Origin of the sequence: Streptomyces sp. NPDC006174, assembly GCF_040614075.1 — a bacterium.
Taxonomy (GTDB): domain Bacteria; phylum Actinomycetota; class Actinomycetes; order Streptomycetales; family Streptomycetaceae; genus Streptomyces.
Genome location: NZ_JBEXTJ010000001.1, coordinates 452,369 through 507,517, shown reverse-complemented (window position 1 = coordinate 507,517; position 55,149 = coordinate 452,369). Strand labels below are relative to the sequence as shown.

General features: G+C 71.5%; 53 protein-coding genes and 1 pseudogene (2 of these 54 only partly in view). 22 read left to right on the top strand and 32 right to left on the bottom strand.

The window, feature by feature from the left end; genetic code table 11:
- Window positions 1–171 carry the 3' portion of a hypothetical protein gene (locus tag ABZ267_RS02325; RefSeq protein ID WP_356746838.1) on the top strand. It extends 102 nt beyond the left edge of the window, so the window shows 171 of its 273 coding nt (coding positions 103–273); its start codon lies beyond the left edge, outside the window; it ends in the stop codon at window positions 169–171.
- A 17-nt stretch (window positions 172–188) separates the two neighbouring features.
- On the opposite strand, the gene ABZ267_RS02320 is transcribed toward ABZ267_RS02325, so the two are convergent.
- The gene (locus tag ABZ267_RS02320) at window positions 189–935 is read right to left on the bottom strand and encodes a ferritin-like fold-containing protein (protein ID WP_356746839.1); all 747 of its coding nucleotides are present in this window, start codon (window positions 933–935) and stop codon (window positions 189–191) included.
- 451 nt (window positions 936–1,386) lie between these two features.
- On the opposite strand from ABZ267_RS02320, the gene ABZ267_RS02315 reads away from it, so the two are divergent.
- Complete coding sequence (locus ABZ267_RS02315) at window positions 1,387–3,597, top strand: DEAD/DEAH box helicase (RefSeq protein WP_356746840.1); 2,211 nt, start codon at window positions 1,387–1,389, stop codon at window positions 3,595–3,597.
- Window positions 3,598–3,768: 171 nt separating this feature from the next.
- A complete protein-coding gene (locus tag ABZ267_RS02310) occupies window positions 3,769–4,641 on the top strand; it encodes an alpha/beta hydrolase (RefSeq protein WP_356746841.1) in 873 nt (290 codons plus the stop codon).
- Between the two features lie 3 nt (window positions 4,642–4,644).
- Here the strand turns inward: ABZ267_RS02310 and ABZ267_RS02305 are convergent, their stop codons facing one another.
- A complete protein-coding gene (locus ABZ267_RS02305) occupies window positions 4,645–5,538 on the bottom strand; it encodes an NYN domain-containing protein (protein WP_356746842.1) in 894 nt (297 codons plus the stop codon).
- 157 nt (window positions 5,539–5,695) lie between these two features.
- Here ABZ267_RS02305 and ABZ267_RS02300 point away from each other — a divergent pair, with 157 nt between their 5' ends.
- Window positions 5,696–5,848, top strand: a complete 153-nt coding sequence (locus ABZ267_RS02300) for a hypothetical protein (protein ID WP_356746843.1) — start codon at window positions 5,696–5,698, stop codon at window positions 5,846–5,848.
- Window positions 5,849–5,966: 118 nt separating this feature from the next.
- On the opposite strand, the gene ABZ267_RS02295 is transcribed toward ABZ267_RS02300, so the two are convergent.
- The 3 genes from ABZ267_RS02295 to ABZ267_RS02285 form a co-directional block, all read right to left on the bottom strand.
- Window positions 5,967–6,572, bottom strand: coding sequence for a MarC family protein (locus ABZ267_RS02295; RefSeq protein WP_202591658.1), 606 nt, complete (start codon window positions 6,570–6,572; stop codon window positions 5,967–5,969).
- Between the two features lie 129 nt (window positions 6,573–6,701).
- Window positions 6,702–7,568 carry a PHP domain-containing protein gene (locus ABZ267_RS02290; protein ID WP_356746844.1) on the bottom strand — a complete coding sequence of 289 codons (867 nt, stop codon included), beginning with the start codon at window positions 7,566–7,568 and terminating at the stop codon, window positions 6,702–6,704.
- Between the two features lie 99 nt (window positions 7,569–7,667).
- On the bottom strand, window positions 7,668–8,345 hold the full coding sequence (locus ABZ267_RS02285) for a DUF6758 family protein (RefSeq protein WP_356746845.1): 678 nt from the start codon (window positions 8,343–8,345) through the stop codon (window positions 7,668–7,670).
- A gap of 214 nt (window positions 8,346–8,559) precedes the next feature.
- On the opposite strand from ABZ267_RS02285, the gene ABZ267_RS02280 reads away from it, so the two are divergent.
- Window positions 8,560–9,801 carry an MFS transporter gene (locus ABZ267_RS02280; RefSeq protein ID WP_356746846.1) on the top strand — a complete coding sequence of 414 codons (1,242 nt, stop codon included), beginning with the start codon at window positions 8,560–8,562 and terminating at the stop codon, window positions 9,799–9,801.
- A gap of 18 nt (window positions 9,802–9,819) precedes the next feature.
- Here the strand turns inward: ABZ267_RS02280 and ABZ267_RS02275 are convergent, their stop codons facing one another.
- On the bottom strand, window positions 9,820–10,404 hold the full coding sequence (locus ABZ267_RS02275; RefSeq protein ID WP_356746847.1) for a suppressor of fused domain protein: 585 nt from the start codon (window positions 10,402–10,404) through the stop codon (window positions 9,820–9,822).
- Window positions 10,405–10,882: 478 nt separating this feature from the next.
- On the opposite strand from ABZ267_RS02275, the gene ABZ267_RS02270 reads away from it, so the two are divergent.
- Window positions 10,883–12,010, top strand: coding sequence for a magnesium and cobalt transport protein CorA (locus ABZ267_RS02270; protein WP_356746848.1), 1,128 nt, complete (start codon window positions 10,883–10,885; stop codon window positions 12,008–12,010).
- Between the two features lie 26 nt (window positions 12,011–12,036).
- Window positions 12,037–12,558, top strand: a complete 522-nt coding sequence (locus tag ABZ267_RS02265; RefSeq protein ID WP_356746849.1) for a hypothetical protein — start codon at window positions 12,037–12,039, stop codon at window positions 12,556–12,558.
- Window positions 12,559–12,567: 9 nt separating this feature from the next.
- Here ABZ267_RS02265 and ABZ267_RS02260 read toward each other — a convergent pair whose 3' ends face one another.
- Complete coding sequence (locus tag ABZ267_RS02260; protein ID WP_356746850.1) at window positions 12,568–13,329, bottom strand: hypothetical protein; 762 nt, start codon at window positions 13,327–13,329, stop codon at window positions 12,568–12,570.
- A gap of 219 nt (window positions 13,330–13,548) precedes the next feature.
- Between ABZ267_RS02260 and ABZ267_RS02255 the strand changes: the two genes are divergently transcribed.
- From ABZ267_RS02255 to ABZ267_RS02245, 3 genes are read left to right on the top strand one after another with little or no spacing between them, the layout of a single operon-like run.
- Complete coding sequence (locus ABZ267_RS02255) at window positions 13,549–14,823, top strand: CBS domain-containing protein (RefSeq protein ID WP_356746851.1); 1,275 nt, start codon at window positions 13,549–13,551, stop codon at window positions 14,821–14,823.
- Window positions 14,813–15,373 (top strand): DUF1003 domain-containing protein, encoded by a 561-nt coding sequence (locus ABZ267_RS02250; protein ID WP_356746852.1) that lies wholly within the window; start codon window positions 14,813–14,815, stop codon window positions 15,371–15,373. Before ABZ267_RS02255 ends, ABZ267_RS02250 begins: the two co-directional genes overlap by 11 nt.
- A 43-nt stretch (window positions 15,374–15,416) precedes the next feature.
- A complete protein-coding gene (locus ABZ267_RS02245; RefSeq protein WP_356746853.1) occupies window positions 15,417–16,550 on the top strand; it encodes an Mrp/NBP35 family ATP-binding protein in 1,134 nt (377 codons plus the stop codon).
- A 101-nt stretch (window positions 16,551–16,651) separates the two neighbouring features.
- Here the strand turns inward: ABZ267_RS02245 and ABZ267_RS02240 are convergent, their stop codons facing one another.
- The 5 genes from ABZ267_RS02240 to sigE form a co-directional block, all read right to left on the bottom strand.
- Window positions 16,652–17,317, bottom strand: a complete 666-nt coding sequence (locus tag ABZ267_RS02240; RefSeq protein WP_356746854.1) for a hypothetical protein — start codon at window positions 17,315–17,317, stop codon at window positions 16,652–16,654.
- A gap of 126 nt (window positions 17,318–17,443) precedes the next feature.
- Window positions 17,444–17,941: a sec-independent translocase gene (locus tag ABZ267_RS02235; protein ID WP_356746855.1), complete on the bottom strand. Its 498-nt coding sequence runs from the start codon at window positions 17,939–17,941 to the stop codon at window positions 17,444–17,446.
- A gap of 127 nt (window positions 17,942–18,068) precedes the next feature.
- Window positions 18,069–19,733, bottom strand: coding sequence for a trypsin-like peptidase domain-containing protein (locus ABZ267_RS02230; RefSeq protein WP_356746856.1), 1,665 nt, complete (start codon window positions 19,731–19,733; stop codon window positions 18,069–18,071).
- Between the two features lie 111 nt (window positions 19,734–19,844).
- Window positions 19,845–20,906: a zf-HC2 domain-containing protein gene (locus tag ABZ267_RS02225; RefSeq protein ID WP_356746857.1), complete on the bottom strand. Its 1,062-nt coding sequence runs from the start codon at window positions 20,904–20,906 to the stop codon at window positions 19,845–19,847.
- Window positions 20,903–21,661: an RNA polymerase sigma factor SigE gene (gene sigE / locus ABZ267_RS02220; RefSeq protein ID WP_179115456.1), complete on the bottom strand. Its 759-nt coding sequence runs from the start codon at window positions 21,659–21,661 to the stop codon at window positions 20,903–20,905. The genes ABZ267_RS02225 and sigE overlap by 4 nt, the downstream gene beginning before the upstream one ends.
- A 177-nt stretch (window positions 21,662–21,838) precedes the next feature.
- Here sigE and ABZ267_RS02215 point away from each other — a divergent pair, with 177 nt between their 5' ends.
- A complete protein-coding gene (locus tag ABZ267_RS02215; RefSeq protein WP_356746858.1) occupies window positions 21,839–22,504 on the top strand; it encodes an O-methyltransferase in 666 nt (221 codons plus the stop codon).
- Between the two features lie 90 nt (window positions 22,505–22,594).
- Here the strand turns inward: ABZ267_RS02215 and ABZ267_RS02210 are convergent, their stop codons facing one another.
- Window positions 22,595–22,762 (bottom strand): DUF3117 domain-containing protein, encoded by a 168-nt coding sequence (locus ABZ267_RS02210; RefSeq protein ID WP_003966491.1) that lies wholly within the window; start codon window positions 22,760–22,762, stop codon window positions 22,595–22,597.
- Between the two features lie 317 nt (window positions 22,763–23,079).
- Here ABZ267_RS02210 and ABZ267_RS02205 point away from each other — a divergent pair, with 317 nt between their 5' ends.
- Window positions 23,080–23,886 (top strand): enoyl-CoA hydratase-related protein, encoded by an 807-nt coding sequence (locus ABZ267_RS02205; protein WP_356746859.1) that lies wholly within the window; start codon window positions 23,080–23,082, stop codon window positions 23,884–23,886.
- Between the two features lie 4 nt (window positions 23,887–23,890).
- On the opposite strand, the gene ABZ267_RS02200 is transcribed toward ABZ267_RS02205, so the two are convergent.
- Together ABZ267_RS02200 and ABZ267_RS02195 are read right to left on the bottom strand one after the other, a co-directional pair.
- A complete protein-coding gene (locus tag ABZ267_RS02200) occupies window positions 23,891–24,487 on the bottom strand; it encodes a DNA-3-methyladenine glycosylase I (protein WP_356746860.1) in 597 nt (198 codons plus the stop codon).
- Window positions 24,484–24,939 carry a cell division protein DivIVA gene (locus ABZ267_RS02195; RefSeq protein WP_356746861.1) on the bottom strand — a complete coding sequence of 152 codons (456 nt, stop codon included), beginning with the start codon at window positions 24,937–24,939 and terminating at the stop codon, window positions 24,484–24,486. Before ABZ267_RS02195 ends, ABZ267_RS02200 begins: the two co-directional genes overlap by 4 nt.
- A 120-nt stretch (window positions 24,940–25,059) precedes the next feature.
- On the opposite strand from ABZ267_RS02195, the gene folP reads away from it, so the two are divergent.
- Window positions 25,060–25,932 carry a dihydropteroate synthase gene (gene folP, locus ABZ267_RS02190; protein ID WP_356746862.1) on the top strand — a complete coding sequence of 291 codons (873 nt, stop codon included), beginning with the start codon at window positions 25,060–25,062 and terminating at the stop codon, window positions 25,930–25,932.
- Window positions 25,933–26,049: 117 nt separating this feature from the next.
- Here folP and ABZ267_RS02185 read toward each other — a convergent pair whose 3' ends face one another.
- Together ABZ267_RS02185 and dapE are read right to left on the bottom strand one after the other, a co-directional pair.
- A complete protein-coding gene (locus ABZ267_RS02185) occupies window positions 26,050–26,835 on the bottom strand; it encodes a TIGR00730 family Rossman fold protein (RefSeq protein WP_128849700.1) in 786 nt (261 codons plus the stop codon).
- A 120-nt stretch (window positions 26,836–26,955) separates the two neighbouring features.
- Window positions 26,956–28,035 (bottom strand): succinyl-diaminopimelate desuccinylase, encoded by a 1,080-nt coding sequence (gene dapE / locus ABZ267_RS02180; protein WP_356746863.1) that lies wholly within the window; start codon window positions 28,033–28,035, stop codon window positions 26,956–26,958.
- A 162-nt stretch (window positions 28,036–28,197) separates the two neighbouring features.
- Here dapE and ABZ267_RS02175 point away from each other — a divergent pair, with 162 nt between their 5' ends.
- A complete protein-coding gene (locus tag ABZ267_RS02175) occupies window positions 28,198–29,121 on the top strand; it encodes a hypothetical protein (protein ID WP_356746864.1) in 924 nt (307 codons plus the stop codon).
- Between the two features lie 290 nt (window positions 29,122–29,411).
- Window positions 29,412–29,849 (top strand): ATP-binding protein, encoded by a 438-nt coding sequence (locus ABZ267_RS02170; protein ID WP_356746865.1) that lies wholly within the window; start codon window positions 29,412–29,414, stop codon window positions 29,847–29,849.
- A gap of 73 nt (window positions 29,850–29,922) precedes the next feature.
- On the opposite strand, the gene dapC is transcribed toward ABZ267_RS02170, so the two are convergent.
- Both dapC and fdxA read right to left on the bottom strand, forming a co-directional pair.
- Window positions 29,923–31,017, bottom strand: coding sequence for a succinyldiaminopimelate transaminase (dapC, locus tag ABZ267_RS02165; protein ID WP_356746866.1), 1,095 nt, complete (start codon window positions 31,015–31,017; stop codon window positions 29,923–29,925).
- A 152-nt stretch (window positions 31,018–31,169) separates the two neighbouring features.
- Window positions 31,170–31,490, bottom strand: coding sequence for a ferredoxin (fdxA, locus tag ABZ267_RS02160; protein ID WP_003966501.1), 321 nt, complete (start codon window positions 31,488–31,490; stop codon window positions 31,170–31,172).
- 117 nt (window positions 31,491–31,607) lie between these two features.
- On the opposite strand from fdxA, the gene ABZ267_RS02155 reads away from it, so the two are divergent.
- Together ABZ267_RS02155 and ABZ267_RS02150 are read left to right on the top strand one after the other, a co-directional pair.
- On the top strand, window positions 31,608–32,618 hold the full coding sequence (locus ABZ267_RS02155) for a GNAT family N-acetyltransferase (RefSeq protein WP_356746867.1): 1,011 nt from the start codon (window positions 31,608–31,610) through the stop codon (window positions 32,616–32,618).
- A gap of 59 nt (window positions 32,619–32,677) precedes the next feature.
- Window positions 32,678–33,559 (top strand): transglutaminase-like domain-containing protein, encoded by an 882-nt coding sequence (locus tag ABZ267_RS02150; protein ID WP_356746868.1) that lies wholly within the window; start codon window positions 32,678–32,680, stop codon window positions 33,557–33,559.
- Window positions 33,560–34,115: 556 nt separating this feature from the next.
- Here ABZ267_RS02150 and lanKC read toward each other — a convergent pair.
- Both lanKC and ABZ267_RS02140 read right to left on the bottom strand, forming a co-directional pair.
- Window positions 34,116–35,411, bottom strand: a pseudogene (gene lanKC, locus ABZ267_RS02145) (class III lanthionine synthetase LanKC); the annotation flags it as partial.
- Between the two features lie 300 nt (window positions 35,412–35,711).
- Complete coding sequence (locus ABZ267_RS02140; RefSeq protein ID WP_356746869.1) at window positions 35,712–36,689, bottom strand: helix-turn-helix domain-containing protein; 978 nt, start codon at window positions 36,687–36,689, stop codon at window positions 35,712–35,714.
- Between the two features lie 113 nt (window positions 36,690–36,802).
- Between ABZ267_RS02140 and ABZ267_RS02135 the strand changes: the two genes are divergently transcribed.
- On the top strand, window positions 36,803–38,038 hold the full coding sequence (locus tag ABZ267_RS02135; protein WP_356746870.1) for an MFS transporter: 1,236 nt from the start codon (window positions 36,803–36,805) through the stop codon (window positions 38,036–38,038).
- 68 nt (window positions 38,039–38,106) lie between these two features.
- The gene (locus ABZ267_RS02130) at window positions 38,107–38,673 is read left to right on the top strand and encodes a sugar O-acetyltransferase (RefSeq protein WP_356747245.1); all 567 of its coding nucleotides are present in this window, start codon (window positions 38,107–38,109) and stop codon (window positions 38,671–38,673) included.
- 82 nt (window positions 38,674–38,755) lie between these two features.
- Here ABZ267_RS02130 and ABZ267_RS02125 read toward each other — a convergent pair whose 3' ends face one another.
- On the bottom strand, window positions 38,756–39,265 hold the full coding sequence (locus ABZ267_RS02125; RefSeq protein ID WP_356746871.1) for a DUF4265 domain-containing protein: 510 nt from the start codon (window positions 39,263–39,265) through the stop codon (window positions 38,756–38,758).
- Between the two features lie 321 nt (window positions 39,266–39,586).
- Here ABZ267_RS02125 and ABZ267_RS02120 point away from each other — a divergent pair, with 321 nt between their 5' ends.
- A complete protein-coding gene (locus ABZ267_RS02120) occupies window positions 39,587–41,407 on the top strand; it encodes a coagulation factor 5/8 type domain-containing protein (RefSeq protein WP_356746872.1) in 1,821 nt (606 codons plus the stop codon).
- 100 nt (window positions 41,408–41,507) lie between these two features.
- On the opposite strand, the gene ABZ267_RS02115 is transcribed toward ABZ267_RS02120, so the two are convergent.
- The 4 genes from ABZ267_RS02115 to ABZ267_RS02100 all read right to left on the bottom strand — a co-directional run bounded on the left by ABZ267_RS02115 (window position 41,508) and on the right by ABZ267_RS02100 (window position 45,770).
- Entirely contained in the window at window positions 41,508–43,781 is a 2,274-nt protein-coding gene (locus ABZ267_RS02115; RefSeq protein WP_356746873.1) for a hypothetical protein, read from the bottom strand.
- 175 nt (window positions 43,782–43,956) lie between these two features.
- Entirely contained in the window at window positions 43,957–44,496 is a 540-nt protein-coding gene (locus ABZ267_RS02110) for a DUF6113 family protein (RefSeq protein ID WP_356746874.1), read from the bottom strand.
- On the bottom strand, window positions 44,493–45,455 hold the full coding sequence (mshB, locus tag ABZ267_RS02105; protein ID WP_356746875.1) for an N-acetyl-1-D-myo-inositol-2-amino-2-deoxy-alpha-D-glucopyranoside deacetylase: 963 nt from the start codon (window positions 45,453–45,455) through the stop codon (window positions 44,493–44,495). Before mshB ends, ABZ267_RS02110 begins: the two co-directional genes overlap by 4 nt.
- A gap of 120 nt (window positions 45,456–45,575) precedes the next feature.
- Window positions 45,576–45,770, bottom strand: coding sequence for a hypothetical protein (locus ABZ267_RS02100; RefSeq protein ID WP_109163769.1), 195 nt, complete (start codon window positions 45,768–45,770; stop codon window positions 45,576–45,578).
- Between the two features lie 170 nt (window positions 45,771–45,940).
- Here ABZ267_RS02100 and ABZ267_RS02095 point away from each other — a divergent pair, with 170 nt between their 5' ends.
- A complete protein-coding gene (locus tag ABZ267_RS02095; RefSeq protein WP_356746876.1) occupies window positions 45,941–48,067 on the top strand; it encodes a prolyl oligopeptidase family serine peptidase in 2,127 nt (708 codons plus the stop codon).
- Window positions 48,068–48,300: 233 nt separating this feature from the next.
- A complete protein-coding gene (locus ABZ267_RS02090) occupies window positions 48,301–48,786 on the top strand; it encodes a DUF3515 family protein (RefSeq protein WP_356746877.1) in 486 nt (161 codons plus the stop codon).
- 10 nt (window positions 48,787–48,796) lie between these two features.
- Here ABZ267_RS02090 and ABZ267_RS02085 read toward each other — a convergent pair whose 3' ends face one another.
- The 6 genes from ABZ267_RS02085 to ABZ267_RS02060 form a co-directional block, all read right to left on the bottom strand.
- Entirely contained in the window at window positions 48,797–50,020 is a 1,224-nt protein-coding gene (locus tag ABZ267_RS02085; RefSeq protein WP_356746878.1) for a dipeptide ABC transporter ATP-binding protein, read from the bottom strand.
- Complete coding sequence (locus ABZ267_RS02080) at window positions 50,010–50,987, bottom strand: ABC transporter ATP-binding protein (protein ID WP_356746879.1); 978 nt, start codon at window positions 50,985–50,987, stop codon at window positions 50,010–50,012. The genes ABZ267_RS02085 and ABZ267_RS02080 overlap by 11 nt, the downstream gene beginning before the upstream one ends.
- A 13-nt stretch (window positions 50,988–51,000) precedes the next feature.
- On the bottom strand, window positions 51,001–51,978 hold the full coding sequence (locus ABZ267_RS02075) for an ABC transporter permease (RefSeq protein ID WP_356746880.1): 978 nt from the start codon (window positions 51,976–51,978) through the stop codon (window positions 51,001–51,003).
- Window positions 51,971–52,894: an ABC transporter permease gene (locus tag ABZ267_RS02070; protein ID WP_356746881.1), complete on the bottom strand. Its 924-nt coding sequence runs from the start codon at window positions 52,892–52,894 to the stop codon at window positions 51,971–51,973. The genes ABZ267_RS02075 and ABZ267_RS02070 overlap by 8 nt, the downstream gene beginning before the upstream one ends.
- Window positions 52,895–52,988: 94 nt before the next feature.
- Window positions 52,989–54,620, bottom strand: a complete 1,632-nt coding sequence (locus ABZ267_RS02065; RefSeq protein WP_356746882.1) for an ABC transporter substrate-binding protein — start codon at window positions 54,618–54,620, stop codon at window positions 52,989–52,991.
- Window positions 54,621–54,804: 184 nt separating this feature from the next.
- Window positions 54,805–55,149: the 3' portion of a dipeptide ABC transporter ATP-binding protein gene (locus ABZ267_RS02060; RefSeq protein WP_356746883.1), read on the bottom strand. Its footprint extends 795 nt past the window's final position; 345 of the gene's 1,140 nt are visible here — the last part of the coding sequence; its start codon lies beyond the right edge, outside the window — the gene reads right to left on this strand; the stop codon is at window positions 54,805–54,807.

The following is a 55,149-nucleotide window of genomic DNA, read 5'->3' as shown; positions in this document are numbered from 1 at the left end:
CTCACCGGTGCGCTGGGGGCGGTGTTCGGAGCGTTCCTCACGCACTCGGCGCTGGGCCCCGGCCATGGCGTGGCGACCCTGATCGGCGCCGTCTCCGTCGGGGCGGTGACGCTGTCGCTGCTGATCCGCCCGCGCGGCCGCCGCCTCACGAGGTCGGCGGCGGCCCAGTAGCCCGGCGTCACGCGGTCCTACGCGGCCAGCCCCAGCGCGGCCATGCGCTTGGTGTGGGCCTCGGTGATCCGGGAGAACATCCGGCCCACCTCCGCCAGGTCGAAGCCGTCCGCGACGCCGCCCACCAGCATCGTCGAGAGCGCGTCGCGGTCGGCGACCACCCGCTGGGCCTGCGACAGTGCCTCGCCCATCAGCCGGCGGGCCCAGAGCGCGAGCCGCCCGCCGAGCCGGGGGTCGGCCTCGATCGCGGCGCGCACCTTCTCCACGGCGAAGTTCCCGTGGCCCGTGTCGTCGAGCACGGCGAGGACCAGGGAGCGGGTGTCGGTGTCCAGCCGGGCCGCGACCTCCCGGTAGAAGTCGCTGGCGATCGAGTCGCCGACGTACGCCTTGACCAGGCCCTCCAGCCAGTCGGACGGTGCCGTCTGGCGGTGGAAGTCGTCCAGCGCCTTGGCGAACGGCTCCATCGCGGCGGTCGGGTCCTCGGCGACGGCGGTGAGCCGGTCGGACAGCTGCTCGAAGTGGTGGAACTCGGCGGAGGCCATCTTCGCCAGCTCCGCCTTGTCCCCGAGGGTCGGCGCGAGTTTCGCGTCCTCGGCGAGGCGCTCGAAGGCCGCCAGCTCGCCGTAGGCGAGGGCGCCCAGCAGGTCCACGACGGCGGCGCGGTACTGCGGCTCCGCGGAGGCGGTGGCCCAGTCCTGGGCGGCGATTCCGGTCGCTCCGGGCGCTTCTTCGGGGTGGTCAGTGGCGTTGTCAGGCGTCTCCATGAACCGCACAATAGCCCGCCGGACGAGGGACGGAACGGCCCGGCGAGAAGCGGACATCACACCGATCCGATGAATTCGTCCAACACACATGCGCGAATCCGGGGTACAGTGGTATTGCGCTTACTGAGCATTTTCCTGTGCCAGGGGCGCGTCCTTTGAATGAGGATGCCCGGTCGGTGGCCCGATCGGCTCCGACCCGACAGCCCTCCACGCGGTGCGTACGACACGTACGACTGCAGATGAGGGGCCCCCTCAGCGGCACGAGCGCTCGAGCGACGGCAGTGGTCCCGCGCCACCCGGCCCATCCACGGCCGGATGACCAACCCCGGCACGGTACGACCCCCAGCGTTCGCCTCGGACCGCGTCTCACAGAAGAGGCAGCACCCTGACTACGTTCCGCGACCTCGGCATTCTTTCCGAAACGGCCGAAGCCCTCGAGGCAGTCGGCATCATGTCCCCCTTCCCCATCCAGGAGATGACGCTTCCCGTAGCGCTCTCCGGCTCCGACGTCATCGGCCAGGCCAAGACCGGCACCGGAAAGACGCTCGGCTTCGGGCTCCCGCTCCTGGAGCGCGTGACCGTCCCCGCCGACGTCGAGGCCGGACGCGCCACGCCCGAGCAGCTGACCGACGCGCCGCAGGCGCTCGTCGTCGTCCCCACCCGTGAGCTGTGCCAGCAGGTCACCAACGACCTGCTGACCGCCGGCAAGGTACGTAACGTCCGCGTTCTCGCGATCTACGGCGGCCGGGCCTACGAGCCCCAGGTCGAGGCCCTCAAGAAGGGCGTCGACGTGATCGTCGGCACCCCGGGCCGTCTGCTGGACCTGGCGGGCCAGCGCAAGCTCGACCTCTCCCACATCCGCGGGCTCGTCCTCGACGAGGCCGACGAGATGCTGGACCTGGGCTTCCTGCCCGACGTCGAGCGCATCATCACGATGCTGCCGCCCAAGCGCCAGACGATGCTGTTCTCGGCCACCATGCCCGGTGCCGTCATCAGCCTCGCCCGCCGCTACATGTCGCAGCCGACGCACATCAACGCCACCTCGCCCGACGACGAGGGCACGACCGTCAAGAACACGGTCCAGCACGTCTACCGCGCGCACAACATGGACAAGCCGGAGATGCTCTCGCGCATCCTCCAGGCCGACGGCCGCGGGCTCGCGATGATCTTCTGCCGTACGAAGCGGACGGCCGCCGACATCGCCGAGCAGCTGGAGAAGCGCGGTTTCGCCTCCGGCGCGGTCCACGGCGACCTGGGCCAGGGCGCCCGCGAACAGGCGCTGCGCGCCTTCCGCAACGGCAAGGTCGACGTCCTCGTCTGCACCGATGTCGCCGCGCGCGGCATCGACGTCGAGGGTGTGACCCACGTCGTCAACTACCAGTCGCCGGAGGACGAGAAGACCTACCTCCACCGCATCGGCCGCACCGGCCGCGCGGGCGCCAAGGGCATCGCGATCACGCTGGTCGACTGGGACGACATCCCGCGCTGGCAGCTGATCAACAAGGCGCTGGACCTGAAGTTCCCGGACCCGCCGGAGACGTACTCCACCTCGCCGCACCTCTTCGAGGAGCTCGGCATCCCGGCGGGTACCAAGGGTGTGCTGCCGCGTGCCGACCGGACCCGTGCCGGTCTGCGGGCGGAGGAGGTCGAGGACCTCGGCGAGACCGGTGGCCGCGGCCGCAAGTCCACCGCGCCGGCTCCGGCCCGCGAGGAGCGCGAGCCGCGTACGCGTACGCCGCGTCAGCGCCGCCGCACCCGTGGTGGGTCCGCCGCCGAGGGCGCCGCGACGGTGCCCGCGCCCGCCAAGGAGGCCACGCCGGTCGCTCCGGCCGGTGACGAGGCCGCCGAGGCGCCGCGCACGCCGCGCCGCCGTCGCCGTACGCGGGTGAGCGCCGCCGAGGCCGTGGCCGAGACGGCTGTGGCCGAGACGGCTGTGGCGGTCGCCGAGGCTCCGGCCCAGGTGGCTGCCGCTCCGGTGGCCACGGCTGCCGAGACCGTGGCCGCTGTGGTCGAGGCCGAGCCGGTCGCGGAGACCGTCGCCGAGGCCAAGCCGCGCCGCCGTCGCAGCCGCGCCGCCGCGATGCCGGTGGCCGAGGCCGTGGCGCAGGTTCCGGCCGCCGCCGCTCCGGCGGAAGCCGGGTTCCAGACCGTGGCCGCCGCCGCGGGCATCGCGGAGCCGGTCGCCGAGCCGGTCGCGACCAAGCCGCGCCGCCGCGCCCGGATCGTGAAGCCCGCCGACGAGGTGGACTTCCAGATCGCGCCGGCCTCCGAGCCGGAGCCCCAGTCGAAGACCCGCCGCCCGGCCCGCGCCACCAGCCGGCCGAAGGCGGAGTCGAAGCCGAAGGCGGAGGCTGCTCCCAAGGCGTCCAAGGCCGCCAAGGCCGAGGCCGGTGCGGAGGCCGCGTCGAAGCCGAAGAGGGCGTCGCGGGCGAAGGCCACGGCCCCTGCCGAAGCCGTTACGCCGGAGGCTCCGGCCGCCGCCGAGGCCGAGGCCAAGCCGCGCCGCCGGGCGACCCGCAGCGTCACCTCGACCGCGACCCAGGAGGCCGCCGTGGTCTCCGAGGCCGAGGCCGTGGTGAGCGAGGCCGCCGCCGAGGCGAAGCCCCGCCGCCGCCGCGCCACCCGCGCCGCCGGCAAGGCCACGGTGACGACCGAGAGCTGACGGTCCGGCGAGACCGCTCGAGGCCCCGGCCCCGGCCCCCGCAGACGCGGGGGCCGGGGCCTCCTCGCTGCCAGGACACGGCGCCTCGGCACGGGCACCCGGCCGCACCGCGCCACGGAGACCCGCCCGCCCGGTCGTGCCCCACGCCCACCGCGGCGATAGCCTCGCTCCATGAGCCGCCCGCCCACCTTCACGCCGCCCGCCTGCGCCACCTCCCGTGTCCTGCGTACCGAGCGCGGCGACTTCGCCGTCCTGGACGCCGTGCCGGCCACCGCTCCCGCACGCGCCACCGCACTCCTGCTGCCCGGGTACACCGGCAGCAAGGAGGACTTCGTCGCGCTGCTCGAACCGCTGTGCGCGGCCGGGTACCGGGTCGTCGCCGTGGACGGTCGCGGGCAGTACGAGTCGGAGGGGCCGGAGCGTCAAGAGGCCTACGGGCAAGGAGAGTTGGCGCGCGATGTGCTGGCTCAGGCCGCCGCGCTGACCGGAGGTGACGGGACGCTGCACCTGCTCGGTCACTCGCTCGGTGGCCAGATCTCCCGCGCGGCCGTCCTGCTCGACGCCACCCCGTTCCGCTCGCTGACGCTGATGTCCTCCGGCCCGGCCGAGATCGTCGCCGGCCAGCGGGACAAGGTGAAGATGTTGAGCGACGCGCTCTCCGTGCTCTCCATGGAGGAGGTGTGGCAGGCGATGCGGGCCCTGGATCCACCGCAGGAGGCGGACACCGGCGACGGCGAGGACATGCGCCGGCGGTGGCTGCGCCACAACCCGGCGCAGCTGATCGCCACCGGCGCCCAGCTCTCCGCCGAACCGGACCGGGTGGACGAGCTGGCCGCTCTCAAGCTTCCCGTCCACGTCCTGTCCGGCGAGCGCGACGACGTATGGCCGGTGGAGCAGTTCGACGCGATGGCCCGGCGGCTCGGCGCGCACCGCACCACGATCGGCGGCGCCGAGCACTCCCCCAACACCGCCCGCCCGCACGAGACGGCCGAGGCGCTCGCCGCGTTCTGGGACACCGTTCCCGACGCCCAGGAAACCGCCTGAGGCTCAGTACTGCGACTGCAGGTGCTGCCAGAAGCCGTCGCGCAGGGCCCGGCGCAGGTGCGCGTGGCCACGTAGCGAGTGCTGGAGGAGACGTTCGGCCTCCACCAGCAGGTCCTGGTCGACCGAGCCCGGCAGGTAGGGGTGGCCGGGCAGCAGGTCGGCGAGGGATTCGCGGCCGCGGGCGGCGAGCCAGGCGGCGGCGATCTGGGCGCCGACGAAGCGGACGTCCTCGCGTGAGGGTGCCGGGGTGTCGTCCTCGTACGTCGTGACCGGGCGCCGGGTGACGTAGGGGCGGCAGAAGTCCAGGTCGAACGTGCGCTGGCTGTCGACCTCCCAGAGCAGCGGTTCGGCCTGGTTGCGGCCCTCGCCGGCCTCGATGCCCCAGAGGTGGACGCGGGCGCCGTAGCCCTGGGCCGCCTCGACCGCCGAGACCAGGTCCTCGTCACCGCCGATGAGGGCCGCGTCGCTGATGGCGCGGTGCCGGGCCAGCGATTCCAGGTCGGTGCGGATCAGCGAGTCGACGCCTTTCTGCTGGTTGTTGGCGTTGAGGTTGCCGAGCCGCACCTTGACGTCCGGGAGTTCGGCGATGGCCTGCTGCTCGGTGGTGTGGATGCGGCGCCTGGCCCCGTCGTACCAGTACACGCGCAGCAGCCGGCTGTCCGCGAAGATCGTGCGGGCCCGGTCGATGAAGGCCTCGATCAGCCCTTCGGCATCGAGATCGAAGGAGCGGCGGTCCTCGGTGCCGGTGACGAGCAGCCCGGCCGCGGCGTACACATAGCCCGCGTCCACGAAGATGGCGTGGGTGGAAGGGGTCTTGGAGACCTCCACGAGCATGCGCTGGAGCAGCTCGTTGGTGCGGTCCAGACGCTCGACGATATCCGCCGGGTACTTAGACATCCAAAAAATTTCCTTAGCGTAGGGAATGTTTGTACCAGGCAAGCCGTTGTAACACTCGTGGAACGCGAGGGAAGCCTCGCGTTCCTATCCTCGCGGGTAAGCCGTATCGCCCGCGCCAGAAGTTCTCCAGCAGGAGGATCAGACGAAGGGAAGCCCCATGCGCTTCGAGATCATGCGACTCGACGACGTCGACGGTACCGCCGTGGACAGCACCGTCGTGGACGCCGCCTCCGTCAACCGGATCGTGCAGAAGGCCGCCGCCATAGGCCAGCGCATCTACATCCGGCCGGCCGACAGCTCGGCCTCGTAACGCTTCATGGGTCATGGGCTTCCGCACATTGACGCCTGATCACGCATTGCGCCGCTAAAGACGAAGCGCCCCCGCACGGAAGGACCGTGCGGGGGCGCTGTGGTGTGCGGGGACGGGCTCAGGAGGTCTGGATGACCTGCGTGACGCCGTTGATGATCTGCTGTACGGCAATGGCCGAGAGCATCATCCCGGCGAGCCGGGTCACCAGGACCACACCGCCGTCCTTGATGATCCGGATGATCACCAGCGAGTAGCGCATCGCGAGCCAGAGCACCACGTGCATGGCCGCGATCGCCGACCAGACGGAGAGCTGGCCGCCGAGGCCGTCGGCGTGCTGCACGGCCAGGATGACCGAGACGATCGCACCGGGACCGGCCAGCAGCGGCATGCCCAGCGGTACGAGCGCCACGTTGACGTCCTTGGTCTGCGTCGGCTCGTCCGTCTTGCCGGTCAGCAGGTCCAGCGCGATGAGCAGCAGCAGGAGACCGCCCGCGATCATCAGAGCGGGCACGGAGACGTGCAGATAGTCGAGGATCTGCTGGCCGAGCAGACCGAAGACGGCGATCACGCCGAAGGCGACCGCGACGGCCTGGAGCGCCATCCTGCGCTGCACCTTGGCAGGGCGGCCCGCGGTGAGGGCCAGGAAGATCGGGGTGATTCCGGGCGGATCCATAATCACGAAAAGGGTGAGGAAGAGTGATCCGAAGACAGCGACGTCGAACACAGTGAGCCTTGCGAGAGATGAGCGGGCGGTACGGGAGCGCACGGGCCCGGCCGGTCCGGCGTCGGCGTACGACGGCAGACAGGAGGGGCGCGCGAGGAGTGGGACGTGGTGCGGTGGAGAGCGTGGGGCCTACCGGCGGGCGGTTCCGCCCGCGCCCGGCACCGGGAAGGCTCCCGTGGCGCGCCGGGTGATCTCGCCGTAGATCTCGGGGTCGGTGGTGTACTCGCCGAGCCCGACGGTCTTCCGGCTGCCGTGGTAGTCGCTGGAGCCGGTCGGCAGGAGTCCCAGCTCGCGGGCGAGGCCGCGCAGCCGGGCCCTGGTCGGCTCGTCGTGGTCCATGTGGTCGACCTCGATGCCGTCGAGTCCCGCGGCGGCGAGCGCGGCGATCGTGGTCTCGGGGACCGTCGCACCGCGCTTGGTGGCGCCGGGGTGGGCGAAGACGGTGACGCCGCCGGCCGCCTTGACGAGCCGGACCGCCTCGAAGGGATCGAACTCGTGCTTCTCGGCGAACGCCCGGCCGCCGTTGCCGAGCCAGTCGGGCGTGAAGGCGTCGGAGACCGTGTCCACCACGCCCGCTTCGACGAGAGCGGCGGCGACGTGCGGACGGCCGACCGAGCCGTCCCCGGCGATCCGGGCGACCTGCTCCCAGCTGATGGGCACGTCGAACGCCCGGAGCTTGCGGACCATCTCCTGGGCGCGCGGCACCCGGTCGTCGCGGACCAGTTCGCGGGCGCGCTCCAGCTCGGGTTCGGCGGGATCGAAGAGGTACGCCAGCATGTGCATGCTCACGCCGTCGACGCGGCAGGAGAGCTCGGCGCCGGTGACGAGGGTGAGCCCTTCGGGCAGCGCGTCGATGGCCTGCTTGTGGCCGCCGACGGTGTCGTGGTCGGTGAGCGCGACGACGTCCAGACCCGCGGCGGCGGCGTTCGCGACCAGCTCGGCGGGGGTGTCCGTACCGTCCGACGCGGTGGAGTGGGTGTGCAGGTCGATACGCACGACGGCTGACTCCAGGGCTCGCGGGCGGACGGGGGACCGCTCAAGGGTAACCGCCGCACGCCAGGCCCCAGGCCGGGATCGGCCCTGCTCCGGCGTGATCTAGCGCTCGCCCGGCCCCTGCCGCGGCGGCGCCTCCGGCGCGGCCAGCAGGCGCGGAGTCAGCGCGCCGCACGGGACCAGGTCCACCTCTTCCCCGGCGTCCCGCAGGTCGGTCAGCACCAGCTCGTCGTACAGCAGCAGTCCCGACTGCTCCGGCCACAGGATCGCCCACAGCCACAGCCCGCGCGCCTCGCCGGCGAAGACCGCCCGGTCCTCCGGGGCGTTGCGGACGTGCCAGAGCGGTGCAGGACGGCCGGCGGCGTGCACCTTGGCGTCGGGCGCGGAGTCGACGTTCAGGTGATGTCCTGGGTCGAGGCCCTCGATCCCGGCGTACCGCGCACCGAGTCCGACACCCAGCTCCTCCGCGACGAGCAGCAGCTCACCCATGCCGCCCAGCGGACCCGGACCCGAGCAGGCCACCACGGTCGCGCGGCCGCCGCTGCGGTCGTCGCCGGCGCTGGCCACACCGGTGAACAGCCAGCCGACGGGGAGCGGCCACGGCATCCAGACGGGCACCTGCGAGCGGTGCACCACGACGCCGAGGGCCTCGACGCTTGGCGGGACGACCGGCTGCATCGGGTGCACCTGGCCGTGCGCGGAGCACTGCCAGGCGTCGGCGAAAAGACCGGGCGCCCTGACCCGGCCACCGCACTTCGGGCAACTGGGTTCGCCCCTCATAGAGCCCCACGGTCCTCCCCGCCGGTCGCCGCGTCAAGGACGATCACCCGTCCGCAGCGTGGCTGCGACCGGCGAAAATAGATGTAGCTTGCATTTATTAGTGTGCCTAACTTATTCTGTGCATGACGCATCGACTTGAAGGAGAGAAGGAGCTCAGCCCATGCCAGGAGGTCAGTCCGTGTCAGGAGAACAGTCCGTGTCCGGAGGTCAGTCCGTGTCAGGAGAGGACCCGTTCGACGAAGGGGCCGCGGCGCCGAGCATCCTGCGCCAGCCGAAGGCCGTCTGGGCCACGGCGGGCGCCTCGGTGATCGCGTTCATGGGGATCGGCCTGGTGGACCCGATCCTGCCGTCCATCGCCCAGGGGCTGGACGCCACACCGAGTCAGGTGTCGCTGCTCTTCACCTCGTACTTCCTGATCACCGCCGTCGCCATGCTCGTCACCGGCTTCGTCTCCAGCCGCATCGGCGGCCGCAAGACCCTGCTCGCCGGCCTCGCGCTCGTCGTCGTCTTCGCCGCGCTCTCCGGCACCTCGTCCTCCGTCACCGAACTCGTCGGCTTCCGGGCCGGCTGGGGCCTGGGCAACGCACTCTTCGTCTCCACCGCGCTCGCGGTGATCGTCGGAGCGGCGGCGGGCGGCAGCTCCGCGGCGATCCTGCTGTACGAGTCGGCGCTCGGCCTCGGCATGGCGTGCGGGCCGCTGCTCGGCGCGCTGCTCGGCGACGCCAGCTGGCGCTACCCGTTCTTCGGTACGGCGGCGCTGATGGCGATCGGCTTCCTCTGCATCGCCGCGTTCCTCAAGGAGCAGCCGAAGCCCGCCGTCAGGACCTCGCTGCTCGACCCGGTGAAGGCGCTGGGCCACGGCGGACTGGCCTCGGTGGCGGCCTCGGCCTTCTTCTACAACTACGCGTTCTTCACGATCCTGGCGTTCACGCCGTTCGTCCTGGACATGACCCCGTACAAGTCCGGCGCGGTCTTCTTCGCCTGGGGCCTGCTGCTCGCGGTCTTCTCCGTGCTCGTCGCTCCGCGCCTCCAGCGCCGCTTCGGCTCGCTCAAGGTACTCGGCGCCTCGCTGGTGCTGCTCGCCGCCGACCTGCTGGTCCTCGGTTACGGCAACCACACGACGGCCATCGTCGCCACGATCGTCTCCGGTGCCTTCATCGGCATGAACAACACCGTCTACACCGAACTGGCCCTCGGCGTCTCGAACGCGCCGCGCCCGGTGGCGAGCGCCGGATACAACTTCGTCCGCTGGTTCGCCGCGGCCGCCGCGCCCTTCCTCGCTCCGAAGATCGAGGAGTGGAGCGACGTCCACATCCCGTTCGTGGTGGCAGCCGTCGCCGCGCTGGTCGGCGCGGCCGTCGTCGGCGTACGGCGTACGGCGCTGGTCCACGAGGCCGAGGAGCTGGAGCCGGTCCACGCGCTGGAGGACAGCGTGACGGTCTTCGCCGACCGGTGAGGGTCGCAGGTAAGGACCTCAGTCCAGCGGTACGGACGTGCGCAGCGGGTCGCGCAGGTCCATGCCGTGCGTCAGCCACCGCTCCTGGAGCTCCTGCGCGCCGCGCACCCGCTTCCAGGCGGCCTCGTTGGGGGTCATCGGCAGCAGCGGCAGGTAGTGGACCGGGTCCATCGGCTCGTCCAGCTCCAGGTCCTCCACCAGCCCGCCGGACTCCGCCACCAGCACCGAGGTGAACGGCGCACCGGGCCAGAGCGGATCGCCGAGGTCCAGCGACGCGCCCGGCGCCACGATGAGCCCTTCGACCTGCGGTGAGGCGGCCAGCACGGCGAGCGGCCGCAGCACCTGGTCGGTGTCGGCGAGCCCGGCCCGTACCGACAGGACCAGCTCGGCGCGCGGGCCCTTCACCGGGTCGGCGAGCGGTGACGTGGGGTCGGCCATGGGCTGGGCGGACATGCCGAGCGTGGCGTAGCGCACCACATCGCCGTCGAGGAAGCGGAGCACCTCGATACGGTCCGTACCGAGGAACGTCACATCGGCGCGGGCGTCCGGTTCTCCGAGGGCCGAGCGGAGCCGGGCTTCGACGAGAGCGAGAATTTCTGCCATCCGGCGAGCATAGATTGCGCATGGAGTGGGCAAAGTAAGGGATCCGCTCCGGAGCGGCTGATAGCCTGGCCGCCAGTCGGGACAGCACGCAGAAGCGTCGCTCTCCGTCCCGACGACACGTCGTCCCCCACGGGGGACCGGCCGGAGGAGGTGGGGACTGCCATGGATCCAAGTCGACCGTGCAGTACCGATCACCCTTCCGCGTACCGCTGTTCCCGCTGAACTTCCCGTTGACCTGACGCCTCGCCGGCATCCGCCGGCGGCCCGGTGACGGTCGTTCGCACCGCGAAGAGCACCAGGAAATCCGCGGAAGAGTCTTTCGTTCTCTGCCTGTCTGTTGCGAACACCCTTTTGCCTGTCTGTTGCGAACGCCGTCATCGCGCCCGCGCGGTGGAGCCCGCTTTGCGGACGTGAGCGCACGTCCCCATTCCGGGCTGTTCCACGCCCTCGCCGACGGCCCTCCGTGAAGGAGCCAGCCATGTCGATGATCCGTGACCTGCGCGCTGCCGTGCGCCCGTCCCTGCGTCCCTCCCTCCGTAAGAACAGCGCTCCGCACAGCGCGTACGACACCACCCGTGACCCGTCCGCCTCCAGCGCCGTCGTCGACTGCGCGGTCTACCGCGACGGCAGCCGGCTGGACGGCGCCGCGACCCCGACGCCGCGCGAGGCGATGCTGGAGGTGCGCGAGAAGGGCGGCTTCGCCTGGATCGGGCTGCACGAGCCGACCGAGGAGGAATTCGCGGGCATCGCGCGGGAGTTCGGGCTCCACCCGCTCGCCGTGGAGGACGCCGTCCACGCGCACCAGCGGCCCAAGCTGGAGCGGTACGACGACACGCTCTTCACCGTCTTCAAGACCATCCACTACGTGGAGCACGCCGAACTGACCGCGACCAGCGAGGTCGTGGAGACCGGCGAGGTGATGTGCTTCACTGGCCGGGACTTCGTCATCACCGTCCGGCACGGCGGCCAGGGCTCACTGCGCGCGCTGCGCCACCGCCTCCAGGACGACCCGGAGCTGCTGGCCAAGGGCCCGTCCGCCGTGCTGCACGCCATCGCCGACCATGTGGTCGACGGGTACATCGCGGTGGCGGAGGCGGTGCAGGACGACATCGACGAGGTGGAGATCGACGTCTTCTCCACGCCGGCCAAGGGCGGGCAACGCGGTTCGGACGCGGGACGGATCTACCAGCTCAAGCGGGAGGTGCTGGAGTTCAAGCGGGCCGTCTCGCCGCTGCTGCGGCCGATGCAGCTGCTGAGCGAGCGGCCGATGCGGCTGATCGACCCGGACATCCAGAAGTACTTCCGCGATGTCGCCGACCACCTCGCCCGGGTCCAGGAGGAGGTCATCGGCTTCGACGAGCTGCTGAACTCGATCCTCCAGGCCAATCTGGCGCAGGCGTCCGTCACGCAGAACGAGGACATGCGCAAGATCACCTCCTGGGCGGCGATCATCGCCGTACCGACGATGATCTGCGGGGTCTACGGCATGAACTTCGACTACATGCCCGAGGTGGAGTGGAAGTACGGCTATCCGCTGGTGCTGGGCGTCATCGCGGCGGTCTGTTTCTCCATCCATCGCATCCTGAAGCGCAACGGCTGGCTGTGAGCGCGGGAGGACCTATGCTCCCGCCCATGACTGATGCTGCCGACGCGCTGCTGGAGAAGGCCCTCGTCGAGGAGGCCACGAAGAAGTCCGGCCTCGTCTGGGTCCGGGCCACCGGGCCCGCCCGCGCGGTGTGGCACGTCTGGCACGAAGGCGCGGCCCACCTCGTCGGGGACGGTCCGGGCGAACAGCCGCTGCCGGAGGGCCTCACCGACGGCGGGAGCGCCGAGGTGACCGTGCGCAGCAAGGACAAGGGCGGCCGGCTGGTCGCCTGGACGGCGGCGGTACGGGTGCTGGTGCCGCACTCCGAGGAGTGGGAGGCGGCCGTCGCCGAGCTGAAGGGCAAGCGGCTCAACGCGCCGGACGCCGAGGTGATGACGGAGCGGTGGGCGCGGGAGTGCGCGGTGGTGCGCCTGACGCCCGAGTCGGTCACCACCGAGCTGCCGGACACCTCGCTGGCCGCCGCTCCGCTGCCGACCGCGGCGACCACGAGGCGGCCCGTACCGGCCGCGCTGCCGCGGCTGCTGCTGAAGCGGCGCCGGAAGGACTGAGAAGGCCGCTCAGCCGGAGGACTTGGGGAGCTTGCCGCCGTAGTCGACGGTGTCGTCGTCCTGCGGGGCCTCCAGCGCGACCGCGCGGCCCCAGTCGGCCAGCGTGACGGTGCCTCCGCCGCCGCCGCGCGCCACCCGTACCGGATACGGCTTGCCTTCCAGCGACACGTCCAGCGCGCCGCCCTCGCCCTTGCCGCCGAGGAGCTGGATGGTGCGGTGGCCGGTGACGGTGTCCCGGGCGCCCTTGTTCAAGGTGCCGTGCAGCGTCAGCAGGCCGTCGAGGAGCACCTTCTTGTCGGTGAAGCCGCGCAGCTGGCGGTAGCTGGGGTCGTCCTCGGGCACCTTCACGTACTTGCCGCCCAGCTTCTCGGCGGCCTCCTGGTCGGAGCGGCCCGCCTTGCCGTCCTCCTCGTGCAGCCAGAAGTCGGCGTCGGCCTTGATGAAGAGTTCGTCCTCGATCCGCAGGAGGACGAAGCTCCGCTTCTTGGAGGAGACCGAGCCCGTGCCGCCCATGTCGCTGAGCTTCATGTTCAGCATGTAGGTGCCGCCCTTGCTGACCAGCGTGCCCGCCAGCCGCACGCCGTCCGCGCTGTCGGCCGCCGCTCTGGCCTTGGTGTCGATCTGCTCGGCCGAGAGTTTCCCGACCCCGTTGGTCCCCTTGTCCGGGTCCTCACCCGCGCAGGCGGTGAGGGCCGCGACGAGCCCGCCGCAGAGCACGACAGCGAGCGCGGTCCGGCGATGATTCCGGACGGCCGGGGCAAAAGAGGTCACGGGTGTTCTGCCTCTCAACGGCGATCGGGGGCAGAGCGCAGCGTACCCGGGGTCCGCGCGCCGTCCGGCAGCCAGCCGTACGGACGGGTCCGCCGGGGCGCGCCACCACGGCAGGGGCTAGCCTGATCATGGCGTACGGCTGTCCGCGTACGGCGGAACGCGCTGGTCCGCGACAGCGTCGGCCGGACCGGAGCGACGAGAGCGACAAGGAGGCGGAGCATGGCGGCAGGAGCCCCCAGGGTCTTCGTCTCGCACCTGTCCGGAGTACCCGTGTTCGATCCGAACGGGGACCAGGTCGGCCGGGTCCGCGATCTGGTGGCGATGCTGCGGGTCGGCGGACGGCCGCCGCGCATCCTGGGCCTGGTCGTCGAGGTGGTCAGCCGGCGGCGGATCTTCCTGCCGATGACCCGCGTGACGGGCGTCGAGTCGGGCCAGGTCATCACGACCGGCGTGGTCAACATGCGGCGCTTCGAGCAGCGGCCCACCGAACGGCTCGTCCTCGGCGAGTTCCTCGACCGCCGCGTGCGGCTGGTGGAGACCGAGACGGAGGTCACCGTCCTGGACGTGGCGATCCAGCAGCTGCCGGCCCGCCGGGACTGGGAGATCGACAAGTACTTCGTCCGCAAGGGGCGCGGCGGGGCGCTGCGCCGCAAGGGCGAGACGTTGACGGTGGAGTGGTCGGCGGTCAGCGGCTTCTCGCTGGAGGAGCACGGACAGGGCGCCGAGAGCCTGGTCGCCACCTTCGAGCGGCTGCGCCCGGCCGACGTCGCCAACGCCCTGCACCACCTCTCGCCGAAGCGCCGGGTCGAGGTGGCCGCCGCGCTCGACGACGACCGGCTGGCCGACGTCCTGGAGGAGCTGCCCGAGGACGACCAGGTGGAGATCCTCGGCAAGCTCAAGGAGGAGCGGGCCGCCGACGTCCTGGAGGCGATGGACCCGGACGACGCGGCCGACCTGCTCTCGGAGCTGCCCGAGGAGGACAAGGAGCGGCTGCTGACCCTGATGCGGCCGGACGACGCCGCCGACGTACGGCGGCTGATGGCGTACGAGGAGCGGACGGCGGGCGGTCTGATGACGACCGAGCCGATCGTGCTGCGCCCGGACGCCACGGTGGCCGACGCGCTCGCCCGGGTCCGTCAGCAGGACCTGTCGCCGGCGCTCGCCGCACAGGTGTACGTGTGCCGCTCGCCCGACGAGACGCCGACCGGCAAGTACCTGGGCACCGTGCACTTCCAGCGGCTGCTGCGCGATCCGCCGTTCACGCTGGTCAGCTCCATCGTCGACAGCGACCTGGTCCCGCTGCCCCCGGACACCCCGCTGCCGACCGTGACCAGCTATCTGGCCGCGTACAACCTGGTCTCGGCGCCCGTGGTGGACGAGAGCGGCTCGCTGCTGGGCGCGGTGACGGTGGACGACGTCCTGGACCACCTGCTGCCCGAGGACTGGCGCGAGACCGACTTCCACGGCGAGGGGGGCATCCGCCATGGCCGGTGAGGAGAGGGCGAAGGCCGCCTCGACGGGCTCCTCGGGCCTGATGCGCCCGCCGCGCACCCGGATCGACCAGCCGAAGTCGCCGCGGCGCCGGCTGCTGCCGGAGTACGACCCCGAGGCGTTCGGCCGGTTCTCCGAGCGGATCGCGCGGTTCCTCGGGACGGGCCGGTTCATCGTCTGGATGACGCTGATCATCATCATCTGGGTGGCGTGGAACGTCTGGGCGCCGAAGGAGCTGCGCTGGGACGAGTACCCGTTCATCTTCCTGACCCTGATGCTCTCGCTCCAGGCCTCGTACGCGGCTCCGCTGATCCTGCTGGCGCAGAACCGGCAGGACGACCGGGACCGGGTCACCCACGAGCAGGACCGCAAGCAGAACGAGCGGTCCATCGCCGACACCGAGTACCTCAGCCGGGAGATCGCGGCACTGCGGATGGGCCTCGGCGAGGTCGCCACCCGGGACTGGATCCGCTCCGAGCTCCAGGACATGGTGCGGGACATGGAGGACCGGCAGATCCTCCTCACGTCCGAGAGTGACGAAGGCGACCGCTGACGGGTTACCCGCCCGCAGGGCCCGGCGCCGTAACATCGTCTGTATGGCTACGGAAGACGCGGTGCTTGAGGCACTGGCGACAGTGAACGACCCGGAGATCCACCGCCCGATCACCGAGCTGGGCATGGTGAAATCGGTCGAGATCGATCCTGACGGTGTAGTCGCTGTCACGGTGTATCTCACGGTCTCCGGCTGCCCGATGCGCGACACGATCACCAGGAACGTGACGGACGCGGTCGCCCGCGTCGAGGGTGTCTCCCGCGTGGAGGTCACGCTCGATGTCATGAGCGACGAGCAGCGGAAGGAGCTGGCGAGCTCGCTGCGCGGCGGCACCGCCGAGCGCGAGGTGCCCTTCGCCCAGCCCGGCTCACTGACCCGCGTGTACGCGGTCGCCTCCGGCAAGGGCGGCGTCGGCAAGTCCTCGGTGACGGTGAACCTCGCGGCGGCGATGGCGGCCGACGGGCTGAAGGTCGGCGTCGTGGACGCCGACATCTACGGCCACAGCGTGCCCCGGATGCTCGGCGCCGACGGCAAGCCCACCCAGGTCGAGAACATGATCATGCCGCCGTCCGCGCACGGCGTGAAGGTCATCTCCATCGGCATGTTCACGCCGGGCAACGCGCCCGTGGTGTGGCGCGGCCCGATGCTGCACCGGGCGCTCCAGCAGTTCCTCGCCGATGTGTTCTGGGGTGACCTGGACGTCCTGCTGCTCGACCTGCCGCCGGGCACCGGTGACATCGCGATCTCCGTGGCACAGCTCGTGCCGAACGCGGAGATCCTGGTCGTCACGACCCCGCAGCAGGCGGCGGCCGAGGTGGCGGAGCGGGCCGGTTCCATCGCCGTACAGACGCATCAGAAGATCGTCGGCGTCGTGGAGAACATGTCGGGCATGCCGTGTCCGCACTGCGACGAGATGGTCGACGTCTTCGGTTCGGGCGGCGGCGCCCGGGTGGCGGAGGGCCTGACCCGGACGGTCGGCGCCGAGGTGCCGGTGCTGGGCTCGATCCCGATCGACGTACGGCTGCGCGAAGGCGGCGACGAGGGCAAGCCGGTCGTCCTGTCCGACCCGGACTCGCCGGCCGGCAAGGCGCTGCGCGGAATCGCGGAGAAGCTGGGCGGCCGCCAGCGCGGCCTGTCGGGAATGTCGCTGGGAATCACCCCGCGCAACAAGTTCTGACCTGACCCAGCCCGTCCGGCGCTCGAGGACATCTTCTCCGCCCCGGCGCCGGACGAGGCCGAGCACATCCAGCCCGTCCGGCGCTTGAGGACGGCTTCGGTCTACGCGTAGTCCGTGATGTCCTTGATCACCGCGAACCCGAGACCATACGCACTCATCCCCCGCCCGTACGCCCCGATGTGCACACCTTCGTGCGCCGACCCGGCCAGCACCCAGCCGAACTCGGACTCCCGGTAGTGGAACTCCACCGGAACGCCGTCCACCGGCAGGGAGAGCTTCGACCACGGCGCGGAGCCGAGGTCGTCGGCGAGGGTGAACGCCGTCTCGGTCTGCTGGTCCAGCCAGTCGTCGCGCAGCGTGTGGTCCATCTGCGGCGGCCAGGTGTACGCCAGCAGGCCCGAGCCGGCCAGCCAGGCGGCCGAGGAGACCGTGGTGGCGTCCAGGACACCCGTACCGTCACCGCTGCGTCTGACGGGGCTGGCGGCGACCGTGATGACGGCCGCGAACCGCTCCTTCTCGGCGGTGGAGCCGTCCGTCTTCACCGAGGGCTCGTCACCGTGTCCGGTGGAGCCGTGCTGCACCGTGCCGTCCGCCGCCGTGCCGACCTGCATCAGCCAGCGCGGTCCGGTGAAGGCCTCGTCCAGCCCGTACCAGGAGAAAGGTGCCTCCAGGTAGCCGTCGACGGTACGCCGCCGGGCCGCCGGCACCTCCTCCGCCGTGACCGTGCCAGGGGCACCGTCCGTATCCACCCGACTCGTCGTCTCCATCTGAGCGGCCGCCTCCTCGATCAGTCCTGATCCGGAGCGGCCCGCCCCCCGCGGGCGTGGGCGTCCTCGCAACCGGACAGATGGAGAATAGCCATACCGTCCGGACGAGTCGGGATTGACCTGGCGTCAGGTGGCGTCCGCGTCGAACGGCGGCCTCTCGGGCTGTGCCTGCTGCGGAGTCTTCTTCAGCAGGTCAGGAGTGGTGTCGCCGGTCTTGGTGAGGCTGGGCGAGGTGGAGGTGGCCGACGCGCCCGCCGATCCGTTCGCCGCACTGTTGGCGGAATCCTGCGCCGGCGTGCGCCCGTTCACCGCGTCGGTGACGTCGGAGAGCTCCTTGCGGAGGTCGAAGCTCTCGCGGATCTCCTTCAGCCCCAGGTCGTCGTTGCCGTCCATCAGCTGCTTGCGGACGAACGTCTTCGGGTTGAGGTCCTCGAACTCGAAGTCCTTGAACTGCGGGCCCAGCTCCGAGCGGATGTCGTCCTTGGCACTGTCCGAGAACTCACGGATCTTGCGGATGGTACGGGTGACGTCCTGGATGAGCTTGGGCAGCTTGTCGGGGCCGAAGACCAGCACGGCCAGCACTCCGAGCGTCAGCAGCTCCAGTGCGCCTATGTCATTGAACACCTAGCTGCTCCTTGTGTTCTCCGCCTGATCCCGACTTCTCCGACCGGTCCCGGCCAGGTGGGACGGGTGCCCGGACCCGTTCAACGGTACCTGGCCGACCTGTCCGGGCGGTACCTCGCCGTGTCGCTCACGTGCCGCTCGCCGAACCGAGCGTCAACGTGACGGACATCTCCTTGCCGCCTCGGGTCAGCCGCAGCTCCAGCCGGTCGCCCGGACGGTGGGCGCGGATCTTCACGATCAGCTCCTCACCGCTGTGCACCCGCTGGCCCTGGACCTCGGTGATGACGTCGCCGGATCTGATACCCGCCTTGGCGGCCGGGCCGTCCTTGGTGACCGCGGGGCCGTCGCCGGCGCCCTTCGTGCCGACCTTGGCGCCGTCGCCGGTGAACTTCATGTCCAGCGTGACGCCGATGACCGGGTGGGTGGCCTTGCCGGTGTTGATCAGCTCCTCGGCGACGCGCTTGCCCTGGTTGATCGGTATCGCGAAGCCGAGGCCGATGGAGCCGGACTGGCCGCCGCGCTCGGCGCCCCTGCCGCTGTCGGCGGCGCGGATGGCGCTGTTGATGCCGATGACATGGGCCTGGGTGTCGACGAGCGGGCCGCCGGAGTTGCCCGGGTTGATCGGCGCGTCGGTCTGGAGGGCGTCGACATAGCTGATGTCGCTGCCGTCGCCCTTCTCGCCGCCCGCGGTGATCGGCCGCTGCTTGGCGCTGATGATGCCGGAGGTGACCGTGTTGGACAGGTCGAAGGGGGCGCCGATGGCGACCACCGGGTCGCCGACCTGGACGTTGTCGGAGTTGCCGAGCGGCAGCGGCTTGAGGCCCAAGACCCCCTTGACCCGCACGACGGCGAGGTCGTAACCGCTGTCCTTGCCGACGAGCTCGGCGGCGGCGGTCTCGCCGGTGCTGAACGTGACGGTGATGTCGCCGCTGGATCCGGCCGGAGCGACGACGTGGTTGTTGGTGAGGATGTGGCCCCGGCCGTCGAGGACGAATCCGGTGCCGGTGCCGGACTCGGCGGTACCGCTGACGTGCAGGGTCACCACGCTGGGCAGAGCGCTGGCGGCGATGCCCGCGACGCTCTCGGGCGCCCGGTCGCCGTTGTCGTGGCTCGCCTGCGGCAGCTCGACGGTGGTCAGGCCGCCGGTGCGCTCGACGTACGCGCCGACGCCGCCGCCGATCCCGCTGGCGACCAGGGCCAGCAGCAGCATTCCGGCGAAGGCCCCGCCGCGCCGGTTCTTCCGCCGCCCCGGCTCCCTGCCGGCCGGCGGCCCCACCTGCGTCAACGGCTGCCCCGGCGCACCCCACGGGTCGTACTGCAGCCACTGCGAGGACGGCTGCAGCGCCTGCGGAGGTATGGAGGCGGCTTGCGGCTGCGGCAGGGGCGCTGCCTGCGGTGGTACGGAGGTGGCCTGCGGCTGCGGTGCGGGCGCTGCCTGCGGTGGTACGGGGGTGCCGTGGGCCGGGGTCGGCCGCTGGACCGGCGGCGCGGGCGCCCACGGCCCGGGGCCGCCGTACGGCGGGGTGCTGTAGGCGTCGGGCTCGTGCAGCGGCAGCCCGGCGGGGAGGGAGGAGTGCGGGTCCTGGCCAGGGGCGGGCGTGGAGGCTGGGGCGGCCGGGTGCGCGGCGGTGTCGGTCGGCCTGGGACCCTCGGCGGGCGCGGGAGCGGGCGGGTGGTCGGTGGGCGCGGGGCTCTCCGGCTGGGCGTCCTGCGGCTCGTCGCGGCCGGGGCGGGCCGCCGTGGGGCGGCTCCACCACTTCGCCTGCGGCCCGGTGGGCTTACCGTCGTCCATGCTCTCCCCGCAACTGGCCTCTGCACGCCCCACAGAGGCGTCCCTCCCCGGAATTCAACCAGGTTTGCGAATCCCCGCGCAGGGGTCCCGTCGTGGTTCGGCCAGCTCCCGTCAGCGTCGCGGCAGGAGCGGGCTCGCCAGGTCGTTGGTCGGTGCGGGCTGCGGCGGCGCCGACGGGGTGAGCGCCTTCGCCGACGATCCGCTGCCCAGCAACGCCGCGAGGAGCGGGGTGGAGCCACCGGTCGGACGTATCAGCGGCGGCACGGACGCGTTCAGCACCGGGAGCGTGAAGGGGTGCCCGCCCAGGGCCGGAGCGGAGAACGGCGGCGGGACCGCCGTCTGTGCCCGCGGCGACAGAGGCGGCTTCACCGCCGGAGCGGGCGATGCCGGAGGAGCGGTGAGCGAGGGCGCGGGTCGGTACGCTCCGGTCGACGACACGTCGGCCGCCGAGCGGTTGACGGCCAGCCGGTCACCGCCGCCCACCGACTGGGCGCCGCCGCGACGGCTGACCGCCGCTTCGGAGCCACCCGCGCGGGTCTCCGCGTCGAGCGGGATGACGCTGTTGCCGCTGCCCTCGGCGCGCAGCAGGGGGTCCGGGCCGGAGTCCAGCGGCAGGGTGCCGCCGAGTGCGATGGCCGCCAGGGAGACGGCGCCGGCCGCGGCGAAGGCGAAACGCCGGCCGCGCCACGGCGAACGCTCGGCGTCCCGGGCCACGTCGTGGAAGCGGAAGGCGGAGCGAGTGCCGCCGGGCAGGACGGCGGTGGAGCCGTGGGCCGCCGGAAGATAACCGAAGTCGTCCAGCGGGGACGGCGGTACGGCGGAGTCGCGGCGGGTGGAGCCGGAGGAGCCCAGCGGGGTGAAGAACTCGTCGGCGAAGGGCCGGCCCGAGCCGAACGGCCGACCGGAACCGGTGTCGTCGCCGCCAGGACCCCCGGGGAGGCCCTGCAGGCGGGCCAGGAATCCCTCGGAGGGCGAGGGTACGGCGGACAGGGCGAAGGCGCTCTTGAGGCGGCGCTGGGCGTCGGCCTCGACCTTGCACCGGGCGCAGGTGGCCAGGTGGGCGAGCACCCGCTCGCGGGCATCGTGATCGAGCTCACCGTCGACCAGCGCGGCGAGCCGGTCCCCCAGATGCGCTTCGGCGGGGGTGGAACCGGTCGGACCTGTGCCACTCACGCCGTTCCACCCTCCCCTGCCAGGACCGCGTCCGCCAGGGAGCGCTGCTCGGCGCGGGCTTCGGGCGAACGGTGCTTGAGCGCCTTGCGCAGGTGCGAGCGGCCGCGGTGGATACGGCTGCGCACGGTGCCGAGCTTCACGCCGAGCGTGGCGGCGATCTCCTCGTAGCTGAGGCCCTCGATGTCGCAGAGGACGACGGCGGCACGGAACTCGGGCGCGAGGGTGTCCAGCGCCTGCTGCACATCGGCGTCGAAGTGGGTGTCGTTGAAGACCTGCTGCGGCGACGGCTCACGGCTGGGCAGCCGCTCGGCCGCGTCGTCGCCGAGCGAGTCGAAGCGGATGCGCTGCTTGCGCCGGACCATGTCCAGGAAGAGATTGGTGGTGATGCGGTGCAGCCAGCCCTCGAACGTGCCGGGCGTGTACGTCGACAGCGAGCGGAAGACTCTGACGAAGACCTCCTGCGTGAGGTCCTCGGCGTCGTGCTGGTTACCCGTCAGCCGGTAGGCGAGGCGGTACACGCGACCGCTGTGCGTGCTGACGATCTCTTCCCATGAGGGCGGGGTCCACGCCTGATCCGCATCGGAGGCGAAGGTCGCGGTCGGTGCGGAGTTTTCGGAAGAACGGTCAGCAATGTTGGTCACGGATTTCGGCTCACCGGCCGACCTGAGAAGGCGCCGCAGCACCCCGCCCCGATCCACAGGCGCAGCCGCACCTCCCCTATCGGCTCTGGTGGTGTCCAGTGGAGCCCCTACCATAGCCACCTCGCCCGTTAGCTCCGGATAAGACTTTTCCCTGCTGGGGCCGGGCGTCGCCCGGAACGTCCTCGCAGCTCACCGGTCCGATCCGCGGGCCGGGTCACTGCGCTTTCCCCACTCCTTGCACAACGCCCGGTCCCATCTGCGGGTTCCCGGGTCCAGCGGATACAGTCACCGTTGCGCCAACTACGGGGACAGGAGAGGGTCATTACCGCCAACCGGCAGACGAGCTGGGGCCTCGCCGACGCCTTTGTCGCCGAGGACGAAGCTCTGCACCGGGCCAGGGAGCACTCCCGTGAGCTGGGGATCCGCTCGGTCTCCCCGGGCACCGGTGCCGCGCTGCGCCTGCTGGCCGGTGCCTCCGACGCCAAGGCGGTGGCGGAGATCGGCACGGGCACGGGCGTGTCCGGCATCTACCTGCTGCACGGGATGCGGCCCGACGGTGTGCTGACCACGGTGGACCCGGAGCCCGAGCGCCAGCAGTTCGCCCGGGAGGCGTTCCGCGAGGCGGGCTTCGCCTCCAACCGGGCCCGCTTCATCCCCGGCCGCGCCCTCGACGTACTGCCCCGGCTCGCGGACGGCGGGTACGACCTCGTCTTCTGCGACGGCGACCGGCTGGAGAGTCTCGACTGCCTCGCTGAATCGTTGCGCCTGCTGCGCCCCGGCGGGCTGGTCTGCTTCGAGGGCGTCTTCGCCGACGGCCGTACGGTCGATTCCGCCGCGCAGCCGGCCGAGGTGCTGCGGCTGCGGGAGCTGCTGCGCGCGGTGCGCGACAGCCAGGAGCTGATGCCGACGCTGCTGCCGGTCGGCGACGGGCTGCTCTGCGCGGTCCGGCGCGCCTGAGCACCGTACCCGTGACGACGCCTCTGAACGCACCACTGCCCGGTACGGAGATCCGTACCGGGCAGTGGTGAAGGTGATGGGCGTTCCGCGTCAGCCGACGACCTTCTTCAGCGCGTCGCCGAGGGCATCGGCCTCGTCCGGAGTCAGCTCGACAACAAGCCGACCGCCGCCTTCGAGCGGAACGCGCATGACGATGCCCCGCCCCTCCTTTGTCACCTCGAGCGGGCCGTCGCCCGTCCGCGGCTTCATGGCCGCCATGCTCGTTCCCCTTCCTGAAACCAGCTCATCGCAACCGGCGGCCCCATGACAGGCGCTGCCTCACCGGCATCGAACACATTGCTTCTTCGCCATTATCCCGCATCAAGGACCCCTATGACCAACATCGCTCTGCATCGCTTGCGCAACGCGCTCTCTCAAAACCACCCAATTCGGCGATCCGGCTGCGATACTGCGCCGCCCCGGAGCCCCAGGTGAGAGCCAATTGTTAGACGCAGGTCACATCTACGCGCCGCTCCGCGTCGGCCATGCTTGCCTCCAGTGGCAACGATGCCCGAGCAGTGAGGGGATGGACCGCAATGGCCGACGAGCCGACCGTGCTGTACGACGTGAGCGAGGGTCTCGCGACGATCACGATCAACCGACCCGACGCGATGAACGCCATGAACACCGCGGCGAAGATCGCGCTCCGGGACTCCTTGCGGGCGGCGGCCGCGGACTTGGCCGTACGGGCGGTTCTGCTCACGGCCACCGGGCGCGCCTTCTGCGTGGGCCAGGATCTCAAGGAGCACGTCGCCACGCTGGCGGCGACGCGTGAGGCGGGCGACGGCAACGCGCTGAGCACGGTGCGGGAGCACTACAACCCGATCGTGCGGGCGATCACGGAGATGGCCAAGCCGGTGGTGGCCGGGGTGAACGGTGTCGCGGCCGGAGCCGGGTTCGGGTTCGCGCTGGCGGCCGACTACCGGGTGGTCGCCGAGACCGCCTCCTTCAACACCTCTTTCGCGGGCGTCGCACTCACCGCCGACTCGGGCGTGTCCTGGACCCTGCCGCGGCTGATCGGGCCGAGCCGCGCCGCCGATCTGCTCTTCTTCCCGCGCTCGATCTCGGCGCAGGACGCGTACGAGCTGGGCCTGGTCAACCGGGTGGTGCCGGCGGAGAAGCTCGCGCAGGAGGCCGCGCAGGTGGCCCGGGCGCTGGCGGACGGGCCGACGGTGGCGTACGCGGCGCTGAAGGAGTCGATGGCGTACGGCGCCGGGCACACGCTCGCCGAGACGCTGGAGAAGGAGGACGAACTCCAGACCCGGGCGGGCGCGTCGCAGGACCACACCATCGCGGTGGAGGCGTTCCTGAAGAAGGAGAAGCCGGTCTACCTCGGGAAGTAGCCGGTCACCCGGCGGTGGCGCCGCCCCGGGCCACGCAGTCCGCGAGGTGGTCGTCGACCAGGCCGCACGCCTGCATCAGGGCGTAGGCGGTGGTCGGGCCGACGAAGCGGATCGAGCGCTTCTTGAGCTCCTTGGCGAGGGCGGTGGACTCCGGTGTCACGGCGGGGACATCGGTGAGTGCGCGCGGGGCGGGGCGGCCGTCGGGGTCGGGGGCGTACGACCAGATCAGCTCGTCCAGCTCGCCGGCCGGCCAGTCGGCGAGCACCTTCGCGTTGGCGAGGGTGGCGTCGACCTTGGCCCGGTTGCGGATGATGCCCGGGTCGGCGAGGAGCCGCTCCCGGTCGGTGTCGGTGAACTTCGCGACCTCGGCGATCCTGAACCCGGCGAACGCCGTACGGAACGTCTCGCGGCGGCGCAGGATCGTCAGCCAGGAGAGGCCGGACTGGAACGCCTCCAGGCAGAGCCGCTCGAAGAGGACGTCGTCGCCGTGGACCGGGCGGCCCCACTCGGTGTCGTGGTAGGCGAGGTAGTCCTCGGTGGACAGGCCCCACGGGCAGCGCAGCCGCCCGTCCGGGGCGAGCAGGGCTCCGCCGTCGCTCATCGTCCGGACTCCTCGCCGCGGTCCGCCGGGCCGCTGCCCAGGTCGCCCGGCTCGGCGGGCCGGTCGCCCGGACGCTTGAACAGATCGGTGCCCGTGCTCACCGCGGACGCCTGCGCTCCGGCCAGAGCGGACTCCAGCTCCGCGATCCGGGCGTCCCGCTCGGCCAGCTCGGCGCCGAGCCGGGAGAGGGCCTCGTCGACATCGGCCATCCGGTAGCCACGCGCGGCCATCGGCAGGCGCAGCGCCTCGACGTCCGCGCGGCCGACCGGACGGGTCGCGGGCAGCGGGTCGGTGAACCGCTGGGGCTCCACGTCCTGGAGCACGGCGCTCCCGCCACCGCCGACCACCGCGAGGGTGACCGCGGTGACGACCACGACCATCGTGAGCAGCAAGAACCAGAACACGCGCATCTCCCGGGGGGCTGAGACCTCGACCGGCTCCGATCGTGCCATGCGGCACTGACAAAGTCGGGGCCGACCATGAAAGGCCTTAGGGTCGCAGGCGAGCGATCCGCGGGCGGGCTGCGGGATGTCGGCGGGCCGCCGGCGGGCTATTCGAGGAGGAGACACGGGATGCGGAGCGGTGCACTCAGGCTGGGGCGGCGGGAGTTCGGGCCGCACGAGCCGGTGATCATGGCGATCGTGAACCGGACCCCGGACTCCTTCTACGACCGGGGCGCCACGTTCCGGGACGAGCCGGCGCTCGTCCGGGTCGAGCAGGCGGTGGCCGAGGGCGCCGCGATCATCGACATCGGCGGGGTGAAGGCCGGTCCCGGCGAGGAGGTCAGCGCCGAGGAGGAGGCGCGCCGCACGGTCGGGTTCGTCGCGGAGGTCCGCCGCCGCCACCCGGATGTGGTGATCAGCGTGGACACCTGGCGGCACGACGTGGGCGAGGCGGTCTGCGAGGCCGGGGCGGATGTGCTGAACGACGCGTGGGGCGGGGTCGATCCGAAGCTGGCGGAGGTGGCCGCGCGGTACGGGGCGGGTCTGGTGTGCACGCACGCGGGCGGCGCGGAGCCGCGCACGCGGCCGCACCGGATCGCGTACGACGACGTCATGGCGGACATCCTGCGGGTGACGGTGGGTCTGGCGGAGCGGGCGGTGGCGCTCGGGGTGCGGACGGACGGGGTCATGATCGATCCGGGGCACGACTTCGGTAAGAACACGCGGCACTCTCTGGAGGCGACGCGTCGCCTTGAGGAGATGGCGGAGACGGGGTGGCCGGTGCTGGTCTCGCTGTCCAACAAGGACTTCGTGGGCGAGACGCTGGACCGGCCGGTGAAGGAGCGGGTGATCGGGACGCTGGCGACGACGGCGGTGTCGGCGTGGCTGGGGGCGCGGGTGTATCGGGTGCATGAGGTGGCGGAGACGCGGCAGGTCCTGGACATGGTGGCGTCCATCGCCGGGCATCGGGAGCCGGCGGTGGCGCGGCGGGGGCTGGCGTAGGTCTGCCGCCCGCCCGGCGGGCGGGGCCTGGGGCGCTGCCCCTGGGCCCCGCTCCTCAATCGCCGGACGGGCTTGATTTTGCCGGCCTGGCCGTAGACCTCGGGGACGAGAAGGCGGCTACCGTCCGACCTCCTTCGTCACCAGTGTCACCGCTTCGTCCACGTCGTCCGTCACGTGGAAGAGCAGCAGGTCCTTCTCCGAGGCCTTGCCGCCCGCCACCACCGTTTCGCGGAGCCAGTCGACCAGGCCGCCCCAGTACGCCGTGCCGAAGAGGACGATCGGGAAGCGGGTGACCTTGCCGGTCTGGACGAGGGTGAGTGCCTCGAAGAGCTCGTCCAGGGTGCCGAGGCCGCCGGGCAGGACCACGAAGCCCTGCGCGTACTTCACGAACATCGTCTTGCGGACGAAGAAGTAGCGGAAGTTGACGCCGATGTCGACGTGCGGGTTCAGCCCGGACTCGAACGGCAGCTCGATGCCGAGGCCGACCGAGACGCCCTTCGCCTCCCGCGCGCCCTTGTTCGCGGCCTCCATGGCGCCCGGGCCGCCGCCGGTGATCACCGCGAAGCCCGCGTCGACCAGCGCCTTGCCGATCTGGACCCCGGCCTCGTACTCCGCCGATCCGGCCGGCGTGCGGGCCGACCCGAAGACGCTGATCGCGCTCGGCAGTTCGGCGAGCGCGCCGAAGCCCTCGACGAACTCCGACTGGATGCGCATCACCCGCCACGGGTCGGTGTGCACCCACTCGGAGTCGCCCTCGGAGTCCAGCAGCCGCTGATCGGTCGTGCCGGGCTGGACCTGCTCCCTGCGGCGCACTACCGGCCCCAGCCACTGTTCCTCGGGCGCCACCGCACCCTCGGGGACCTCCGCGCCTTCAGGGATCCGTGCGTCCTCGGCGTTGCCCATGTTCCGCTCCCTCCACCGACCTGCGTCGTCCTGGGTCGGGCCGTGTCGTGCTGCGTCCGGCCAGCGTAGATCGGCGGAGGTTACGTACGGGGGAATGCCGTGCGTCGGGCGGTCAGCCGGTCAGGCGGTGAGCCAGGAGCGGAGGCGGTCCTCGCAGTGGGTGATCTTCTCGACCACCACGTGCTCGTCGCGCTTGTGGGCGTAGATCGGGTCGCCGGGGCCGTAGTTCACCGCCGGGATGCCGAGGCCGCCGAAGCGGGAGACGTCCGTCCAGCCGAACTTGGGCCGGGCCGTGCCGCCGACCGCCTCCATGAACGCCTTCGCGGCCGGGTGCGAGAGGCCGGGCATCGCCGCGCCGGAGTGGTCGTCGATGACGATCTCGGCGACGCCGCAGTCGGCGAAGACCTCGCGGACGTGGGCGATGGCCTCCTCCTCGGTGCGGTCGGGGGCGTACCGGTAGTTGACGACGACGGTGCAGGCGTCCGGGATGACGTTGGTGGCGACGCCGCCTTCGATGCCGACCGCGTTGAGGCCCTCGTGGTACTCCAGGCCGTCGATGACCGGGCGGCGCGGCTCGTACGCCGCCAGCTTCGCCAGGATCGGAGCGGCCGCGTGGACGGCGTTGGACCCCATCCAGCTGCGCGCGGAGTGCGCCCGCTCGCCCGCTGTCCGCAGGTGGACCCGGAGCGTGCCCTGGCAGCCGCCCTCGACCTCGCCGTCGGAGGGCTCCAGGAGTACGGCGAAGTCTCCGGCGAGCCAGTCCGGGTGCGCGGTGGCGATGTGGCCGAGGCCGTTGAGGTGGGCGGCGACCTCTTCGTTGTCGTAGAAGATGAAGGTGAGGTCGCGGTTGGGCTGCGGGACCGTCGCGGCGATCCTGAGCTGGACGGCGACACCGGCCTTCATGTCGGTGGTGCCGCAGCCCCAGAGGATGCCGTCCGCGTCGAGGCGGGAGGGGACGTTGTCGGCGATCGGCACGGTGTCGATGTGTCCGGCGAGGACGACACGCTCGGCGCGGCCGAGGTTCGTGCGGGCGACGACGTTGTTGCCGTAGCGGTCGACGGTCAGATGGGGCAGGGCGCGCAGCGCTGTCTCGATCGCGTCGGCGAGTGCCTTCTCCTCCCCGCTGACCGAGGGGATGTCGACGAGCCGGGCGGTGAGCGCCGGGCCGTCCAGGGTCAGGTCAAGCGTGCTGTCGGACATGGCCACGACCCTAGAGGACCGAGGCGAGGGCCTGGTAGCGCCCCCGGAGGACCCGGGTATCGGTCCCGGAGGACCCAGGTATCGGTCCCGGAAGACCCGGGTGCTGGTCCCGGAGCACCTGGATATCGGTTCCCGGCCGTACCCTCCAGTACGGTGGGCCCCGTGTCCCGGACAGCCAGCCCCGCCCGTCGCCGCCGCAGCCGCCTTCTCCGCTACGCGGCCGGCTTCACCGTGCTCGCCGCGCTGGGTGGTTATCTGGCCGTTCAGTACGACTCCTCCACCACCGAGTCCGCGCCGCGCTGCGTGGTCCGGGCCGCCGACGGCGACCATACGTACGAGATGAGCCTGCACCAGGCGGCCAACGCGGCGACGATCTCCGCCGTCGGGACCACGCGCGGGATGCCGGAGCGGGCGGTGACGATCGCGGTCGCGACGGCGATCCAGGAGTCCACGCTCCGCAACATCAACTACGGCGACCGCGACTCGGTGGGCCTGTTCCAGCAGCGGCCCTCGCAGGGCTGGGGCACCGTGGCGCAGATCATGGACCCGGTCTACTCGGCCGGTGAGTTCTACGACCACCTGGCCGAGGTCCCCGGCTACTCGCGGCTCCCGCTGACCGTGGCGGCGCAGCGCGTGCAGCGCAGCGGGTTCCCGCAGGCGTACGCGAAGCACGAGCCGGACGCCGCGCTGCTGGCCGCCGCGCTGACCGGCCGCGAGCCCGCCGCGCTGAACTGCACGCCGTCGGCGAAGACCGGCGAGGCTCCGGGCGACGCGGCGCAGGTGCGGGCCGAGCTGGTGCGCACCTTCGGCAAGGACGTCCTGCCGGCCACGAAGGCGGCGGGCGCGTCGGCGGCCGCCACGGTCTCGGTGCCCGTACCGGCACCGGCGCGGACCGAGGCGGAGGACCGCGCGCCGCAGCGCGGCTGGGAGCTGGCGCACTGGGCGGTGGCGCACTCCCAGGAGCTGCGGATCGAGCGCGTGAGCTACGCCGACCGGGTCTGGGAGGCCGGACCGGGCTGGCGGACGGAACGTACGAAGGACAAGGAACCGGACACGACGGCCGTCGGAATCCGGGTCGCTCAGTAGTACGGCCCGTCACCCGGAAGGGCCCTTGCGGCCGCCTCTCAGGACCCGTCCGACCACTCTCCCGGCGCTCCGTTCATCCCGCACCGATTCCCTTGCCGCTCAAGGGAAGTGACGGTTCATCGAACGCCTTCGGAATGGATCGTTTGCCCGGGTTCCTCCACTGCGGATTATCCGACGCATTACCTACTCTTTACCTTTGCTCACCGCAACTTTCCCTCCCCTCGGCCCTGTTGTGTCAGTGCGTCCGGCTCACCGGACCCGAATCACTGACCTCCCGTCGAAGGAGCACCATGTCCCTCCCCCTGACCCGTCGGATCGCTCGTACCGCGCTGCTGATCGCCGCGGGTGCGGCCCCCGTGGTCGGTGCGGCCGGCGCCGCGAGCGCCGCAGAGCTCCCGCAGACCCCGGACCTCGGCGGTCTGACCGCGCTCGACGGTGCCAGTCTCGGCAACACCGTGGACAGCGCCGCCCAGCAGGGCACCCAGGCCGCCGGTGAGACCGGCGGCCGCCTCGTCGGCACGGCCCTCCCGGCCGCGGGCAAGACCGTGGGCCAGACCGCCAAGGTGGCCGCCCCGGCCGTCCAGGACACCGCCGGCCAGACCGCGGGCAGCGCGGGCGAGGCCGTCGGCGGCGTCGCCGGTGCCGCCGGTGGCGGTCTGCCGACCGACGCGCTCGCGGGCGGCCTGCCCATCGGTGGCCTGCCGCTGAACGGCCTGCCGATCGGCTGACCCACCGCCGTACGACACGTGCGAGAGGGGCCCGGGACGTGCGCACGTCCCGGGCCCCTCTCGTACGTTCACATCAGGACAGGCGCTTGACCGCCGCCGCCACGCGCTCGTCGGTCGCGGTGAACGCCACCCGGACGAAGCGCTCGCCCGCCGGGCCGTAGAAGTCGCCGGGCGCCACCAGGATGCCCAGCTCCGCGAGGTACGCCACGGTCTCCCAGCACGGCTCGTCGCGGGTCGCCCAGAGGTAGAGGCTCGCCTCGCTGTGCTCGATCCGGAAGCCGTGGGCCTCCAGCGCGGCGCGCAGGGCCAGGCGGCGGTCGGCGTACCGGGCGCGCTGCTCGGCCACGTGCACGTCGTCGCCGAGCGCGGCGACGGTGGCGGCCTGGACCGGAGCGGCCGTCATCATGCCGCCGTGCTTGCGGATCAGCAGCAGCTCACCGAGGACGGCCGCGTCGCCCGCGATGAACGCGGCCCGGTAGCCGGCCAGGTTGGAGCGCTTGGAGAGCGAGTGGACGGCGACGATCCCGTCGTAGTGGCCGCCGCAGACGTCCGGATGGAGCACCGAGACCGGCTCGGCGTCCCAGCCCAGCTCCAGGTAGCACTCGTCGCTGAAGACCAGCACACCGTGCTCGCGCGCCCAGGCGACGATCCGGATCAGCTCGTCCTTGGCCAGCACCCGGCCGGTCGGGTTGGACGGCGAGTTGAGCCAGAGCAGCTTCAGCCCGGCCGGATCCAGCTCGGTCGGGTCGTCGTAGGCGACGGGCTCGGCGCCGCAGAGCCGGGCGCCGACCTCGTACGTCGGGTAGGCGAGCCGCGGGTAGGCGACCTTGTCACCGGCGCCGAGCCCGAGCTGCGTCGGCAGCCAGGCCACCAGCTCCTTGGAGCCGACGACCGGCAGCACGTTGGCATGCGTCACGCCGACCGCGCCGAGGCGGCCCTCCACCCAGCCGGTGAGCGCGTCACGCAGCGCCTCGGTGCCCCACACCGTCGGATAGCCGGGACTGTCGGCGGCGGCGACGAGCGCCCGCTGGATCACCTCGGGCACCGGGTCCACCGGCGTACCGACGGAGAGGTCCACGATGCCGTCCGGGTGGGCCTGGGCCGTGGTCTTGTACGGCGTGAGCCTGTCCCAGGGGAAGACCGGGAGGCGGGAGGAGACTGCGGACACGGGGACTCTGCTTTCTCGGGCTGTTCGGGGACCAGCGGCCGTACGCGACCCGGGGCCGCTCAGGCTCAGGCCGCGGCCGTACGGGAAAACGCCTCGGCCCCGCACGGTGACAAGCCGTACGGGACCGGGCTGCGCACGTGGTACCGCCAGGATTACTGGTTCTGCGGCGGCAGTCCGGCGACGAACGCGTGGTCGCGCTCGATGAGACCGAGCTTGGAGGCACCGCCCGGCGAGCCGAGATCGTCGAAGAACTCGACGTTCGCCTTGTAGTAGTCCTTCCACTCCTCCGGGGTGTCGTCCTCGTAGAAGATGGCCTCGACCGGGCAGACCGGCTCACAGGCTCCGCAGTCGACGCATTCGTCCGGGTGGATGTACAAGGACCGCTGGCCCTCGTAGATGCAGTCGACGGGGCACTCTTCGATGCAGGCCTTGTCCTTCACGTCGACACAAGGCTGCGCGATGACGTAGGTCACGCTGTCGTTCCTCCTCGGTAGGGCGTTGGCTCTCGCGCGGGAGCGCGGCGTCGTCGATGCCCGCCCCTAGTATCTCCGTTCTCGGGCACGATCCGAACAGGAGGGGCGGACTGAGCTGTGGAATTCACCATGGGCGGACGGCTGGAAGTCCGGATCACACCGGCTGACGTGGGTAAACGCGTATCGGTCCGACGGCGTTCCGCGCAAGGCGGCGCGGGCGCGGAGTTCACCGACACGGTCGGCGTTCTCACATCATGGGACGGCGGTGTGGTGGCGATCACACCCAAGAGCGGTGAGTCCGTCCACATCGTGGAATCCTCCCTGGTGGCGGGCAAGGTCGTCCCGGCGGCTCCGGCCCGCAGGCGGGGCCCGGCGGCCTCGTTCGCGGAGCTGGCGGCCGTCACCGCCCGCGCCTGGCAGCCGGTGGAGAGCGAACCTCTGGGCGACTGGCGGCTGCGCGCCGCCGGCGGTTTCACCCGGCGCGCCAACTCCGCGCTGCCGCTCGGCGATCCGGGTCTGCCGCTCGGCGAGGCGTTCGGGCGGGTCGAGCGGTGGTACGAGGAGCGCGGCCTGCCTCCGTACATCCAGACGGCGACCGGGGCCGAGGGCGCGCAGGAGGCCCTCTGCGCGGAGCTGGAAGGCCACGGGTGGCGCCGCGAGGTCACCGCGGAGGTGCGGATCGCCGCGCTGGCGCCGGTCGGTGACCTGGACGTGGATGTCTCGGCGGTGCGGCTGGGCCGTGAGCCGGACGACGCCTGGCTCGCGCGCTACCAGCGCTTCTCCACGCCCGGCCCCGAGGTGCTCCAGGTGTTGGGCAGCGGCCCTTCGGTCTGGTTCGCCACGGTGGCCGGCGGCGAGGACGAGAGCCGGGACCGGGCGCCTGCGGCGATCGGACGGTGTGTGGTGGACGGGCGGTGGGCCGGGTTCATGGCCGTCGAGGTGGCTCCGGAGCACCGGCGGCGCGGGCTGGCCACCGCGGTGATGGCGGCTCTGGCCCGGCGGGCCCTGGACGAAGGCGCATCGGCGGCCTGGCTCCAGGTGGAGGAGGACAATGAAGGAGCGCGGGCGCTGTACGACGGTATGGGTTTCGCGGCGCACCACCGCTACCACCACTTCCGGCCCGCGTAGCGGAGCTGAAGATTCCGCGGTCGCGCGGGAGCAGGCACGAGCAGGAGCATGGTTCGCATATGAGCGCGCAGGATTCCGGTACGGCCGACCGCCGGCGGCAGTTCGCCGAGGAGGCCCGGTCCGAGCGGCCGGATCTGGCGCTGCTCTGTCTGCTGCTGGGCGCGGAGGCGGGCCCGGTCGGCCCGGAGGAGCCGCGCCCGGTCGATCCGGACGGGCCGTCCGCCGATCCGTACGGGATCGACGCGGCGCAGATCGAGCTGGACCGGCTGGCCGGGCTGCTGCCGTACGGCTCCCGCTCGCCGGCCGCCTGGGCCTCGGCGCTGGCCGAACTGCTCGGTGAGCGGCACGAGTTCTGCGGGTCGTCCGCTGACTACCAGCGGCTGGAGTCCTCGCTCCTCCAGCAGGTGCTGCGCCGCCGCCGAGGACTGCCGATCCTGCTCTCGGTGGTCTGGATCGAGGTCGCCCGGCGGGCCGGCGCGCCGGTGTACGGCGTGGCGCTGCCGGGCCACTTCGTGGTCGGCTTCGGGGACCCGGCCCATCAGGTGCTCGTCGATCCGTTCACCGGCGGCGCTCCGTTGACCGGTGAGGACGCCGATCTCCTGGTCACCGCGGCGACGGGCGCGCCGCTCGAGCCGTCGATGCTGACGCCGGCGCGGCCGTTGGAGATCGTGCTGCGGATCCTCAACAACATCAGGGCCTGGGCCGCCGCCCGGCCCGAACGCACGGATGTGGCCCTCTGGGCGGTGGAGCTCTCCCTGCTCCTGCCCTCGCACCCGGCACGGCTGCGCTACGAGCGGGCCCAGCTCCTGGTCCAGCGCGGTGAGTTCCAGCGCGGGGCGGCGGAGATGGAGGAGTACGCGGAGGTGCTCGACACCATCGAGCCGACCACGGCCGAGTCGGTCCGGCACCAGGCCCAGGCGGCCCGGGCCCTGCTGAACTGAGCTGGACCGGACTGAACTGGGCCTACGGCCGACCGGGACCTCTGGTACCGACGGAATAACGGCCGACCGACGGAGGCTGGCAGCTGAACTCAGCCAACAGCCGTTGAAAGCGGCTGGAATGGTGCGCTCCCGCCCGCTCATGCCCCACCTCATGGAGCCGGATCCGCCAGTCCGCCACGCCGTGTGCTCCCGCTGTACATCCGAACGCCCTCATCCGCGCCCATCAGGCACGGGAATCCGCCAATTCGTCGGCATAGCCGAATGCGCATGCGCTCCACTGGAGACCCATCACCCGACGCGCACGCACCATCGCAATGCGATACCTCTGTCGTGCGCGCGCCAGGAGAGAAATGCCGAGGGCGGCTTGATGACAACCGTCCTGCTGGTTCACACCGTGCCGCTGTGGCGTGCTTCGCTGGCTTCCCTGCTCGGTGCGGGGCAGGGAATAGAGGTGACGACCGCCGACCGGGGCGCGATACGTGCGGCGCTCGCCGGCCTCGGTCCGGAAGCGGGACCAGCACCGGATGTGCTCCTGACCGACCTCGCCTGTCCGCCTGTACAGCGCGAGCCGCAGACAGGCGAGCGCGTACCGGTCGATGTCGGTGCCGCGCCGGTCGGGCGGGGCGACGAAGGCCGGGTTGGCGACGATCTGGCGACGGCGGTCGGCGGCCGGTGAGGCGGCCTCGAAGTCGAGCAGCGCGATCCGGCCGGACTCCTCGTCGACCATGACGTTGCTCATGTGCAGGTCGCTGATGACGATGCCGCGGGCGTGGACGGCCTCGACGGCTCGCTCGACCTTCCCGTACAACTCCGCGGCCCACGAAGCGTGTTCGGCGAGCAGCTCGGGCGCCGGGTTCCGGCGGGCGAGCGGGAAGCGGCGGGCGAAGACGGTGTTGGGTGTGATGCCGGGCAGGTACTGGAGGACCAGGAAGTGGTGGCCGCCGACCTCGAACGCGTCGTGCACGGCCGGTACGCAGTCGAGTCCGGCCAGGTGTTCCAGCGTGGTCCGCTCCCGCTCCAGCCGGGCGACGGCGTCCGCGCCATCGGCGGCGAGCCCGGCGTACGGGCGGGCCTCCTCGAGGACGACCTGCTCGCCGGTACGGCTGTCACGGCCGAGGTAGACCCCACCGCCGTTGGAGAAGTGCAGCGCCTTCTCGACGGTGTACGGCAGGTCGCCGAGGCCGACGGCGGCGCGGGCTTCGAGGTGCGGTCGCAGGAAGTCGGGCACGGTCACCCAGGCCGGTATCCAGAAGGCCGGACCCCGGTCGTCCGGGACCAGGCGGCCCTGCGGATCGGCGACAGCGGGCACGGGCCGCCCGTCGGGGCCCGTACAGAAGCGGGCGGCGAACGCGCCGTACCGGGTGTGCACCGGGCCGTTGCCGCAGCGCAGGTCGCTGAGGATGTACGGGCCGTGCTCGCCCTCCAGCAGCTCCATCAGCGCGGCGCACACCTCCGGGAACGTGTCCTCGGAGTGCGGATACACGGTGATGAACTTGCCGCTTCCGGCCCGGTCCGCGTACTTGGAGTTCCGCAGGGCCAACAGGCCAGGAGACGGTATGCACTTGAAAGGCAGCCGGTGGGCCAGGCAGTGGGCCGCGACCCGCTCCAGGACCGACTCGGCGTTGTCGGCGGCGGCCGAGATGTGGATCTTCCAGCCCTGCGCCGGCAGCCGCAGCCCGTCCGGACCGAAGGAGAGCCAGTCACCACGCCGGGACCGGGTCCACCCGTCCGGTGCGGCGCCACGGACGGAAGCGTAGAACGCGCGCTCCTCGGCGCCCTCCGCGAGGGAACGGTGGGGTGCGTCGTAGAAGCGGCGGTCCGCCTGGCAGTACGCGGCGTACTCCGGATTCACGACATTCCCTCCGCTCGGTCTTTGCTGGCGAGAGAGAAATTGTCATAACGACGAGCATCGCCAATAGTCACCGATGTCACGATTCATACACGCGCGCGATCCATGCGGACCGCATCGCGCAACGGTGCTTTCCCTGCTGCGGGCGGGGGCGCGCGCGGGGCGCGTCCGACCGGCAGCGCACAAATGGTCCGTCCTCGCCGACGTACGGAATCAGCCTGCGGAGCGGGTGCCAGACGGTCGCGGCCCGTTGGACGAGTTGGGCAGACGGCACACGCGAACCCGCTTCACCCATGCCCGCGTTCAGCCCGCCGCGCTCACCAACCCGTCTCCGGCCGGTGTACGGAAATAGAGCACGGACCGGCCGTCGCGGCGGCGGCGCACCAGTCCCGCGTCCAGCAGGACCCGCAGATGGCGGCCGACGGATCCCAGGCCCTGCCCGGTCAGCGCGGTGAGCTGGGTCGTGGTCAGCGGCGAGGCCAGCAGCACCAGAACTCCGGCCCTCGCCGGGCCGATCAGCGTGCCGAGCGCCTGCGGTACAGGGGCTCGGCCGGTGTCGGCGAGCGCGCCCGTGCACGGGTAGACCACGCCGTAGCGGTACGGGATGTCCCAGCAGACCCAGCCGGCATCGGCGGTGACCGGCGTGAACACCAGCTGTGCGCCGCCGAGTTCACGCGGCGGGTTGTCGTACGTGTTGATCTGGAGCCGGCTCTCCCCGAGCCACCGCATCCCCGGCCGCATCCCGTCCAGCGCCTGCGCCCAGCCACCCCGGCTCAACTGCGCGGCCCGGGCGATGACATCGGCCTCCAGCACGCGGCGCCGGGCCGGCCACTCCGGCTCCACGGCCCGCTTCCACACCCACTCCAGGACGTCGGCGCTCCGCCGCGCCAGGTCGTCCCGGTCCAGCGTGGCGGGCAGCGGTCGGCCCAGGCTCCGGACGAGATCGGCGCGGGCCACCTCCGGCGGTGTCGCCCGGACCCGCGCCAGCTCCCGCTCGAACGTGTCCGGCTCCTGTCCGGCGGGCGGCGGGACCGGGGCGGGAGTGAGGAAGTCGGCGCTCCAGCGAGGGGTGAAGGCGGCGCGGACGATCCGGGCGGCGAGCGGATCGTCGGCCTGGAGCCGCCGGTAGTCGGGCAGCCACCGCTCCAGCCAGGCACGCTCACGCGGATGCGCGGCGGCGGCCCGCTCCAGGGTTCTCAGGCTCGCCAAGGTCTCCGCGAGCGGCGAGACGACGAAACGGCTGCTCGCGAGGGTGTCGGTGGAGATCTGCCACCAGCCCATGAGCCGCTCCTGGACTCTCGGTGTTCTCGTCGGCCGGCGAAAAGCGGCGAGCCACGTTTCGCGTATCCGCGAAAGAGTAACCACCCCGCGGACCGCCCTCGCACACTCCGCTGATGCGCACCTACCGCGAACTCTTCCGCATCCCGGAGTTCCTGCCTCTCTTCACCACCGTCTCCGTGCAGGTGGCGGCCCAGACGGCGACCGGCCTCGCCCTCGGCACCCTCGTCTACGCCGCGACCGGCTCACCGCTGCTGTCGGCGCTGGCCATGTTCGGCCCGTCGCTGGCCCAGCTCGCCGGGGCCCTCACCCTGCTCTCGGCGGCGGACCGGCTGCCGCCGCGCGCCACGCTGACCGGCCTGGCGCTGCTGTTCGCGCTCGGCACCGGCGTACAGGCGGTGCCAGGGATGCCGCTGTGGGCCGCCTTCGCGGTGCTGCTGGCGCTCGGGGTGGCCTCATCGCTGGGCGGCGGCGTGCGGTACGGGCTGCTCAACGAGATCCTGCCGCAGCGGGGCTTCCTGCTCGGCCGGTCCGTGCTCAACATGTCGTCGGGCACCATGCAGATCGTCGGGTTCGCGTTGGGCGGGGTGCTGGTGACGGCTCTCTCGGCGCGCGGCACGCTGCTGGTCGGGGCCGGCCTGTACCTCGTGGCCGCCGCACTCGCCCGGTTCGGCCTCACCGCCCGGCCGCCTCGCGCCACCGGCCGGGCCTCCGTCCGGAAGACCTGGCGGACCAACGCACTGCTCTGGTCGTCCGCGCCCCGCCGCTCCGTCTACCTCGCTCTGTGGGTGCCCAACGGGCTGGTGGTGGGATGCGAGTCGCTCTACATCGCGTACGCACCCGGACACGCCGGGCTCCTCTTCGCCTGCGGGGCGGTGGGGATGCTGGCCGGGGACACGCTGGTGGGCCGGTTCGCACCGGGGCGGTGGCGTGCGCGGCTCGGCGCTCCGCTGCGGCTGCTGCTGGCGGCCCCGTACCTGCTGTTCGCGCTGAACCCGGGGCTGCCGGTCGCGGTGGTGGCGGTGGTGCTGGCGAGCGTCGGCTTCAGCGCGAGCCTGCTGCTCCAGGAACGGCTGATGGCCCTGACCCCGACGGAGCTGAGCGGTCAGGCGCTGGGGCTCAGCTCCTCGGGGATGCTGGCGATGCAGGGCGTGGGCGCGGCCCTCGCGGGGTCGATCGCTCAGGTGACCTCGCCGGGGACCGGGATGGCGGTGGTCGCGGCGCTCTCGCTGGCGGTGACGGTGGCGCTGGCGCCCGGGCTGCGGACGGGACGCGGGCAGGAACCGGCAGGCAGACTGCAAGGGAGCGGATCATCCCGTACGAAGGAAACGAAGGAGACGACGACCTCGTGACCAGCCAGGACACTCCCAACTCCCCCGAGAGCACTGAGAAGAAGACGCCGGGCAGCCAGCGGGAGGCGATGCTCGCGGGCGAGCTCTACCTCGCCGACGACCCGGAGATCGCGGCGGACGCCTTGCGCTCGGCGCTGCTGAACGAGCGCTTCAACGCCACGTCGGCCGGCGACCCCGAGGCCCGCCGCGCGGCCCTGGCCGAGCTGCTCGGCGAGCTCGGCGAGGGCGCCGAGATCCGGCCGCCGCTGCGGGTGGACTACGGGCACCGGATTACGGTCGGGCCACGCACGTTCGTGAACTTCGGCGCGGTGTTCCTGGACGTCGCCCGCATCACGATCGGCGCCGACGTCCAGATGGGCCCGAACGTCCAGCTCCTCACCCCGACCCACCCGATCGACCCGGAGCCGCGCCGCGCCAAGTGGGAGGCCGCGCAGCCGATCACGATCGGCGACAACGTGTGGCTGGGCGGCGGCGTGATCGTCTGTCCGGGCGTGAGTATCGGGGAGAACACGGTGGTGGGCGCGGGCGCGGTGGTCACGAAGGACCTGCCGGCCAATGTGGTGGCGGTGGGCAACCCGGCGCGGGTGATCCGGAAGATCGGTGAGGGTGAGGAGACGGGGCCGACGACTCCGTAACCGTGAACAAGGGGTCGTGGACCGAGCCGCTCCACGGCCCCGCCTCCATCCTGCTCGAACCCCCGGCCCCTCCCCTGGACCCCTACGCCTCCCGCCACGCCTCCGTGGCGCACGCGACCTCGAAGTGCCACCACCCCTCCTCCTCGCCACGGACGAGCAGCTCCTTGATCGCGCGGAGGTCCGCGCCGCCCGGCACGGTGAAGGCGACGAGCGGGAAGTCCGCGCTGAAGACCTCGCCGCCGAGCCCGAACGGAGCGAGCCGCTCGTGCACGGCGCGGGCGTCCCGGCCGAGCGGCCCGTCCGGCGCGGGCAGCACGCGCACGGTGCAGTTGCCCGAGTCCGCCACCCGCCCGGTGGACCAGTGCACTCCGTCCGCGTCGGTCGTGAACCGTACGGTCTCGCCCTCGGCCACTCCGTCCTGGAGGAAGGGCACGTTGTCGACCCGGGCGGTGTCGGCGCTCAGCCGGGTCGCCCACAGCCCTTCGGTGTCGTACGGCAGCCAGTCCTCGCTCGGGACGGACCGGAACCAGACCTTGATCCGCCGCCCGGCGTCCCGAGGCGGGCGCGGCGGACCGGCGTCGGGCGAGCTCATGGCCCCATGGTCCCCCGTGTGCCGCGCACCCGCTCGTCCGGCCTCGCGCCGACGGCGGCCACCGCACACAGGCGGGACATCAGTTCATGAAGTCAGCGAGCACCCCAACTGGCCATGAATGCGTCCAATCGCCGCGCCACTGACGTCAGTTGTTGCGAATCCGGACTCTCCCACGAGACACCTCACGCGCACCTCTTGACGCGTACAGGCCGACCGGGGAAACATCACCGTAACGAGAGAGCGCTCTCTCGCATTCTCCCCACACGCGCTCTCCCGCCCGTCCGTCGTGCACACGTACCACGACCCAGGAGACGTACCTTCATGCATGCTCCCCCCACCGCACCAAGCACCGCACCGCGCTCCGCACCCCGCCGGCCCCGCCGGTCGAGAGCTCTCGGGTTCGCCGCGCTCGCCGTTTCGCTGCTCATGGCCGTCCCCACCGCCCAGACGGCGTTCGGCGAAGAGGTCCAAGGAGACCGGAAGGCCCAGGCCGCCGTCCCGGGCGGCGGTGACCTCGGACCGAACGTCCATGTCTTCGACCCCTCCACGCCCGACATCCAGGGCAAGGTCGACGAGATCTTCAAGAAGCAGGAGTCCGCGCAGTTCGGCCTCGACCGCTACGCGCTGCTCTTCAAGCCGGGCACGTACGACAACATCAACGCGCAGATCGGGTTCTACACCTCGATCGCGGGCCTCGGCCTCAACCCGAACGACACCACGTTCAACGGCGATGTGACGGTCGACGCGGGCTGGTTCGACGGCAACGCCACGCAGAACTTCTGGCGCTCGGCGGAGAACCTGACGCTCAACCCGGTCTCCGGCACCAACCGCTGGGCCGTCTCGCAGGCCGCGCCGTTCCGCCGGATGCACGTCAAGGGCGGGCTCAACCTGGCGCCCGACGGGTACGGCTGGGCCAGCGGCGGCTACATCGCGGACAGCAAGATCGACGGCGAGGTCGGGCCGTACTCGCAGCAGCAGTGGTACACGCGTGACAGCTCGGTCGGCGGCTGGGGCAACGGCGTCTGGAACATGACGTTCTCCGGCGTCGAGGGCGCACCGGCCAACAGCTTCCCGGAGCCGCCGTACACCACGCTCGACACGACCCCGATCTCGCGCGAGAAGCCCTTCCTCTACCTGGACGGCGACGACTACAAGGTCTTCGTCCCGGAGAAGCGGGAGAACGCGCGCGGTGTGTCATGGGCGAACGGCACACCGGCGGGTGAGTCGATCCCGCTGGACCAGTTCTACGTGGTGAAGGAGGGCGCGGACGCGGCCACCATCAACGCGGCCGTGGAGCAGGGCCTGCACCTGCTCTTCACGCCCGGCGTCCACCACATCGACGAGACGATCACCATCGACCGTCCCGACACGGTGGCCCTCGGCATCGGCCTCGCGACGATCATCCCGGACAACGGCGTGACGGCGATCAAGGTCGGTGACGTGGACGGCGTGAAGCTCGCGGGCCTCCTGGTCGACGCGGGCCCGGTGAACTCCGAGACGCTGATCGAGGTCGGCCCGGAGAACGCCTCGGCCGACCACTCGGCCAACCCGACGTCGCTCCAGGACGTGTTCGTACGGATCGGCGGCGCGGGTCCCGGCAAGGCGACCACCAGCATCGTCGTCAACAGCGACGACACGATCATCGACCACACCTGGGTGTGGCGCGCGGACCACGGCGAGGGCTGGGGCTGGGAGACGAACCGGGCGGATTACGGAGTCCGGGTCAACGGCGACGACGTGCTGGCGACCGGACTGTTCGTCGAGCACTTCAACAAGTACGACGTGGAGTGGTACGGCGAGCGCGGCCGCACGATCTTCTTCCAGAACGAGAAGGCGTACGACGCCCCGAACCAGGAGGCGATCCAGAACGGCGACACGAAGGGCTACGCGGCCTACCGGGTCGACGACTCGGTCGAGGAGCACGAGGGCTGGGGCATGGGCAGCTACTGCTACTACAACGTCGACCCGACCATCGTGCAGGGCCACGGCTTCAAGGCACCGGTGAAGCCCGGCGTGAAGTTCCACAGCCTGATCGTGGTCTCCCTGGGCGGCAACGGCCAGTACGAACACGTGATCAACGAGGTCGGCTCCCCGACCTCCGGCACGGACACGATCCCCTCGCAGGTGGTGTCCTTCCCGTAGCGCTTTTCCCGCTACGGGACCTGTACGGAAGCGGGACCCGGCTGCTGATGAGCGCCGGGCCCCGCTTCACTGCTTTCTCCCGTGCGTACGGGCCGGAGGCTCAGCCTTCGCCGGTCAGGTTGATGGTGACCGTGCGGGCTTCCGGGGTCTTGCCGGTCAGGGCCGTCTTCATCGCCTGGGCCACGTCGTCGGCGTCGACCGGGTGCTTCGTGCCGTCGGCCTTGACCGCCTCGATGCCGTCGAAGACCCCGTCCAGGAGGGTGTTGATCGCGTCCTTGTCGTAGACGTCGACCAGCCGGCCGTCGACGGCCTTCATGGAGAGGATCTGCGGCAGCGAACGCGCCGGACCGAACTGGATCTGCTTCGGGCCCGCCTTGATGGTGATCAGGTCGGACATCGCGGGCTCGGCGAACTCCTTCATCGCCCGGGTCAGTTCGGCCTGGGTGATGGTGGGTTCCCTGGTGGCGACGGGCAGTTCGACCACGCGGGCCTGGCCGGTCTGCACCTGGGCGCGGTAGGCGTCGCGGACCGAGATCAGCGACTGGCCGACGTCCAGGGTCTTGCCGGGCTTGCCCGGTACCGCGACCGCCTTGTTCGGCTCGAAGCGGATCGTGCCGTCCTGGGCCGAACCGGCGACGCCCGCCAGGTCGGTCAGCGCGACGCCGAGCTTCTCCTCGTCGACCGGGATCACCGGGTCCGCGGTACGCGCTCCGCCGAAGAGCGAGCCGATCACCGAGACCGGGTTGTAGTCGCTGCCCGCGGCACCGCGCACGGTCTCCTGGCTGTCCAGGACGAGACCGGCCTTTTCCGGGTCCAGCTTCTGCTCCTTGCCGTCCACGGAGAGCGTCAGCGGCGCCTTGGACCGCTCGCCGAGCGCGGCTTCCAGCTTGGTGGCCGCCTCCTCCTTCGTACCGCCGCCGATGTCGACACCGAGCACCGTGGTGCCCTTGGGGACCTCGGAGTGGTTCAGCAGGAGTCCGGCGCCGTAGGCGATGCCGAGCAGCACGACCGCGGCCACGGCGAGGAGGACCAGCTTGGAGCGGCCCTTCTTCGTGGGAGCGGGCGCGGGGGCCGGAGGCGTCGGCGTCGGTCGCGCCGCGCCACGGCCGGGCACGGGCCCGCCGCCTCGGCCGCCGGGGCCGTCCGCGAACGGGTCGCTTCCGCCCGGGCCTCCCGGGAAGGGGCCGCCGCCGGAGCCGGGGCCGCCCGGGAACGGGCTGCCGGAGCCGGCCGGACCGCCCGGGAACGTCGAGCGGGGCTCGCTGGGCACCACGGGGATGCCGCTCGTCAGCGTGTCGCCCGAGACATGGCCGCCGGGGCCGGAGTCGGGCGCCGGGGACTGCGGCGTCAGGATCGCGGTGTCGTCGGAGAGCCGAGGCGGTACGCCGCCGGAGGCGCCGCCCGGAACCATCGGGCCGGGACCGCCGCCGCCCGGGACGCCGTCGAGGTTCGGGGTCAGCGACGAGGTGCCGGTGGCCGGGCCCGTCGTGGGGCCGGACGGGCCGGGTGTACCAGGCGTACGGACGCCGAGGTCGGGCGTGGAGCGGGGGCCCGCGCCGGGAGGCTCGGTGCTGTAGCCGTCCAGAGCGCTGCCGGAGCCGGGCGCGCCGGGGCCGGGGATGCCGGAGCCGGAGGTGCCGGGGCCGCTGCCGGGTGCGGCGTCGGAGAAGTACGGCAGGTCCGGGCGGGACCGGCCGGTCTCGGCTGGGCCGCCACCGGGGCCCGCCGGGCCGGGGCCGCCCGGAGCGCCGGAGGCACCCGGCCCGCCGGGAGCGCCCGGGCCGACCGCGCCGAGCGGGTCGCCAGGACCACCCGTACCAGGCGCTCCACCGGAACCAGGCGCACCGCCCGTACCGGAAGCCGGTGCCGGGGCCGGGTTCTTGCGTGGGGCGAACCAGTCGCTGCCGCTCTTCGCCTTGGCCGGCTCGTCGGACGGGGACGGGTCGGCGGAGCCGCCGCCGTCCCGGGCCTGGGCCGGTGCGGACGAGGAGGCCGGGCCACCGGACGCACCGGTTCCGCCCGACGCGCCGTGGTTCAGGCCCGAAGGTGCGGACGGTGGCGTGCCGGGGCGCGGCGTGGATCCGGTGCGCTCCGCGTCGGGGCGGCCGGTGGCGATGTCGCTCTCCGCCATCGGCGTACGCATCACGACCGGCGGGATCGGACGCGACCCGGGGATGTTGATCCGGATGCGCGTCGTCAGCGTCGTCTCGGTCTTCGGCTCGTCGGGCCGTGGCGGATCGACGGATTCCGGGGTCTCGTCCGAGCCGGCCGGCGAGGAATACTGGCGGGATCCGTACGGCGGCGTACCCGACGGGTACGCGGCTCCGCCGCGCCCCTGGGGCCCGGAGGACGAACTGTCAGTTTCACGACTCAAAGCAGGTTCTCCCGATTGGCTCCGCCGCCCGTACTTCCCCCATGCCGCAGGCCAGGGGACGGCTCGGCGCGCGCACCACCATACTGGCCGCCGCCGTAGGACACTCCGCGACCGGGGAAAACCTCCACCTCGGCATCACACCTGTGGGGGGCATTCCGGGCGCGGACTTAGCACTTCAGATACCGGACCGGCCGTTACGCGTGGCTGATTGCGGCACTTTGGAGGTCGTGGCGCACATCACAGCGACGGCGGTCCCGCCGAGCATGAAGAGCACCAGGCCGAGTTCGTCACCGAAGACGTAGTCGCCTTCCGGCCGGCCGGACAGCAGAAGGAACACGGTGACGAACCAGCCGACCGCCGGCGCGAGTGCGCCGATCTGCGTGCCGGTCAGGATCCGGCCGCCGTAGAAGAGGCCGGCCGACCCGGCCAGCGCGATGATCAACCCGCCCGGGAACCAGGCCGCTTGGACCAGCGTCCCGGCGAGCGCGACGAGAGCGCCGAGCACCGCGAGCCCGAAGTAGGCCGCGATCCGGGCCGGGTTCGGCCGCGCGGTGAAGCCGGTGTCTTCCGGCACGCGCGGCGGTGCGTTGGTGCGCGGCGCGTAGCTGCTCGGCACGCCGGAGCGCGCGCCCTTGGCTCGCGCTGCCTTGGTACGCGCCGCCTCACCACCTCGCGCACCGGCGCGGTCACGGCCCTTGCCGGAGTTCCCGCTCATGCGCCCGCCTCCGAAACGGAATCCGTCCCGGCACCCGAAACGGAACCGGAAACCCCATCCCGTACGGCATCCGGCCCGATCCCCGCGAACAGGTCGTCCTCCCGAGCTCCCCCGCCGACCCCTGGCACACCGCGCACCAGCTGGTAGCACTCCGTCGTCAGCAGCGGCTGGCCCAAGTCGTTGGAGAGCGCGAAGAAGGCGTCCTCGCCGGCCACCGCGATCTGCGTCGCATGCGCGCGCATCGCCGCCGCCTTCGCTCCGGCGTACGCCGATCCGTCGATCTCCGCCGTGATCTCGTCGCCGTCCACCACGCCCGGGACGTCGTCCACGGCCGCGATGCCCGGAAAGAGGTCCGGGGCCGTGGTGCGCAGGTGGTCGAAGGCGGCCTCCACCACGGTCCGCTCCACGCGGTTCCAGTAGACCTTGGCGATGGTGTGCGCGGTGCCGGTGCCGTACGCCGGGTCGGCGGCCAGGTCGGTGGCGCGCATCGCGACCCGGTGGGCCTGGATGTGGTCGGGGTGGCCGTAGCCGCCGTCGGGGTCGTAGGTGATCAGGACCTGAGGACGGACCTCGCGGATCACCTCCACGAGCGGGGCGGCGGCCTCGTCCACCGGCGTGGACCAGAAGGCGCCGGGGCGCTCGTTCTGCTCGGTGCCCATCATCCCGGAGTCCCGGAACCGGCCCGCGCCGCCGAGGAAGCGGTGGTCGGCGACGCCCAGCTCCTTCATCGCCGCGGCCAGTTCGCCCACGCGGTGCGGGCCGAGCACGTCGTCCCGGTCGGCGGCGAGGCGGGCGAGGGCGGGCGGGATGACCTCGCCCTCCTCGCCGAGCGTGCACGTCACCAGCGTGACGTGGACGCCCTCGGCCGCGTACCTGGCCATGGTGGCGCCGTTGTTGATCGACTCGTCGTCCGGGTGCGCGTGCACCAGCAGCAGACGGCGGGCGGGGAGGTCCTTCATGGGGACCACCCTACGAGCCCGGCGGCCCCCGGTGTCCCCCGCTCCCCGCCGACCGCTCCGCCGGCGGGCGTACCCGGCCGGAAAGCGGGTACACGCGATCCGGAAGCGGATACGACGCGGTCAGAACTTGATGCTCCCGATCATCCCCGCCACGTTGGACGTGAGGTCCGAGATGGTCGGTGCCACGGAGGAACTCGCGATGTAGAACCCCAGCAGCACACAGACCACCGCGTGTCCGCCCTTCAGTCCGGATTTCCGGATCAGCAGGAAGACGATGATCGCCAGCAGCACCACCGCCGAAATCGAGAGCGCCACGGCGGTTCACCTCCATCAGTACGTTTGGTACGGGGACACGGGGATAGACGGAGCCGATGGGTTCTTACCCACCGAGCGCTACGGATCATAACTATCCGTGCCAACGCATTGATCGGGGCACAGCAGCACGAGGGGCGCACGGACCGCTGCGCGAGGCTAAGTTCGGGGCCATGACCTCACCGAAGCTGTCCTTTCCCCGCCAGCACGCACGGACCCAGCGGTTCACTCTCGGCGCACCGCGCGCCTTCACCGTCTCACCGGATGAGACGCGTGTGATCTTCCTGCGTTCCACCTCGGGCACCGACCGGACCAACCGGCTCTGGGTGCTCGATCCCGCTTCCGGCGAGGAGCGGCTGGTCGCCGATCCCGAGGCGCTGCTGGGGGGTTCGGCGGAGCGGCTGTCGCCGCAGGAGCGGGCCCGGCGTGAGCGGAGCCGTGAGGGATCGGCCGGGATCGTGTCGTACGCGGTGGACGCGGCGGCCGAGTTGGCCGCCTTCGCACTGTCCGGAAAGGTGTACGTGGCCGAGCTGCGGGCCGGTACGGCGCGGGCGCTGCCGGTGCCGGGCCCGGTCATCGACCCGCGGCCCTCGCCCGACGGCCGCCGTATCGCGTACGTGTCCAAGGGCGCGCTGCGGGTCGTGGACGCGGAGGGCGACGGCGACCGGGCGCTGGCGGAGCCGGAGGACGCCCATGTCACCTACGGTCTGGCCGAGTTCGTCGCGGCCGAGGAGATGCACCGCTTCCGGGGCTTCTGGTGGTCGCCGGAGTCGGACCGGCTGCTGGTGGCGCGGGCCGACGACAGCGCCGTACAGCGGTGGTTCATCGCCGATCCCGCGCATCCGGAGCGGAAGCCGGCCGAGGTGGCCTATCCGGCGGCCGGGACGCCCAACGCCGAGGTGCGGCTCTTCGTGACGGACCTGGAGGGCGCCCGTACGGAGGTGGTCTGGGACCGGACCGCGTTCCCGTACCTGGCCCAGGTGCACTGGTCCTCAGCCGGTGCTCCGCTGCTTCTCGTGCAGGCTCGTGACCAGCGCAGCCAGCGGTATCTGGCGGTCGACCCGGAGTCCGGTGAGACCCGGGTCGTCCATGTGGACGAGGATCCGGTGTGGCTGGACCTGTTCGGTGGCGTGCCCGCGTGGGCGCCGGACGGACGGCTCGTGCGGATCGCGGACGAGGGCGGCGCACGGGTGCTGGCCGTCGGTGACCGGCTGCTGACCGGGGCGCAGTTGCACCTCCAGGCGGTGCTGGACATCGGTGAGTCGGACATTCTGGTCTCGGCCGTCGCGGGCGAGGAGGCGCCGGCGCCGGAGACCGGTGAGAGCCATGTGTACCGGGTCAACGAGCTGGGAATCGAGCGGATTTCCGAAGGGGTCGGTGTGCACTCCGCCGTCCGCTCGGGCGACCTGACCGTACTGGTCTCGGCCACACCGGACGAGCCCGGATCGGCCGCCTGGGTCGTCCGGGACGGCAAGCGGCTGGTCCGGATCGCGAGCCACGCGCAGGAGCCGGTGCTCGCTCCACGGGTCACGCTGACCGAGGGGGGCGCACGGCGGATTCCGTGCGCCGTGCTGCTTCCGTCGCACTACCAGGAGTCGGACGGTCCGCTTCCGGTCCTGATGGATCCGTACGGTGGACCGCACGGCCGCCGCGTGGTCGCCGCGCACAACGCGTACCTCACCTCGCAGTGGTTCGCGGACCAGGGCTTCGCGGTGATCGTGGCGGACGGACGCGGCGCGCCGGGCCGTTCGCCGGCCTGGGAGAAGGCCGTACGGGACGACTTCGTGCTGACGCTGGACGACCAGATCGAGGCCCTGCACGCGCTCGCCGAGGACTTCCCGCTGGATCTGGACCGGGTCGCCATCCGGGGCTGGTCGTACGGCGGTTACCTCTCCGGCCTCGCGGCGCTGCGCCGGCCCGACGTCTTCCACGCGGCCGTGGTCGGCGCTCCGGTGACGGACTGGCGGCTCTACGACACGCACTACACCGAGCGCTATCTCGGCGACCCGGCCGCGCAGCCCGAGGTGTACGCGTACAACGCGCTGATGACCGAGGACGGGCTGTCGCACGCCGCCGAGCAGGTGCGGCCGATGATGATCGTCCACGGGCTCGCGGACGACAACGTGGTGGTCGCGCACGCGCTGCGGCTCTCCTCGGCGCTGCTGGCGGCCGGCCGGCCGCACGAGGTGCTGCCGCTGAGCGGCGTGACGCACATGACGCCTCAGGAGCAGGTGGCGGAGAACCTGCTGCTGCTCCAGGTGGACTTCCTCAAGCGGTCGCTGGGACTGCCGCGCGCCTAGGCCGTAGCGCGCCCAACCGGCCGGAGCGACAAGACGACGCTCCGGCCGGTCCACGGCACCCGCACGGCCGTACGGTGTCCAGCATGGAGCGTCCGTATATCGGTGCGGCGACGGTGAAGTTGCCTGCTTGTTAACGGATATGAGGGTCGCTCGGCAGCCGGTGGGCGGTCGGTGCCCGGTCGGACGATAGATTTCCGTACCGACCGACAAATCACCCACACGGGGGAAGTACGTTGACGAACGACCTGCGCGGACCTGTGCGCCTCGCCGCCGTCCTGACCGCCTGTGCCGCCGTGACCGCCTCTCTCGCCGGATGTGGCGGCGGCGACGGCTACAACCTCGTCAGACCGCCCTTCTCGGACAGTCCGGCGTGCGACACGTTCACCGGCGCGATCCCGGACCGGCTCGGCGGCTACGTGCTGGAGAAGACCGACGTGGCCGGTGCGGGCGCCTGGGGTGACGGCGACGTCATCGTGTACTGCGGGATGCCCGAGCCGGAGGCCGGTGCGGAGTGCATCGACGAGGGCGGCGTCGACTGGGTCGCGCAGACGCCGGCCGACGACCGGACCGCCAAGATGTACGCCACCCACGGCCGCGATCCGGGCGTGCAGGTCCGGCTCCACCACGAGACCACCGACGCCGCGTCCGTCCTCTCGGCCCTCGGCCCGGCGGTGCAGAAGATCGAGGCCGGCGAGCCGTGCGCCGCCACCGGCAACTGACGACGTAACGCTACGAAGTGCCCTCGGGCCCGGAAGGCTCCGGCGGCTCTCCGCGGCTCTCCGAGCCGTCTGCGGGACCCTCCGGCCCGCGTACCTCCTCCACCGGCCGTCCCGGAGCGCCCAGCTCGCCTTCCGGCGGCACCACCTGCTTCTCCTCCGCGAAGTGGCACGCCGAGTCGTGCCGGGCCGGGCTGTCGACCAGCCGGAACTCCGCCGGAACGGCCAGCAGCGGCACCTCCAGCTCGCACCGCTCCCGCGCCTTCCAGCAGCGGGTGCGGAAGCGGCAGCCGGACGGGATGTCGGCCGGAGAGGGCACATCGCCGTGGAGGATGATCCGCTCGCGGTGCGCGCGGGCCTCCGGGTCCGGGACCGGGACGGCGGAGAGCAGCGCCTGCGTGTACGGGTGGGTCGGGTGGTCGTAGATCTCCGCGTCGGAGCCGATCTCCACGATCCGGCCGAGGTACATCACGCCGACCCGGTCGGAGATGTGCCGGACGATGGAGAGGTCGTGCGCGATGAAGACGAAGCTGAGGCTGAACTCCGCCTGGAGCCGGTCCAGCAGGTTGACGACCTGCGCCTGTACGGAGACGTCGAGCGCGGAGACCGGTTCGTCCGCGACGATGATCTCCGGGTTGAGCGCGAGGCCGCGCGCGATGCCGATGCGCTGGCGCTGACCGCCGGAGAACTGGTGCGGATAGCGGTTGATGTACTCCGGGTTGAGCCCGACCACGTCCAGCAGGTCCTGCACGCGTCGCCGCCGGCTGCCTTTCGGCGCGACCTCGGGATGGATCTCGTACGGCTCTCCGATGATGTCGCCTACCGTCATCCGCGGGTTCAGCGAGGTGTACGGGTCCTGGAAGACCATCTGGATGTTGCGGCGCACGGCCCTCAGCGCACGGCCGGACAGCTTCGCGATGTCCTCGCCCTTGTAGCGGATGGCTCCGGCGGTCGGCCTCTCCAGGTGGACGAGCATGCGCGCGACCGTGGACTTGCCGCAGCCGGACTCTCCGACGATGCCGAGCGTCTCGCCGGCGTGCAGGTCGAAGTCGACACCGTCGACGGCCCGGACCGCGCCGACCTGCCGCTTGAAGAGGATGCCCTGGGTCAGCGGGTAGTGCTTGGCGAGGTCCCGTACTTCGAGGATCGGCTCGCCTTCGACGTACGGCCGTGCGCTCTCACCCGCCTTGGACAGCAGGGTCGAGCCGGCCGCGTCACCCGTCCGGTCAGCGTCCATCGAGCGTCTCCTTCCAGAAGTGGCAGGCGCTCCGGCGCTGCTCGTCCACCTCGTAGAGCGGCGGCACATCGGTGCGGCACACGTCGCGGGCCATCGGGCAGCGCGGGTTGAAGGCGCAGCCGGGCGGGATGTGCAGCAGGTTGGGCGGCAGGCCCTTGATCGCGTACAGCTCCTGGCCCTTCTGGTCCAGGCGCGGGATCGACCGGAGGAGGCCCTTGGTGTACGGGTGGGCGGGCGCCTTGTAGATCTCGTGGACGGGCGCGGTCTCGACGATCCGGCCCGCGTACATCACCGCGATCTTGTCGGCCACGTCCGCGACGACGCCGAGGTCGTGGGTGATGAGGATGAGGCCCATGTTCAGCTCGCGCTGGAGCTCGGCGAGCAGGTCCATGACCTGGGCCTGGACGGTGACGTCGAGCGCGGTGGTGGGCTCGTCCGCGATGATCAGGGACGGCTCCAGAGCCAGCGCCATGGCGATCATGATGCGCTGGCGCATACCGCCGGAGAACTGGTGCGGATACTGGCCGACCCGCTCCTTCGCCGCCGGGATGCGCACCCGGTCCATCAGCTCCACGGCCTTGGCCTTCGCGTCCTTGCGGGACATCCCGCGGTGGACGATGTACATCTCGCCGAGCTGTTCGCCGACGGTGAGGACCGGGTTCAGCGAGGAGAGCGCGTCCTGGAAGATCATGGCCATCTCCTGGCCGCGGATCTTGCGCCGCTCCTCCGCCTTGAGCTTCAGCAGGTCCTGGTCCTTGAAGAGGATCTCGCCGCCGGTGATCCTGCCGGGCGGCATGTCGAGGATGCCCATGACCGCCTGCGCCGTGACGGACTTGCCGGAGCCGGACTCGCCGAGGACGGCCAGCGTCTCGCCTTCGGCCACCGAGTAGTCGACTCCGTTGACGGCCTTGGCGACGCCTTCGCGGGTGTGGAACTCCACGTGCAGATCGCGCACTTCGAGCAACATGGCAACCGGCTCCTCAGCGCAGCTTGGGGTCGAGGGCGTCGCGCACCGCGTCGCCGAGCATGATGAAGGCGAGCACGGTGATGGCCAGCGCTCCGGCGGGCCAGAGCAGCATGTGCGGGGCGTTGCGGATGTAGTTGGCGGCGGCGGAGATGTCGATGCCCCAGGAGACGGCCGGGTCCTTCAGGCCGACGCCGAGGAAGGACAGGGTCGCCTCCAGCGAGATGTACGTGCCGAGCGCGATGGTCGCCACGACGATGACGGGCGCGATGGCGTTCGGCGTGATGTGGCGCAGCAGCATCCGGGAGTTGGAGGCGCCGAGCGCGCGGGCCGCCTGGACGTAGTCGTTCTGTTTGGCGGTGATCACCGAGCCGCGGGCGATACGGGCGATCTGCGGCCAGCCGAGCAGGATGATGAAGCCGACGACGGGCCAGACGGTGGAGCTGGTGACGACGGAGAGGAAGACCAGGCCGCCGAGGATGACGGGGATGCCGAAGAAGACGTCGGTGAGGCGGGAGAGGATCGAGTCCCACCAGCCGCCGAAGAAGCCCGCGAGGCCGCCGAGGACGCTGCCGAGGAGCGCGACGCCGAGGGTGGCGCAGACGCCGACGGTGACCGAGGTGCGGGTTCCGTACACGACCCGGGTGTAGACGTCGCGGCCCTGCGGGTCGAAGCCGAAGGGGTGGCCGGGCTCGGAGCCTTTCTGCGCGTCGTCCAGGTTGGCCTGGAGCGGGTCGCCGCTCGCGATGAGCGAGGGCCAGATCGAGATGACCACCAGGAAGAGGATGACCAGCGAGGAGATGATGAAGACCGGGTTGCGCCGCAGGTCGCGCCAGGCGTCCGACCAGAGGCTGCGCGGCTTTCCGGCCGGTCCGGTGCCGTCGGGCCCGCCCGGCGTCTTCTCCAGGCTGGTGCCTTCCTCCATGGCGAGGTCCGTCGCGCCGCCGGCGCCCGCCTGGGAGATCGCTTCGTCCGGGGTCTGCGGCTCAGGCATAGCGGATCCTCGGGTCGAGTACGGCGTACAGGAGGTCGACGATCAGGTTGGCCGCCAGGAAGACGAGGACCAGGATGGTGACGAACCCGACGACGGTCTGGGAGTTCTGGCGCAGGATGCCCTGGTAGAGCTGGTAGCCGACCCCGTGGATGTTGAAGATCCGTTCGGTGACGATGGCTCCGCCCATCAGCGCGCCGACGTCGGTGCCGATGAAGGTGACGACGGGGATCAGGGAGTTGCGCAGCAGGTGCCGGATGACGACCCGGCGCCGTGGCAGGCCCTTGGCGACGGCGGTGCGTACGTAGTCGGCTCGGGCGTTCTCGGCGATCGAGGTCCGGGTGAGCCGGGTGACGTAGGCGAGCGAGACCGAGGCGAGGACGAGGCCGGGGACGAGGAGTTCGTCGAAGGTGGGGTCCGGCGAGACCGAGGGCTTGATGATGCCCCATTTGACGCCGAGGAGGAGCTGGAGCAGCAGGCCGGTGACGAAGGTCGGGACGGCGATGACGACCAGGGTGAGGATGAGGACCGTGGTGTCGATCGGGCGGCCGCGCCGCAGGCCGGTGACGACGCCGAGGCTGATGCCGATGACGATCTCGAAGACGATGGCGACGATGGTGAGCCGGATGGTGATGGGGAAGGCGGTGGCCATCAGCTCGGTGACCTTCTGCCCGTTGAACGCGGTGCCGAAGTCGCCGGTGAAGAGGTTCCCCATGTACGTCAGGTACTGCTGCCACACCGGCTTGTCGAGGCCGAACTCGGAGCGCAGCTGCGCGGCGGTGGCCGGATCGCACTGGCGGTCGCCGCAGAGGCCCGCGATGGGGTCGCCCATCACGTTCACCATGAGGAAGATCAGCAGCGTGGTGCCGAAGAAGACGGGGATCATCTGCAGCAGCCGCCGGATCACATAACGTCCCATGAGGGGCTCCGGGGGGGTCGGGGCGAACGGGCGGAGTGGCGGATGGGCCGGGGCCGGGGCGCGCGTCAGGCGCCCCGGCCTGGGTCCCAGCGGGTCAGTTGACCGTGATCTCCGTGTAGACCGGCACGCTGAACGGGTTCAGCTCGACGTTGTCGACCCGCTCCGAGTAGCCCGCGCTGCCGTTCTGGTACCAGAGCGGGATGGACGGCATCTGCTCGACGAGCACCTTCTCGGCGTCCTGGAAGGTGGTGATGGCCTTCGCCTTGTCGGTCTCGGCGTTGGCCTTGTCGACCAGGCCGTCGAAGTCCTTGTTGGTCCACTTGCCGTCGTTGGACGGGGCGTTGGTGTAGTAGAGCGGCTGCAGGAAGTTCTGGATGAGCGGGTAGTCCATCTGCCAGCCGGCGCGCCACGGGCCCGTCATCTTCTGCGTGGAGACCTGGTTGCGGAAGTCGGCGAAGGTGCCGACCGCGCCGCCGACGCAGGCCTGGTTGTTGCCCATGACGTTGTTGATGCTGTTGCAGACGGCGTCGACCCACTCCTTGTGGGAGCCGGTGTCGGCGTTGTACGAGATCTTCAGCTGGCCGCCCGGGATGCCGCCGCCCTCGTCGATCAGCTTCTTCGCCGCGGCCTTGTCGTACGTGCACTCCTTGCCGCACAGCCCTTCCTTGAAGCCGCCGTCCTCGCCGAGGACCGGAGAGGTCCAGTCGGTCGCGGGCGTGCGGGTCTTCTGGAAGATCTGGTCGGTGATCTGCTTCCGGTTGATCGCCATGGAGAGGCCCTGGCGGACCTTGCGGGCGTTGTCGGTGTCCCATTCCTTGTCGTAGAACGGGAAGGAGATCGTCTGGATGATGCCGGCCGGGGTATTGATGTACCGGTCGCCGAGGTCCTGTTCGACGTTACGGAGCTGGGAGGCGGGCACGTCGTCGACCAGGTCGAGGTTGCCGGAGGTCAGCGAGGTGTAGGCGGTGTTGTTGTCGGTGAAGACCTTGAGGTCGACGCCGCCGTTCTTCGCCTTGTCGTCGCCGGGGTAGTCGTCCCACTTGCGCAGGTTCATCGCGGAGCCCTTGGCGTACGACTCGACGGTGTACGGGCCGTTGCCGATGGGCTTGGAGAGCCAGGCGTCGTGGTCGGTGTAGAACACCTTGGGCAGCGGCGCGAAGGCCGCGTAGCCGAGGGTGTCGGGCCAGAGGGAGAACTTCTGGCTGAGCTTGGCGGTGAACGTCAGGTCGTCGACGACCTTGAGGCCGGAGAGGGTCTCGGCGGAGGCGGAGCCGGACTCGGGGTGGACCTGGTCGTAGCCCTCGATGTACTGGAAGAAGTAGGCGTTCTTCTGGTTGTTCTTCAGCGCCGCGCCGTAGTTCCAGGCGTCCACGAAGGACTTGGCGGTGATCTTCTCGCCGTTGGAGAAGGTCCAGCCTTCCTTGAGCTTGATCGTGAAGTTCTGCGCGTCGTCGGAGTCGATGGACTCGGCGAGCATGTTCTGCGCCTCGCCGGTCTTCGGGTCGTACCGGATGAGCCCCCGGAAGACCATGTCGAGGACCTTGCCGCCCTGCACCTCGTTGGTGTTGGCGGGCTCCAGCGGGTTCTGCGGGTCGCCCCAGGAGGAGCTGACGATGCCGTCGGCGCCGCTGCCGCCGCTGTCGTCGCCTCCGCCGCCGCAGGCCGTCGCTGCCAGGGCGACAGCCACCGCACATGCGGCCCACCGGGTCCGTGTGGCTCCGCGCATGAAGTGCCTCCTAGAGTCATCGAGTAGCTCAATGCCTCATACCACCTCATACCGCCACACACCGCATGCGGGCTTACCCCGTACGGGCACGGCCACGTCCGGACACGACGATGCCCGGCCCCCTTGGGAGGGGCCGGGCATCTGACGTGTGACTACCGGAAGCGGTTACGCCGCGTGAACTGCATCAGCCAACTAGAACGGACTTCTCCTCGGCGAAGTGGCACGCCGACTCGTGCGCGGCCGGGCCGCCCGCGGCGACGAAGCGCTCGGGGATCGCCAGCAGCGGCACCTCCGTGGCGCAGCGCTCCTCCGCCTTCCAGCAGCGGGTGCGGAAGCGGCAGCCCGACGGCGGGTTCGCCGGTGACGGAACGTCGCCGGTGAGGATGATCCGCTCGCGGCCCTCACGCGCGGAGGGGTCCGGCACCGGCACCGCGGAGAGCAGCGCCTGGGTGTACGGGTGCGTCGGGTGGTCGTAGATCTGCGCGTCCGTACCGATCTCGGCCATCTTGCCGAGGTACATGACGCCGAC

Excerpts from the sequence above, each read along its gene's own strand:
- ABZ267_RS02320 (WP_356746839.1), bottom strand. The coding sequence starts at position 935 with ATGGAGACGCCTGACAACGCCACTGACCACCCCGAAGAAGCGCCCGGA.
- ABZ267_RS02315 (WP_356746840.1), top strand. The coding sequence starts at position 1,387 with ATGTCCCCCTTCCCCATCCAGGAGATGACGCTTCCCGTAGCGCTCTCC.
- ABZ267_RS02310 (WP_356746841.1), top strand. The coding sequence starts at position 3,769 with ATGAGCCGCCCGCCCACCTTCACGCCGCCCGCCTGCGCCACCTCCCGT.
- ABZ267_RS02305 (WP_356746842.1), bottom strand. The coding sequence starts at position 5,538 with ATGTCTAAGTACCCGGCGGATATCGTCGAGCGTCTGGACCGCACCAAC.
- ABZ267_RS02300 (WP_356746843.1), top strand. The coding sequence starts at position 5,696 with ATGCGCTTCGAGATCATGCGACTCGACGACGTCGACGGTACCGCCGTG.
- ABZ267_RS02285 (WP_356746845.1), bottom strand. The coding sequence starts at position 8,345 with ATGAGGGGCGAACCCAGTTGCCCGAAGTGCGGTGGCCGGGTCAGGGCG.
- ABZ267_RS02275 (WP_356746847.1), bottom strand. The coding sequence starts at position 10,404 with ATGGCAGAAATTCTCGCTCTCGTCGAAGCCCGGCTCCGCTCGGCCCTC.
- ABZ267_RS02270 (WP_356746848.1), top strand. The coding sequence starts at position 10,883 with ATGTCGATGATCCGTGACCTGCGCGCTGCCGTGCGCCCGTCCCTGCGT.
- ABZ267_RS02265 (WP_356746849.1), top strand. The coding sequence starts at position 12,037 with ATGACTGATGCTGCCGACGCGCTGCTGGAGAAGGCCCTCGTCGAGGAG.
- ABZ267_RS02255 (WP_356746851.1), top strand. The coding sequence starts at position 13,549 with ATGGCGGCAGGAGCCCCCAGGGTCTTCGTCTCGCACCTGTCCGGAGTA.
- ABZ267_RS02250 (WP_356746852.1), top strand. The coding sequence starts at position 14,813 with ATGGCCGGTGAGGAGAGGGCGAAGGCCGCCTCGACGGGCTCCTCGGGC.
- ABZ267_RS02245 (WP_356746853.1), top strand. The coding sequence starts at position 15,417 with ATGGCTACGGAAGACGCGGTGCTTGAGGCACTGGCGACAGTGAACGAC.
- ABZ267_RS02240 (WP_356746854.1), bottom strand. The coding sequence starts at position 17,317 with ATGGAGACGACGAGTCGGGTGGATACGGACGGTGCCCCTGGCACGGTC.
- ABZ267_RS02230 (WP_356746856.1), bottom strand. The coding sequence starts at position 19,733 with ATGGACGACGGTAAGCCCACCGGGCCGCAGGCGAAGTGGTGGAGCCGC.
- sigE (WP_179115456.1), bottom strand. The coding sequence starts at position 21,661 with ATGGTAGGGGCTCCACTGGACACCACCAGAGCCGATAGGGGAGGTGCG.
- ABZ267_RS02210 (WP_003966491.1), bottom strand. The coding sequence starts at position 22,762 with ATGGCGGCCATGAAGCCGCGGACGGGCGACGGCCCGCTCGAGGTGACA.
- ABZ267_RS02205 (WP_356746859.1), top strand. The coding sequence starts at position 23,080 with ATGGCCGACGAGCCGACCGTGCTGTACGACGTGAGCGAGGGTCTCGCG.
- ABZ267_RS02200 (WP_356746860.1), bottom strand. The coding sequence starts at position 24,487 with ATGAGCGACGGCGGAGCCCTGCTCGCCCCGGACGGGCGGCTGCGCTGC.
- ABZ267_RS02195 (WP_356746861.1), bottom strand. The coding sequence starts at position 24,939 with ATGGCACGATCGGAGCCGGTCGAGGTCTCAGCCCCCCGGGAGATGCGC.
- folP (WP_356746862.1), top strand. The coding sequence starts at position 25,060 with ATGCGGAGCGGTGCACTCAGGCTGGGGCGGCGGGAGTTCGGGCCGCAC.
- ABZ267_RS02185 (WP_128849700.1), bottom strand. The coding sequence starts at position 26,835 with ATGGGCAACGCCGAGGACGCACGGATCCCTGAAGGCGCGGAGGTCCCC.
- dapE (WP_356746863.1), bottom strand. The coding sequence starts at position 28,035 with ATGTCCGACAGCACGCTTGACCTGACCCTGGACGGCCCGGCGCTCACC.
- ABZ267_RS02170 (WP_356746865.1), top strand. The coding sequence starts at position 29,412 with ATGTCCCTCCCCCTGACCCGTCGGATCGCTCGTACCGCGCTGCTGATC.
- ABZ267_RS02150 (WP_356746868.1), top strand. The coding sequence starts at position 32,678 with ATGAGCGCGCAGGATTCCGGTACGGCCGACCGCCGGCGGCAGTTCGCC.
- ABZ267_RS02140 (WP_356746869.1), bottom strand. The coding sequence starts at position 36,689 with ATGGGCTGGTGGCAGATCTCCACCGACACCCTCGCGAGCAGCCGTTTC.
- ABZ267_RS02135 (WP_356746870.1), top strand. The coding sequence starts at position 36,803 with ATGCGCACCTACCGCGAACTCTTCCGCATCCCGGAGTTCCTGCCTCTC.
- ABZ267_RS02130 (WP_356747245.1), top strand. The coding sequence starts at position 38,107 with ATGCTCGCGGGCGAGCTCTACCTCGCCGACGACCCGGAGATCGCGGCG.
- ABZ267_RS02125 (WP_356746871.1), bottom strand. The coding sequence starts at position 39,265 with ATGAGCTCGCCCGACGCCGGTCCGCCGCGCCCGCCTCGGGACGCCGGG.
- ABZ267_RS02120 (WP_356746872.1), top strand. The coding sequence starts at position 39,587 with ATGCATGCTCCCCCCACCGCACCAAGCACCGCACCGCGCTCCGCACCC.
- ABZ267_RS02110 (WP_356746874.1), bottom strand. The coding sequence starts at position 44,496 with ATGAGCGGGAACTCCGGCAAGGGCCGTGACCGCGCCGGTGCGCGAGGT.
- mshB (WP_356746875.1), bottom strand. The coding sequence starts at position 45,455 with ATGAAGGACCTCCCCGCCCGCCGTCTGCTGCTGGTGCACGCGCACCCG.
- ABZ267_RS02095 (WP_356746876.1), top strand. The coding sequence starts at position 45,941 with ATGACCTCACCGAAGCTGTCCTTTCCCCGCCAGCACGCACGGACCCAG.
- ABZ267_RS02085 (WP_356746878.1), bottom strand. The coding sequence starts at position 50,020 with ATGGACGCTGACCGGACGGGTGACGCGGCCGGCTCGACCCTGCTGTCC.
- ABZ267_RS02080 (WP_356746879.1), bottom strand. The coding sequence starts at position 50,987 with ATGTTGCTCGAAGTGCGCGATCTGCACGTGGAGTTCCACACCCGCGAA.
- ABZ267_RS02075 (WP_356746880.1), bottom strand. The coding sequence starts at position 51,978 with ATGCCTGAGCCGCAGACCCCGGACGAAGCGATCTCCCAGGCGGGCGCC.
- ABZ267_RS02070 (WP_356746881.1), bottom strand. The coding sequence starts at position 52,894 with ATGGGACGTTATGTGATCCGGCGGCTGCTGCAGATGATCCCCGTCTTC.
- ABZ267_RS02065 (WP_356746882.1), bottom strand. The coding sequence starts at position 54,620 with ATGCGCGGAGCCACACGGACCCGGTGGGCCGCATGTGCGGTGGCTGTC.